Source organism: Marinobacter mobilis, from assembly GCF_900106945.1.
GTDB lineage: Bacteria > Pseudomonadota > Gammaproteobacteria > Pseudomonadales > Oleiphilaceae > Marinobacter > Marinobacter mobilis.
In genome coordinates this window covers 171,474-215,914 of the sequence record NZ_FNNE01000010.1, presented here as the reverse complement: position 1 = coordinate 215,914, position 44,441 = coordinate 171,474, and the positions used below count along the sequence as shown (strand labels likewise).

At 61.4% G+C, this 44,441-nt stretch carries 38 protein-coding genes (1 of these 38 only partly in view); 26 read left to right on the top strand and 12 right to left on the bottom strand.

Going from position 1 to position 44,441, the window contains the following annotated elements; translation table 11 throughout:
- A partial coding sequence (locus BLV11_RS15910; protein WP_091816561.1) for a cytochrome c oxidase subunit 3 occupies nucleotides 1-593 on the top strand: 593 nt, incomplete at its 5' end.
- A gap of 8 nt (nucleotides 594-601) precedes the next feature.
- On the opposite strand, the gene BLV11_RS15905 is transcribed toward BLV11_RS15910, so the two are convergent.
- The gene (locus BLV11_RS15905; RefSeq protein WP_091812346.1) at nucleotides 602-811 is read right to left on the bottom strand and encodes a twin transmembrane helix small protein; all 210 of its coding nucleotides are present in this window, start codon (nucleotides 809-811) and stop codon (nucleotides 602-604) included.
- Nucleotides 812-883: 72 nt separating this feature from the next.
- Here BLV11_RS15905 and BLV11_RS15900 point away from each other — a divergent pair, with 72 nt between their 5' ends.
- The 7 genes from BLV11_RS15900 (at nucleotide 884) to hrpB (ending at nucleotide 8,811) form a co-directional block, all read left to right on the top strand.
- Entirely contained in the window at nucleotides 884-1,645 is a 762-nt protein-coding gene (locus BLV11_RS15900; RefSeq protein ID WP_281242755.1) for an SURF1 family protein, read from the top strand.
- Nucleotides 1,626-2,270 (top strand): hypothetical protein, encoded by a 645-nt coding sequence (locus BLV11_RS15895; RefSeq protein WP_245725956.1) that lies wholly within the window; start codon nucleotides 1,626-1,628, stop codon nucleotides 2,268-2,270. Before BLV11_RS15900 ends, BLV11_RS15895 begins: the two co-directional genes overlap by 20 nt.
- A gap of 4 nt (nucleotides 2,271-2,274) precedes the next feature.
- Nucleotides 2,275-3,360 (top strand): COX15/CtaA family protein, encoded by a 1,086-nt coding sequence (locus BLV11_RS15890; RefSeq protein WP_091812344.1) that lies wholly within the window; start codon nucleotides 2,275-2,277, stop codon nucleotides 3,358-3,360.
- On the top strand, nucleotides 3,357-4,259 hold the full coding sequence (cyoE, locus tag BLV11_RS15885) for a heme o synthase (RefSeq protein ID WP_091812343.1): 903 nt from the start codon (nucleotides 3,357-3,359) through the stop codon (nucleotides 4,257-4,259). The genes BLV11_RS15890 and cyoE overlap by 4 nt, the downstream gene beginning before the upstream one ends.
- Before the next feature lie 33 nt (nucleotides 4,260-4,292).
- Nucleotides 4,293-4,955, top strand: a complete 663-nt coding sequence (locus tag BLV11_RS15880; RefSeq protein ID WP_091812342.1) for an SCO family protein — start codon at nucleotides 4,293-4,295, stop codon at nucleotides 4,953-4,955.
- A gap of 106 nt (nucleotides 4,956-5,061) precedes the next feature.
- On the top strand, nucleotides 5,062-6,273 hold the full coding sequence (locus BLV11_RS15875) for a YbfB/YjiJ family MFS transporter (protein WP_091812577.1): 1,212 nt from the start codon (nucleotides 5,062-5,064) through the stop codon (nucleotides 6,271-6,273).
- Nucleotides 6,274-6,342: 69 nt separating this feature from the next.
- Nucleotides 6,343-8,811 carry an ATP-dependent helicase HrpB gene (hrpB, locus tag BLV11_RS15870; RefSeq protein ID WP_091812576.1) on the top strand — a complete coding sequence of 823 codons (2,469 nt, stop codon included), beginning with the start codon at nucleotides 6,343-6,345 and terminating at the stop codon, nucleotides 8,809-8,811.
- Nucleotides 8,812-8,817: 6 nt separating this feature from the next.
- On the opposite strand, the gene BLV11_RS15865 is transcribed toward hrpB, so the two are convergent.
- The 4 genes from BLV11_RS15865 to BLV11_RS15850 all read right to left on the bottom strand — a co-directional run bounded on the left by BLV11_RS15865 (nucleotide 8,818) and on the right by BLV11_RS15850 (nucleotide 12,517).
- Nucleotides 8,818-9,021 carry a YjfB family protein gene (locus BLV11_RS15865; RefSeq protein ID WP_091812341.1) on the bottom strand — a complete coding sequence of 68 codons (204 nt, stop codon included), beginning with the start codon at nucleotides 9,019-9,021 and terminating at the stop codon, nucleotides 8,818-8,820.
- 183 nt (nucleotides 9,022-9,204) lie between these two features.
- A complete protein-coding gene (locus BLV11_RS15860; RefSeq protein ID WP_091812340.1) occupies nucleotides 9,205-9,591 on the bottom strand; it encodes an ectoine synthase in 387 nt (128 codons plus the stop codon).
- Between the two features lie 59 nt (nucleotides 9,592-9,650).
- Nucleotides 9,651-11,093 carry a GTPase/DUF3482 domain-containing protein gene (locus tag BLV11_RS15855; protein ID WP_091812339.1) on the bottom strand — a complete coding sequence of 481 codons (1,443 nt, stop codon included), beginning with the start codon at nucleotides 11,091-11,093 and terminating at the stop codon, nucleotides 9,651-9,653.
- Nucleotides 11,090-12,517 carry a DUF2868 domain-containing protein gene (locus BLV11_RS15850; protein WP_245725955.1) on the bottom strand — a complete coding sequence of 476 codons (1,428 nt, stop codon included), beginning with the start codon at nucleotides 12,515-12,517 and terminating at the stop codon, nucleotides 11,090-11,092. Before BLV11_RS15850 ends, BLV11_RS15855 begins: the two co-directional genes overlap by 4 nt.
- Nucleotides 12,518-12,573: 56 nt before the next feature.
- Between BLV11_RS15850 and BLV11_RS15845 the strand changes: the two genes are divergently transcribed.
- The 3 genes from BLV11_RS15845 (at nucleotide 12,574) to BLV11_RS15835 (ending at nucleotide 17,075) form a co-directional block, all read left to right on the top strand.
- On the top strand, nucleotides 12,574-12,933 hold the full coding sequence (locus BLV11_RS15845) for a DUF6164 family protein (RefSeq protein ID WP_091812337.1): 360 nt from the start codon (nucleotides 12,574-12,576) through the stop codon (nucleotides 12,931-12,933).
- 273 nt (nucleotides 12,934-13,206) lie between these two features.
- Entirely contained in the window at nucleotides 13,207-16,326 is a 3,120-nt protein-coding gene (locus BLV11_RS15840; protein ID WP_091812336.1) for an Ig-like domain-containing domain, read from the top strand.
- A gap of 131 nt (nucleotides 16,327-16,457) precedes the next feature.
- On the top strand, nucleotides 16,458-17,075 hold the full coding sequence (locus tag BLV11_RS15835; protein ID WP_091812335.1) for an HPP family protein: 618 nt from the start codon (nucleotides 16,458-16,460) through the stop codon (nucleotides 17,073-17,075).
- Here the strand turns inward: BLV11_RS15835 and BLV11_RS15830 are convergent.
- Nucleotides 17,059-17,760, bottom strand: coding sequence for a Crp/Fnr family transcriptional regulator (locus BLV11_RS15830; protein ID WP_091812334.1), 702 nt, complete (start codon nucleotides 17,758-17,760; stop codon nucleotides 17,059-17,061). The genes BLV11_RS15835 and BLV11_RS15830 overlap by 17 nt on opposite strands.
- A gap of 424 nt (nucleotides 17,761-18,184) precedes the next feature.
- Here BLV11_RS15830 and BLV11_RS15825 point away from each other — a divergent pair, with 424 nt between their 5' ends.
- From BLV11_RS15825 to BLV11_RS15780, 10 genes are all read left to right on the top strand, one after another.
- Nucleotides 18,185-20,311, top strand: coding sequence for a 3-hydroxybutyrate oligomer hydrolase family protein (locus BLV11_RS15825; protein WP_091812333.1), 2,127 nt, complete (start codon nucleotides 18,185-18,187; stop codon nucleotides 20,309-20,311).
- A gap of 120 nt (nucleotides 20,312-20,431) precedes the next feature.
- Nucleotides 20,432-21,562 carry a DcaP family trimeric outer membrane transporter gene (locus BLV11_RS15820; RefSeq protein ID WP_091812332.1) on the top strand — a complete coding sequence of 377 codons (1,131 nt, stop codon included), beginning with the start codon at nucleotides 20,432-20,434 and terminating at the stop codon, nucleotides 21,560-21,562.
- 168 nt (nucleotides 21,563-21,730) lie between these two features.
- Nucleotides 21,731-23,143 (top strand): sigma-54 interaction domain-containing protein, encoded by a 1,413-nt coding sequence (locus tag BLV11_RS15815; RefSeq protein ID WP_091812575.1) that lies wholly within the window; start codon nucleotides 21,731-21,733, stop codon nucleotides 23,141-23,143.
- 331 nt (nucleotides 23,144-23,474) lie between these two features.
- A complete protein-coding gene (locus BLV11_RS15810; RefSeq protein ID WP_091812331.1) occupies nucleotides 23,475-24,527 on the top strand; it encodes a TRAP transporter substrate-binding protein in 1,053 nt (350 codons plus the stop codon).
- Nucleotides 24,528-24,656: 129 nt separating this feature from the next.
- Nucleotides 24,657-25,274 (top strand): TRAP transporter small permease subunit, encoded by a 618-nt coding sequence (locus BLV11_RS15805; RefSeq protein ID WP_091812330.1) that lies wholly within the window; start codon nucleotides 24,657-24,659, stop codon nucleotides 25,272-25,274.
- Entirely contained in the window at nucleotides 25,274-26,638 is a 1,365-nt protein-coding gene (locus BLV11_RS15800) for a TRAP transporter large permease (protein ID WP_091812329.1), read from the top strand. Before BLV11_RS15805 ends, BLV11_RS15800 begins: the two co-directional genes overlap by 1 nt.
- 10 nt (nucleotides 26,639-26,648) lie before the next feature.
- Nucleotides 26,649-27,428, top strand: coding sequence for a 3-hydroxybutyrate dehydrogenase (locus BLV11_RS15795; RefSeq protein ID WP_091812328.1), 780 nt, complete (start codon nucleotides 26,649-26,651; stop codon nucleotides 27,426-27,428).
- A 25-nt stretch (nucleotides 27,429-27,453) separates the two neighbouring features.
- Nucleotides 27,454-29,445, top strand: coding sequence for an acetoacetate--CoA ligase (locus BLV11_RS15790; RefSeq protein WP_091812327.1), 1,992 nt, complete (start codon nucleotides 27,454-27,456; stop codon nucleotides 29,443-29,445).
- Between the two features lie 276 nt (nucleotides 29,446-29,721).
- Nucleotides 29,722-31,965: an NADP-dependent isocitrate dehydrogenase gene (locus BLV11_RS15785; protein ID WP_091812326.1), complete on the top strand. Its 2,244-nt coding sequence runs from the start codon at nucleotides 29,722-29,724 to the stop codon at nucleotides 31,963-31,965.
- 177 nt (nucleotides 31,966-32,142) lie between these two features.
- Complete coding sequence (locus BLV11_RS15780; protein WP_091812325.1) at nucleotides 32,143-32,601, top strand: SRPBCC family protein; 459 nt, start codon at nucleotides 32,143-32,145, stop codon at nucleotides 32,599-32,601.
- A 1-nt stretch (nucleotide 32,602) separates the two neighbouring features.
- Here BLV11_RS15780 and BLV11_RS15775 read toward each other — a convergent pair whose 3' ends face one another.
- Nucleotides 32,603-34,129 (bottom strand): sensor domain-containing diguanylate cyclase, encoded by a 1,527-nt coding sequence (locus BLV11_RS15775; protein ID WP_091812324.1) that lies wholly within the window; start codon nucleotides 34,127-34,129, stop codon nucleotides 32,603-32,605.
- Nucleotides 34,130-34,461: 332 nt separating this feature from the next.
- Here BLV11_RS15775 and BLV11_RS15770 point away from each other — a divergent pair, with 332 nt between their 5' ends.
- The 4 genes from BLV11_RS15770 (at nucleotide 34,462) to BLV11_RS15755 (ending at nucleotide 38,418) form a co-directional block, all read left to right on the top strand.
- Entirely contained in the window at nucleotides 34,462-34,860 is a 399-nt protein-coding gene (locus BLV11_RS15770) for a TonB-dependent receptor (protein WP_091812323.1), read from the top strand.
- Complete coding sequence (locus tag BLV11_RS15765) at nucleotides 34,847-35,074, top strand: hypothetical protein (protein ID WP_091812574.1); 228 nt, start codon at nucleotides 34,847-34,849, stop codon at nucleotides 35,072-35,074. The genes BLV11_RS15770 and BLV11_RS15765 overlap by 14 nt, the downstream gene beginning before the upstream one ends.
- 94 nt (nucleotides 35,075-35,168) lie before the next feature.
- Nucleotides 35,169-37,574 carry a Lon protease family protein gene (locus BLV11_RS15760; RefSeq protein WP_091812322.1) on the top strand — a complete coding sequence of 802 codons (2,406 nt, stop codon included), beginning with the start codon at nucleotides 35,169-35,171 and terminating at the stop codon, nucleotides 37,572-37,574.
- On the top strand, nucleotides 37,567-38,418 hold the full coding sequence (locus tag BLV11_RS15755; protein WP_091812321.1) for a universal stress protein: 852 nt from the start codon (nucleotides 37,567-37,569) through the stop codon (nucleotides 38,416-38,418). Before BLV11_RS15760 ends, BLV11_RS15755 begins: the two co-directional genes overlap by 8 nt.
- A 42-nt stretch (nucleotides 38,419-38,460) precedes the next feature.
- Here BLV11_RS15755 and BLV11_RS15750 read toward each other — a convergent pair whose 3' ends face one another.
- From BLV11_RS15750 to pdxR, 3 genes are all read right to left on the bottom strand, one after another.
- The gene (locus BLV11_RS15750; RefSeq protein ID WP_091812320.1) at nucleotides 38,461-39,717 is read right to left on the bottom strand and encodes an OmpP1/FadL family transporter; all 1,257 of its coding nucleotides are present in this window, start codon (nucleotides 39,715-39,717) and stop codon (nucleotides 38,461-38,463) included.
- Between the two features lie 88 nt (nucleotides 39,718-39,805).
- Entirely contained in the window at nucleotides 39,806-40,975 is a 1,170-nt protein-coding gene (locus BLV11_RS15745) for a sterol desaturase family protein (protein ID WP_091812319.1), read from the bottom strand.
- 172 nt (nucleotides 40,976-41,147) lie between these two features.
- The gene (gene pdxR, locus BLV11_RS15740) at nucleotides 41,148-42,590 is read right to left on the bottom strand and encodes a MocR-like pyridoxine biosynthesis transcription factor PdxR (RefSeq protein WP_091812318.1); all 1,443 of its coding nucleotides are present in this window, start codon (nucleotides 42,588-42,590) and stop codon (nucleotides 41,148-41,150) included.
- A gap of 98 nt (nucleotides 42,591-42,688) precedes the next feature.
- Between pdxR and BLV11_RS15735 the strand changes: the two genes are divergently transcribed.
- Nucleotides 42,689-43,288, top strand: coding sequence for a pyridoxamine 5'-phosphate oxidase family protein (locus BLV11_RS15735; RefSeq protein WP_091812317.1), 600 nt, complete (start codon nucleotides 42,689-42,691; stop codon nucleotides 43,286-43,288).
- Between the two features lie 8 nt (nucleotides 43,289-43,296).
- Here BLV11_RS15735 and BLV11_RS15730 read toward each other — a convergent pair whose 3' ends face one another.
- Both BLV11_RS15730 and BLV11_RS15725 read right to left on the bottom strand, forming a co-directional pair.
- Nucleotides 43,297-44,169: a metal-dependent hydrolase gene (locus BLV11_RS15730; protein WP_091812316.1), complete on the bottom strand. Its 873-nt coding sequence runs from the start codon at nucleotides 44,167-44,169 to the stop codon at nucleotides 43,297-43,299.
- Nucleotides 44,170-44,289: 120 nt separating this feature from the next.
- Nucleotides 44,290-44,441, bottom strand: partial view of a LysR family transcriptional regulator gene (locus BLV11_RS15725; protein ID WP_091812315.1) — the 3' portion only. It continues 745 nt past the right edge of the window; only the last 152 of its 897 coding nucleotides appear in the window; its start codon lies beyond the right edge, outside the window — the gene reads right to left on this strand; its stop codon occupies nucleotides 44,290-44,292.

Genomic DNA, 44,441 nt, shown 5'->3' with positions numbered 1-44,441 from the left:
TCTTTGCCGCGTTTTTTGGCGCGCTGTTCTACGCCCGGGTGTTTGCCGTACCCTGGCTGGGTGGTGAAGGTGACCGCGGCAGCAGCAACATGCTGTGGGAAGGCTTCCAGGCAACCTGGCCGCTGATCAACAATCCGGATCCGGAGGCGTTCCCGGCGGCCAAGGAAGTCATCGGACCCTGGGGCTTGCCTCTGATCAACACCATCCTGCTGGTCACTTCCTCGTTCACCGTTACCGTCGCCCACCATGGCCTGAAACAGAACCATCGCGGCAAGCTCAAGCTCTGGCTGGCGGCCACCATCGTGCTGGCGGTGGGCTTCCTGATCCTGCAGGCAGAAGAATACGTTCATGCCTATACCGAACTGGACCTGACCCTGCAGTCCGGTATCTATGGCAGCACCTTCTTCATGCTCACCGGATTCCACGGTGCCCACGTCTTACTGGGAACCCTGATGCTGACCATCATGCTGATTCGCATCCTCAAGGGGCATTTCTCGGCCGACAAACACTTTGGTTTCGAGGCGGCCAGCTGGTACTGGCACTTTGTGGATGTGGTATGGCTGGGGTTGTTTGTGTTCGTCTACATCTTGTAGGGCGGGGTTCAGTGGTACGGCGTCGGGTTCATTGACAGGTCGCCGTGCCACAGGGCCACCAGAATCAACACAAGGAGGGTAAGGCTGAGGCCGACCCGGACGGCCAGGGAGTTGACGACCCTGTTGGTCCGGCCCCCATCCCGAATCAGAAACACCAGGCCGGTAAACAGGCTGATCACGACGGCAATCAACAACAGGACAATGACCACTTTGAGCATGACAAACCCCGCTTGGTTGAACGGCACCTCTGGGCGCAACTGGATTCACTATAGCAGAGCATGAGCAGCGCCATGGGGTTTGCTAAAGAGTGCGACAAGGCGGGTGGGAAGGATCCTGGCCATCGCCGCTGGCGGTTCAATCCCCGTTTAATGATGTTCAGTGGTTGTTTGCTGCCGCTGTTACTGGCACTGGGTCTGTGGCAGCTGCAGCGGGCGGGGGAAAAAGAGGTGCTGTTACAGCAGTGGCAGCTGCAGGCAACGGAGCTGACCTGGCCAGAGCTGGTGAGCCTGGGGTTGACCAGTGGTCAACCGGTGGCCCTGAGCGGGCACTATGGCGAGCGCAGCTGGTTACTGGATAACCGGACCCGGGATGGGGTCGCGGGGTATGAAATCCTGACACTGTTCGAGCCGGCGGAAGGTCCCTCTGTGGTGGTCAACCGGGGCTGGTTACGGGCACCGGCAAGTCGTGAACGCCTGCCGGTGTTTCCCACGCCGGCCTCGGAAGTGATTGTCCAGGGCCGCTTGGCGGATTACCCGGTGCCGCCGGTGCTGGCGGATGCCGGGCCAACACCGGGTTGGCCGCGGCGGGTGCAGGCACTGCACCAGTCAGCCGTGGCCGCAGAGGCGGACACCGTGGCCAGCAAGGTGATCAGACTGGCGGGCGGCGATCAGCCCGGCGCTTTCCGCGCTGACTGGCAGCCGGATCGCATGGGCCCGCAGACCCACTACGGCTATGCCGTGCAATGGTTTTCACTCGCACTGGCGTTGTTGGTTCTGACCATCATTGCCAGCTACCGCAAGACAGGAGCCGATAATGACAACGACAATGGCTAACTCCATGACCGATAACGACAACGAACCCCTCTCCCCGGAACGGGTGCGCCGCGGCCGCCGGGTCGCCTTGCTGCTGTTTGTCATCGGATTCGGGCCGATGCTACTGGCCACGGTGATGTACTACACCGGCTGGCTCAATCCGGCGGGGCATGTCAACTATGGCTCCCTGGTTCAACCGCTGGTGCCGGTCAGTCAGCTGAACCTGATCGGTACTGATGGCAAGCGTCTGGCGGATCGCTTCACCGCGCCCACTGCCAACCGGCAATGGTTGATGCTGACCACCGCCGAAGGCTGCGCACAGACATGTGAATCGTTGCTGTACCTGTCTCGTCAGGTCAATGTGGCGCTCGGCAAGGACGCCAACCGGGTTGCCCGGGCGGCCTATCTGACGGAGCTGACGCTGTCCCAGCAGCAACGCCTGGGGGCTGAATATGAGGCCGTGGAAATGCTTCGTCGCGGTGGCCGCGACCCGGTCTGGCCGGATGCGATCAATCCGGCGGCGGGGCCCCGAATCCTGCTGGTGGATCCGCTGGGCCATGTGATGATGCAGTACACCCCGGACAACAGTGGCGAGGACATGCTGAAAGATATTAAACGCTTGCTCAAGTTGTCCCAGCTGGGGTAATGCCATGACTGCTTCTGCTCACTCTCCGTCGATTCGCAAGACCATGGGGCGCTGGGCCCTGATTGCCACCCTGCTGGCGGTGGTGGTGGTTATGCTGGGGGCCTGGACCCGGCTGGTGCACGCGGGCCTTGGCTGTCCGGACTGGCCCGGCTGCTACGGTTTTCTTACCGTACCCGGATCCGCTGATCAGATCGCCATTGCCGAGGCCCGTTTTCCGGAAGCGCCGGTGGACACCGCCAAGGGCTGGCCGGAGATGATTCATCGTTACGCCGCGGGCACTTTGGGGCTGATCGTGTTTGGCCTGGCCATGACCGCGGTCCGCCACCGCCGGGCGGGCATACCGGTCAGGCTACCGCTGTTTACTGCCGGATTTATCGTGCTGCAGGCCGCCTTTGGCATGTGGACCGTGACCCTCAAGCTTTGGCCCCAGGTGGTCGCTCTGCACCTGCTCGGGGGATTCACCACGCTGAGCCTGCTTACCTTGTTGACCCTGCGCTTGCGAACCCGGCCGGTTTCGGTCGCCGATGCATCGGAGCGCAAGCTGGCGGGGCTCAGGCCCTGGTTGTTTGGAGGACTGGCCCTGGTGGTGATGCAGATCGCGCTGGGTGCCTGGACCGCAGCCAACTACGCAGCAGTAGCCTGCAGTGATCTGCCCACCTGCCATGGTGAATGGTGGCCAGAGATGGATTTCCAGCACGGCTTTGACGTTACCCAACAGGTTGGCCCCAACTATCTCGGCGGTCAGCTGGAAGCCACCGGGCGGGTGGCGATCCATGTCAGCCATCGTGTCGGTGCCGTGGTGGTGCTGGGCTACTGGATCGTGCTGCTGGCGCTGATGTGGCGGCAGGCCAGGTCGGCACCCCTGTTGCTGCGAGCCACGGCTCTGGTAGCTGCGGCGCTGGCGGCGCAGATCGCCCTTGGTCTGGCGAATGTTGCCTTTCATCTGCCGCTGGCGGTGGCCGTTGCCCATAACGCCATGGGCGCCGGCCTGTTACTGACCATCATTCACCTCATCTGGCGCCTGCATCATTGCCGGCACTATGTCCTTTCATCCTCTTCCACGCTGATCAACCGGGAGGTTGCTGCATGAGCCAACAGGCCAAGGCCCTGTCCTACAAATCCGAGAACGTCAGCTGGCGGGATTTCCTCGAACTGACCAAGCCCCGGGTGGTGGCGTTGATGATCCTCACCTCGGTGATCGGCATGCTGCTGGCCGTTCCCGATCTGCCGGGCTGGCGGGTCCTCCTGTTCGGTAACCTCGGCATAGCGCTGCTGGCCGGTGCGGCGGCGGTGGTGAACCATGTGGTCGACCAGAAAATCGACACCATCATGGCCCGTACCCGCAAACGTCCGGTGGCAACCGGCCGGATTGCTCCGGTGGACGCCCTGCTGTTTGCCATCAGCCTGGCCCTTGGCGGCATGCTGGTGCTGGTGTGGCAGGTCAACACCCTCACCGCCTGGCTGACCCTGGCATCCCTGGTGGGCTATGCCGGGGTCTACACCCTGTTCCTGAAGCGGGCAACCCCGCAGAACATCGTCATTGGCGGCCTTGCCGGCGCGATGCCGCCGCTGCTGGGCTGGACCTCGGTGACGGGCCAGGTTGACGGCCATGCGCTGTTGCTGGTGCTGATCATCTTCGCCTGGACGCCCCCCCATTTCTGGGCCCTGGCGATCCATCGCAAGGAAGAATACGCCGAAGCCGGAATACCGATGCTGCCGGTGACGCACGGCAACCGCTACACCGAATTGCACATTCTGCTGTACACCCTGATGTTGCTGGCGGTCAGCTTGTTGCCCTTTGTCACCGGTATGTCCGGGTACCTCTACCTGGCCGGAGCGCTGGTACTGGGACTGCGTTTCCTGCACTATGCGGTACGACTGCTCAGGGGAGACGACCGGCGTGTGGCTCTGGCCACCTTCAAGTATTCCATCAGCTATCTGATGGCTCTGTTCGTGGTGTTGCTGGTCGATCACTACCTGAGTTTCTGAGCCACCGCATTCTCAGGGAGATTCTTACCAGCCATGGCCCGATCCGTTCGTAATACCGTTGCCATCCTGCTTTTGGCCGTGGTGCTGGTGTTTGCCCTGGTCGTGGCCCGACAGGTGTTCAAGGCCGATGGCCAGGAGCCCCTGCCGGCCCCGGAACTCAGTGAGTTCAACGCCTTTGTCTACGACCGGGGCCGCCCCATCGCAGAGTTCGAGCTGCTGAACGAGCAGGGTGAGGTAACCACTCAGGAAGCGCTGAAAGGTCACTGGACGTTTGCTTTCGTGGGCTACACCTTCTGCCCGGATGTGTGTCCGGCGACGCTGTCCAATCTGCGCCGGGCCAGCGCACTGATCCCTGCGGAGCTGCCCCAGCCAAGTTATCTGCTGATCTCCGCCGATCCCGAGCGCGACAGCCCCGAGCGGCTCAGGGAATACCTGACCTTCTTCGGCGAGGGTTTTCAGGGCCTGACCGGCGATCTGGACACCTTGAGAGCACTGGCCAAGAACCTGAACGCAGTGTTCATTCACCGTCAGGACGGAGATCTCCAGCTGGTGGACCATAGTGCCCACCTGGCACTGATCAATCCGGATGGCGAACTGGCGGCGGTCATTCAGCCCCCGCACACCCCCCAGGCCGTTGCCGAAGCCTATGGCCGTATCTACCAGTGGGCCCGGGAGAACCGGGAACGGGCTCGCTGAGTAGCGCCAGAGAGCGTTTTAGACGCCTGAGTTTCCCGGAAAGTCGTCTTTGCAAGTCGCCGGCGACACCGTAGACTGTGCCCCCAATTTGCCTGGCCCAACCACCATGCCTTTGAATCAGCAACACTGCACGTCGCCCCGGGAACTGTTTTCGGTACTGGCCGCAGGTGCCATCCTGCTGCTGGTTGTTCATGGTCTCGGCCGTTTCATCTACACCCCGCTGTTGCCTTATCTGGTGGCTGATGGCCAGATTGATGCTGCCGGGGGCGCCGCCGTGGCCACCTGGAACTATCTCGGCTACCTGATGGGTGCCATGGTGGCCATTCGCTGGCACCGCATTGACCAAATCCGCGTGTTGCTGCCGGTCTTCATGGCGGTGCATATCCTCACCAGCCTGGCCCAGACCCAGCTGGACACCGTGACGCTGATCTCGGTATCGCGCTGGATCAACGGCGTGGCTAATGGTGTGGTGTTTGTCCAGGCCCCGGCGTTGATCCTCGAATGGCTGGTGTCACGCAACCGTGCTGCCAAGAGCGGCCTGGTGTACCTGGGCGTCGGTGTCGGGCTGCTGGTATCCAGCGCGCTGGTGACACTGGCCGCAGACTGGCTGTCTGGTGCCGACCGCTGGTGGCCGGCGGCGGTGCTGTCGATCCCGCTGGCCTGGTGGGGAACGGCCCGGTTGCTGGCACTGGATGTCCCGGTGCGCGCCGAACAGCCAGAGCAACCCACCAGCAAGCCGGGCAAGCTGCTGGACCGGGCCAGTCTGCCGTTGTTCCTCGCCTATGCCGGCGCGGGCCTGGGCTATATCCTGCCGATGACCTTTCTGCCGTTGCTGGCAAAACTGCAGTTGCCCGAAGGTCACTGGTTGATTGATGGCTCCTGGCTGATTGTGGCCCTTGTTACCCTGCCATCTGCATGGATCTGGAATAATTTAGGTGCCAAAATTGGTGATCACCTGGCAATTATCGCGAACTTCGTGATACAGCTGCTTGGCGTTCTGGCAGCGGTGTTGCTGCCAGGGGCCACTGGCATTGTGCTGTGTGGTGTGCTGATCGGCAGCACCTTCCTGGGTGCGGTATTGCTGACTCAGCGTATTGGCCGCGCACTCCATCCTCATCAGGGGCCCCGTTTGTCTGCTGCGCTGGTGGCCCTGTACGGCTTCGCTCAGATGGCCGGTCCGTGGCTGGCAAAGCAGTGGCTGGGCATGGGTGGCACCCTCGAAAGCGCGTTCTGGATCGGTGTCGCTGCCCTGGCCTGGGGACTGCTGTTTGTCTTTCTGGTCCCCAAACCGGAAGTCTGGCATCGCCAGTCCCGGTAGCGACCCGATAAGCAGCCCCCGCTCGCGCTCCCCTACCAAAACTCCTGGTCGAGACCGATGAAAAACACCATGCTACCCATCGACCCTCTCCTCCCTGACCTGCAACAAACCCTCAAATCCACAACCACGGTGCTGTTGCAGGCACCACCGGGCGCCGGAAAAACCACCCGCGTACCGCTGGCCTTACTCGACGCAAGCTGGCGCCGTCAGCGCAAGATTCTTATGCTCGAACCCCGCCGCCTCGCCGCCCGTTCCGCCGCCCGCTACATGGCCAGCCAACTCGGTGAGCGCGCGGGGCAAACCGTGGGCTATCGTACCCGCCTGGATACCAAAGTCAGCGCCCGCACCCAGATCGAAGTGGTCACCGAAGGCATTCTTACCCGCTTGATCCAGGACGACCCGGAACTCACCGGGTACGCTGCGGTGCTGTTCGACGAGTTTCACGAACGCTCGCTGCAGGGTGACCTGGGCCTCGCCCTGGTTCGGGAGAGCCAGCAGGCGCTGCGGGAAGACCTGCGTCTGGTGGTGATGTCTGCGACGCTCGATACCGCCCCCATCGCCCGGCTACTCGGTGACGTACCGGTGCTGACCAGTGAGGGGCGCTCCTTTCCGGTAGAGACCTTCTACCGGCCATTGTCCCGGGATGCGCGTTTGCTGGATCAGGTGGTTGCGGTTATCCACGAAGCCATCGCTGAGCAGGACGGTTCCCTGCTGGTGTTCCTGCCGGGCGCTGGTGAAATCCGCCGGGTCGAATCGGCACTTCGGGGTACCCTGCCGGCGGGGGTTCGGTTGGCACCGCTGTATGGCAACCTGCGCAACGACGAACAGGATCAGGCCATAGCCCCGGCCGCGGACGGCGAGCGCAAGGTGGTGCTAGCTACCGCCATTGCCGAAACCAGCCTGACCATCGAAGGCATCCGGGTGGTGGTGGACAGCGGGCAGCAACGCCGGGCGGTGTTTGACCCCAACAGCGGTATGACTCGTCTGGTGACTGGCCGCCTGTCCAAGGCCTCCGCTGAACAGCGGCGGGGACGGGCCGGACGGGTAGAGCCGGGCGTATGCTACCGGTTGTGGAGTGAATCGGAGCAGTTTGGCCTGGCCGACTTCACCGCCCCGGACATTGTACAGGCCGACCTGGCACCGCTGGTGCTGGAGCTGGCCCAGTGGGGCGCCCGCAAGCCCGACGACCTGGAGTGGATTGACCCGCCCCCGGTTGCTCACTGGCAGCAGGCCACCGACCTGTTGCAGTGGCTTGACCTGCTCAACGACGATGGCAGCATCAGTGATCATGGCAAGGCCGCCCGGCAACTGGGTATTCACCCCCGTCTGGCTCACATGGTGCTGCGGGGACGGACATGGGGGCTCGCCAGGCTCGCCGCCGAACTGGCCGCCCTGCTGGAGGAACGGGACCTGCTCGGTCCCCGTGCCGGCGCCGATCTCCACCTGCGCTGGCAGCTGCTGCGGGGTGAAACCCGCGACCCGAGAGTGGACCGCCAGCGCCTGCAGGCCCTGCAACGATCCGTACAGCGGCTGGCCACGGTGGACGATACCGTGATTCCGGGCAGTGAGGATGCCGGTCGTCTGCTGGCCCAGGCCTACCCGGATCGTATCGCCCGCAAGCGCTCTGGCCAGGCACCTCGTTACCAGCTCAGTAATGGCCGTGGTGCCGTACTGGCGGAGGAGGACCGTCTGGCACGGGAGTCCTGGCTGGTGGCGGTCGATCTGGACGGGCAGGCACGGGAGTCGCGAATCTATCTGGCGGCGGTGGTGAACCCTGATCGGCTGGAACAGGACCTGGCGGTCCATATTGTCAGCCACGACGAGTGCCTCTGGGACGACCAGCGTGGCCGGGTGGTGGTTCGGCGGCAGAAACGGTTGGGTCAGCTTGTGCTTGAAGAAACCACGTTGCCCAGCCCTGATGCCGCTCAGGTGCTCGCCGGGCTGCTGGCTGCGGTGCGCCAGAAAGGTTTGCAGAGTCTGCCGTGGAGTGAGGAATCCCGTCAGCTGCGCGCCCGGCTGGCGCTAGTGCACAGGCTATGGCCGGAACAATGGCCGGCGGTGGATGACGACACCCTGTTGGCAGAACTGGAGCAATGGTTGGGGCCGTTTCTGACATCGGCGAGCCGCTGGGCGGAATTGCAAAAGGTCGACCTGGCGACGGCTTTGAGCAGCGTCCTGGACTACCGTCTGCAAACCCGGCTGGCGGAGCTGGCGCCGGCAACGCTGACGATTCCTACCGGCCAGTCAGTGCGTCTTGATTACACCGCAGAGCAGGGACCGGTGCTGGCCGCCAAGTTACAGGCGCTGTTCGGCTGGACCGAGACGCCAAGGGTTGCCAACGGCCAGGTGCCGGTGGTGATCCACCTGCTGTCGCCGGCCCAGCGCCCACTGGCGGTGACCAGCGACCTCTCGAGTTTCTGGCGTAATGGCTATGTGGAGGTGCGCAAGGACATGCGGGGGCGCTACCCCAAGCATCCATGGCCGGAGGATCCCTTTACCGCAGAAGCGCGGCAGGGCACCAAAAAACAGGGGCGTTGAGGGTGTTCAGACCCGGACATCAATAACGCTGCCGATGCGGGCGTCGCCGCTGCTGACCGACGGCTGTGGCGAGGGGATGGCGTCGAGCAGTTGCAGAGCGCCCGCTGCCGCCATGTCCTGGGCCGTTTTCAAGACACTGAGCTGGGCCTGTTGCTGAACGTCGGCCTGGTTGAGCTGGGTGCTGAAACTGGCAAGTGATGAAATATCCACGATGGCTGACCCGGTTTGACACTAGGGGACACGGTAGCCGCCTGTTGCGATGGCTAACGCAGGAGTGGTCAAAATATCACCAGCCTGACGCCAGAGGGAAGCCCCGGACGCCAAACCTTGCAAACCGTTACAGCCGCTTACAGGGGAGGAAACCGCTGTGGTCATGCACATGCCGCCCGGGGATCATTCCGCCAGGTTGTAGGAGCCGTCTTCGTCGTGGGTTTCGCGGCCGGTGACCGGCGGATTGAAAGAGCAGATCAGGCGCATATCCTCACTGCCGCCACGAAGTACGTGACGATCGTGCTTGTCGAGGGCGTACAGGGTGCCGTCGGTGATTTCGTGGGTTTCCCCGGTGGCGAGATCGGTGATGGAGCCGTTACCGGCAACGCAATAGACCGCTTCGAGATGGTTCTTGTACCACAGGTTCAGCTCGGCACCGGCGGGAATGATGGTCTCGTGGAACGAGAAACCCATACCATCTTTTTTCAGCAGCAGGCGGCGGCTGGTCCAGCCCGGGCCTTCCACTTCGCGCTCGGTTCCGATGATGTCCTGTACACGTACAATCTTCATGATAGTCCTCATGTTGGTGGGAGTCGCGGCACAGTATAAACATCCGGACGCGGTCCGTTTCAACCGCCTGCGGTCCGCCACTGGTGGTAGAGGTCCATGGCAAGCTCGAGGGTTTCGGCCAGTTGCTGGCGCTGTTCGCTGCTCAGGGCACGCTGCTTTCGGCATCGGGTCAGCGCCCGGTGAATGACCTGGCGGTGGGGGCTGTCGAGCTGGTCGAGCCAGTGGCTGTCACTGGGTTCCAGGTCGAGCGGATCGCGGCCGGCGTGGTTGCGGTGGGCAATGTGCCACCAGTGATCCACCGCCCGGCCCAGAACCACGTAACCGAACTGGCTGTCCTGCACCGGCCCGAAACTCGCGGTTTGCAGACCATGACGCAGGGCGCCGATCTTCAGTACCGGCAGGGTCAGGCGATCGCCGTAGAAATAGCTGCCCGCTGCGCCAATGAGCCCCCCAACCAGCGCCCCGGTACCGAGAGACGAACCCAGGGTGATGGCATCAAGGCCGGCTCCGCCAATGGCCCCGGCGCCGAAGCCGGCGGTGGTCAGGTAGGTGCGGCTGACACCCCAGGCCTGGCGGCTGCCCTCACTAAACAGATCATGCTCGCTGTGCCAGCGTAATTCGGCTTCCTGGCGTTGTACCCGGTGGTGTTGATACAGCGCTTCAATGGCCAGCCGCAACGACTGTTCGCGTTTGCGCTGGTGCTGGTACCAACGTTGGCGCAGTTGCTCGGCCAGGGTGTCACGGGCGTGCGCCTCACTTTGAGGTGCGGTCAGGGTACGTTTCTCCTGCCACGCCATCATCTCTTCCAGGGCGGTGGCGATCAGCCGCGCGGTCTGGGACTTGCGCTGTGCCCGCTGCCCTGACAGGTGCAGTACTGCGGAATCGAGCACCTGCTCCCAGGCCGGCTCGAGCTGGCCAAAAGCCTTGAGCAGGCTGAGGTGCTGGTTAAACGGTGCCCGCACCGCGTCGAATTTGCGCACCACCTGAAAGAACTGGCCGAGGGCGGACTGCCAGTGTTCGCTGTAATCGTCCGCGCCGATACTGTTGATCAGTGCCAGGCTGGGGCGTCCGGTCCAGCGCAGGATTTCCATCTCGCTTTCATTCTCGGCGCTGTAGGGCACCGAACCGTCAACCACGTAGATAATGCCGGCACCTTCCACCAGGGGCGTCAGCAGCTCGCATTCGTCATGGAAACGGGGATCGTCGCGGTGCTGATTGACAAAGGCGGCGACGGTTTCAGCCCGGTCTGAGGCTGACAGGCTGTGGGCTTCCAGCCAGGCCAGTAGCTGCCGCGGTCGTTGGAACCCGGGGGTGTCCACCAGGGTATAGAGCACGTCGCCATCCACGGTCAGGTCATAGGCCTGGCTGTGGCGGGTGGTACCGGGTTCGAGGGCAATGGCAATGCTGTCGTTCTGGGACAGGGTGGCCACGATGCTGGATTTGCCCTTGTTGGGGTGGCCGACCACGGCAAAGGTGGGGGCCGGTGTCCGGTGATCGGTCATGGTTGCGCCCCCGCCGTTTGGTGGGGGGACTCCGGATAACGGCTGACATGAAGCCGCTTGTCGCTGAGCCGTTCGCTGAAGCGAAGCCAGGGCGCCAGTTGCCGGTCCGGCGCCGGTTGCTCCGGGTCGGTGGCCAAAGGTACCAGGGTGATGCGGGTATTGGCCGGCCAGTGGTTGCGGGCATCGCCAATAAAATCTTCCAGTTCTGCGGTGGGTGGTTCCCAGGCCCGGGTGAGGATGGTGATCGAATGACGGCTGTCGGCGTGCAGGTGCTCGCGGGCCTGTCCAATCGCCTGCTGGTCCTGATCGAGGCTGGCCGCCCCCCCGGCGTCCACCACCAGGCGCCGATCAGTCCCCTGAAATAGCGGGGGTAGGCTGCCGTTGCCGGCTCCGGCCCAGCGAATCACCACCGGGCTGTCAGGCAACGGGTGCAGACCGGTTTGCACCGCAAGCTCCGGGGGGCGGTTGACATCGGTGTTCTGGTGACCGCTTTCCACGGTCGGGGTTTCCATCCGGTAGCGCAGGGCCAGCAGGCCCGGGTGCGCGGCCAGCAGCTGCCCGGCCCGGCGCCGCAGGTGCCAGATGCTGAGCAGCAGCAACAACAGCCGTGGCAGAATCACGTAACAGCCCCAGGCCATGGTGACGAAGGGCCACCAGTCACCCCAGCGGGCAGCCGTCACCGGGGAACCCTCGCTGATCCGGAAGAAACGGGTCTGGCTGACCAGGTCCAGGTCGGGGACCGCTGCCGGCCACAGCCCCTGCCAGGGCCAGGCCAGCGTCGCCATGAGTTGCTGGTAGCTGGCGGCGCCCGTACTCAGGGTGGTGCTCCAGCCAAACGCCAGATCCCGCACCACCACCAGGGTGACCAGGGTTAACAGCCCTGCCAGCGCGAACGCCAGGCCACCGCCGTGGGCGGCCCGGGCCATCAATTGCGGTTGCAGGCGATTGATGGCCATGGCCGCCTCCTGGCCGGGGTGCAGATAGCGTTCAATCAGCCAGCCCCAGGGCCGCCATCCCGCCAGGGCCTGCAGCGATGTAGCGACCGCCAGCACCAGCTGCAGCAGCATGAAGGCCAGCAGCACGGTGATATTGATGCGTCCGCTGCCGTCGTAGTAGAGCAGCCCGAGCATGGTCACGATGCCAAACAGCGCGCCGGTCACCACAAAGCTAAGGCTGATGCGATGCCAGCGGCGCAACGGCCGCAGCGCGCTGGTGTGATGCGGGCTGCCGATGCGCTGGACGTAGTCGAGCCAGTGTCGGGGTGTCAGCGTACCGTCGGCGGCGAGGGCATAGCGGCGGTCGCGACGGTGCAGGAACGCCGGCGACTGATGGTGGTCGCGGCGAACCTGATCGTCGAATTCCAGTAGCAGCGTCAGGGCCTTGTCGGACATGCCGTGTTCTTTCTCCTTCCTCGAACCGGTCATTGGCGGTGGTTTTCCTCTAGAATATAGGGATATCCGTTGCCGATACCATAATTACCATGCCCCACCACCTGATGAACCTGCGTTATGTCCCGGATGATGAAGCGGAGGAAATCCGCCAACTGTTCGAGCAGCACGGGGTCCCCTACTATGAAACCCCGCCCAGTCGCTGGGGAATCAGCATGGGCGGATTCTGGGTTCACGACGAGGATGAGGCCGAGCGGGCCCGCGCCCTGCTCAATGACTACCAGCAACAACGCCAGAGTGCCCAGCGCCAGCGCTACCAGCAGGACCTGTTGCGGGGGGAGAACCGGGGAATCTGGCAGCGGATTCGGCAAAAGCCGGTCACCACGCTGGCGGCTGCCCTGGCCATTGTGGCCATCTTGTTCCTCAGCCTGATTCCCTTCATTCGTATTTGAGCGTCCGCTGGCCACCGCCGGCGCCGTTCTGCTTCGGGTCGAACATCTCCCGGTTCAACGGTGTGACTCCTGTCACAGAACAGAAAAGAGCCTGTTTTGCCCGGTGTCCGCGCCATCTCTGAATTTTTCTTTCTGAAACATATTGTTACAGAGTGTAATTGCGATAGCCGGCCGTTCCGCCAGAGGTCGCTGTACTTATTGCCAATTCTGCCTTCGAACTCGCTGGCTATGGTCTGCTCCCCATTTCTCTTGCTGTGACCTGGAGGCCGCCCGATGATTCGAAACAACACCACGGTATTGATTGCCGCTGCCCTGACCCTGCTCGCGGGCTGTGGCGGGGACCAGGCAGTGATGCTGTCAGCGGAGGCGCCCCCGGGCCTGATCTACAGCTATCCGGCGGATGGCCAGCAGGAGGTTGCTCCGCAGGCCGATCTGGTGCTGCGTTTCTCCACCGTCGTGGCCGAACCCCGGCTGGCCCTGGTCGATGCCGACGGCGCTGCTGTCGGCCATACCCTGCAGGCGGTGGATGGTGGCCAGAGCTGGCTGATCCGCCCGGAGCGGGCGCTGGCCCCGGCTCAGACGTACCGGCTCAGCCTGTCCGAGCCGCTGGTTACGGACGGCGGCACCCTCACCGAACTTGACGATGGCGAGCTGGTGTTCAGCACCCGCGGCAGCCGCACGACCATTCGCAGCGAGTCGGTGACCGACAGCCGTTTTGGCCTGGCCACGATGATCCCCGACGGCCAGCGTTTTCCAGTGATGGATTTCTCCACCCTGCGATTGACGCTGACCCAGGATATTCATCCTGATGGCGTGGTGTACGGTGACTCGGTGCGCCTGGAGAACAGTGCCGGTGAGCTGGTGCCAGCCTACGTGATTGCCCGTGGCCGGCAACTGGTGATCGATCCGCTGGCGCCGGAAGGCAGCGACAGTGATGAATTGACGGCGGGTGAGACTTACACCCTGACCCTGAAGGCGTTGCCCAACCTGTATGGTGACCAGATGCTTGACCTTGCGCTGCCTCTGGTGCCGCGAGAGTCGGGTCCCACCGAAGTGCTCTACCAGACCGCAACCGCCAACAGCACCAGCCAGGATCTGCGTTCGAAGCTCAACGGCGAGCCGGTCAATGGCATCTCACTGCAATCGGTGCTGCTGGGGAATACCCCTCATGCCTGGCAGACCGGCGCGATGTGGGCGGAGCTGGCCTACGGCCCCCATTATCCGGAGATGACCCCGCTGCGCATTCCCCGCGGCACGGTGCTCAGCAGCACCTCGCTGGACGTTAATGTTGGCGGCGTGGTGCCGCTGATGACCGCCACTGGCGTTCAGAAAACCGGCGAGATCAGGGTGGTGATGACCACCGATGCCATCGGCTATCTGTTCCCCAATCCCTACAGCGACAGTGACGAAGCTCCGCGCCATGTGCGGCTGTTCATGGATGTGTCGATGAACACCGTGGAAGGTCAGCCCAATGCGTCGCTGTCCCAGGATCTGACGGGGCTGGAGCTGGTCGGGTTGGCGAGAATTCACGACGGTACTCTGGAAATTGATGCCCTCAGCATGGTGGAGCCGGCGCTGCTGGGGCTGGAGAACGCCCGCGCCTCGCTCGCTTTCAACATCCGCGCCGAAACGGCCAACCGGGCCCAGCAGGATGCCCCGCAACCGCTGGCCGACCTTGCCGCGCCAGCGCTGGTGAGCTGGATGCCCGGTAACGACGCGGCGATGATCCGTGCTCATCGGCCTGGCGATCCGGTCACCCTGTTCTTCGATGAACCACTGGATCGGGACTCGGTCCGTGCCGGCGTCCGCCTGTTCAGTGGTGACAATGAGGTGACCAGCGATGTGTCGGTGGATGGCACCAGTGTGACCCTGCAGCCTGTTGGCGGGTTACAGCACGGCACCAGCTACCAGGTCCGCATCGACAGTCTGCTGACCGACCTCGCCGGCAATGGCGCCCAGCCACAGCAACTGGCGTTTGCCCTGCCGCTGGCTGCGGATGCCTCGGCGTCGTCGCCGCTGGCGGTAACAACCTACCCCGGTTTCCCCTGTGTCACCATCGGGCTGGGTCTGCTGAGTGATGATCATGGCCGCTGCCAGGGCACCCTTGATGGTAATGGTGTGCCCCATAATGGGAGCGACGAGCATATGCCGCTCCAGACCTTGCCAGCCAACCGACCCGTAGTGGTGACGTTCTCCCAGTCCATGGATCTGGCGTCAATCCGGCTGGGTGAGAGCTTCCGGGTGGAGCGGGTGACCGATCTGGGCAGTGGCAATGGCCAGGACGTAACGGTGGCGGCAGAGCCCGTGACGGGACGTCTGATGTTGAACAACCAGCGGCTGCGTTTTTACCCTGACCAGCCCTGGCAGGTTGGCGCCTACTATCGCTATACCCTGGCTTCCCAGGCCTCGGCCAGTCCGGATTGCGGCCAGGCGATCTGTTCCAGCCTGGGGCAGGCCCTGGAGACCAATGCCCTGATGGGATTGAGCCAGCGTGGAGGACCGGATCTGACGATCTACTTCAAGGGCAGCGCAGCCACCGACACGGTGTTTCTGCCCCTGCGTAACCTGCCAGTACGGGATGTGAATGCTGACAGTGTTATCCAGTGTGCGATTGTGGAGGAAACCAATGGTGATGGCGTGGTGGTGCGTCAGTCTTACGCCAGTGACTGTGTCGAGCCTTCGAATATGGCCTTTGACGCCGGCGGCGAGCCGCTGACCCCGCCTCAGGCGACCCGGGTCATCAGCCAGGACCGAAGCCACGCACGGGTGGGTTGCAACCGCGATCGGAAGAACATTTTCTCATCCTGGCTACTGACCGAGTGTCCGGAACTGAAGTTCATCTACCAGACCGGAGCCCTGAACACCGAGGTGATTGGTCCGGTGGATCCGGACAATCCCGCCGCCGGGGTGCGGGTACTGCTGTATCCGACGCTGCTGACCACCACCTCGTTGACCGTCAACGCCATGGTGTTGTCCGACCTGACCTGGGCTGAGACACCGACCGGACCACAGGTGATCCGTATGCGCTACGCGGATGATGGCAGTGGCGAACGCAACGGTCTGATCCCCGGTGTGATCCGCACGGGTGCTGACGGTTACCCCGTGTTCGAGACCGACGTTGACCTGTACCTGGATGCTCCGGATCTGCATACGCCACTCAGTCTGCCCCACAACCAGCACAGTGTACCGTTGTATCTGGATCTGTTGGGTGAGGTTCGTTTTCTGGAGGATGGCCGTCAGGTCATCGAGCAATACAACCAACAGGCCCAGACCATTACGGTGAATGTGGGGGGGCTGGTTGAATTCGATCTGGAAATCCCGGTGAACGGTTTACGGCTGAGCTACTTGTCTCCGCCAGTGAAGGAGTTATCCGTGTTCTCCCAAGCCCAATAACGTCGAACGGAGCGGGCGATGCCCATACCGTCTTGATCTTGATCAAGACGGTATGCTGACACAAGGTTGCGGCGCCCGGGAGCTTTGCCCTAGCATGATCGCCCTTTTTTGGTGCATACAGGTGGCAGGGCATGGGAGTCCGCAACGATCGTCTGCGCTGGCAACAGGCCAGTGGGGTATTACGGACATTACATCTGGAACGTCTGTCCCGGCGCTACAGTCACAAGACGGTGCTGGCGGGGTTCAACCTGATCAATGGCGGCCTGAGCATCGCCCTGATCTCGCTGGTCGCTCTGGTTACCCAGCAGGCGTTTATCTTTCCCTCCCTGGGCGCAACAGCGTTCATCCTGTTCCATGTGCCACTGGCGGAACCGGCGTCACCGCGCAACACGGTCTGTGGTCATTTGGTGGGCGCCCTTACGGGGCTGTTCAGCCTCTATCTGTTTGGCCTGCACAATGCGCCCTCGGCCATGGCCGCAGGGGTGGATCTGGCCCGGGTGGGCGCAGCGGCACTGTCGTTGGGGATGACCGGATGCCTGATGGTGCTGTTACGGGTTCCCCATCCACCTGCGGGAGCCACGGCACTGATCGTTTCGCTGGGGCTGATGCCCCATCCTGCGCAGTTGCCGGTATTGATGGCCGGGGTCTTCCTGCTGGTGGCTCAGGCCTTTGTGATCAACCGTCTGGCAGGCATTCCCTATCCCCTGTGGCGGCGGTCGTCGGAGCTTCCGCTCAGCGTTCCTTCTTGAGGCGGGAAAAGGTGGCTGGAGCGACCCCCAGCCATGAGGCGAGTTGGAAATCCGGGACCCGAAGCATCAGCTCCGGATACTCCACCACCATAAGATCGTAGCGTTCCTTGGCGGACAGTGTCTGGCGGTGGAACTCCCGTTTGGTGGCGAGTTCCGCCAGTTCCTCGGTCAGGGTCAGGGCAAACCGCGCCCACTTGCCTTCGCAATGGTTCCGCAAGACATCACGAAAGGCGTGGAAATCCGCCTGCCAAAGGGTGCAGGGTGTAACGGTGGACAGGCACAGGGTATTGCGTACCGTGCGGCTGCGGCCGAACACCGGCCAGGCGATATCGCCTTCCGCAAAGAAATGGTGGATTGATACCTTGCCGCCTGGAGACTCGCGAAACAGTCGCAGAACGCCATGCTGGACCAGATACACCTGTGACCACGGGCGCTGGTGGCGTTCGAGTTCGCTGTCCGGATCCACCACCTCTTTGTGAAACAGGGTGCAGAGCTGGTTCAGTAACAGGTGGTCGGGATTGGGGTTGCCATTCGGCGGGCGAATTCCGAATACCCGGCACAGACTGTGCATCACGGTTTGTGTCTGATTGACCGGTGGCAGCGATGCCACCTGCGGATGCTGTTCCCCCAGCAGGCAGGGGGAGGAAGACAGGGATACGGAATCGCTGTCGATTGCGTCTGTCATAGCATGCAACCCGGTAGATGATTCCTGAATACTATGCCATTTTCTGTTAACGGCAAAAAACCATTTGTTTGATTATTATCAATCGGCAAAATCGATTTCACGCTTCGACCGCCTCTGCCAGGGCTGCAATGTCCGGACTTTCGGACACAGTCCGGTTTTCCAGACGCTGCTCCCTTTTTCCCGCTAATCCCTTGTGAACCGCACCCTGTACACCCTTTCTGGACGGCCTCGGACCCCTGCCCCGGTGTCCGAATTACCGGACGGCCCTGTTTCCGGTGTTCGGATTCGACTTCTAACTATCTGTATATAAAGGAAATTAATAGTTGGCATGAGATGAGCATTGGGCAGGCAGCGCCCGGTGTTTTCGCGTCTTCCTTTTCCGGTGCGCCTTTTAAATAACAATAACGCCAGTAAGGAAACGAACATGACCATTCGCACACTGCTCATCGGGCCAGCGGGGCTCGCTGTCGCCCTCTCCCTAACCGGCTGCAAGCTGGAAGATATCCCCGGCAAGGCACTCAACCAGACTCCGGACTTTCTTATCGGAGAGGTCCATTACCGCGCCTATGATGGCGTGACCAATGACCTGCTGACGGCGGGGCTCGGTGCCAGTGGCCTGGCCAGCGCTACTGCGCCGACTTTCGCCGACAGCCTCAACCCGAGCCCGGCGGAACTGCGCCGGCTGGCCATCTACAACAACTACCGCGCGCTGGTGGATACCTCTCCGGGGGGGGGCTACGGCAGCTTTTTCGGCCCCCAGGTCGGTGGTGAGGGGGAAGGTCTGATTGCCGGTGAAGAGTTCCTGGCGTTTATCGATGCCGGCAATGACCAGGCTCCGGTGACGGTCATGGTGCAGATTCCGCATCACTTTGATCCTGATCAGCCCTGCATGGTTACGGCGCCCTCGTCCGGGTCCCGCGGTGTCTACGGGGCCATTGGCACGGCCGGGGAATGGGGGCTGAAAAAGGGCTGTGCGGTGGTGTATACCGACAAGGGCACCGGCACCGGCAGCTTTAACCTGGAAACCGGCGCGGCGCAGCGCATCGACGGTAGCCTCAGTAGCGATCCGGAGGTGGATGTCCAGTTCCGTGCCAACCTCGATGAAGCCGGGCGGGCGGCCTTCAACGCCGCCTATCCGAACCGTGTGGCGTTCAAGCATGCCCATTCCGGCAGCAACCCGGAAGCGGACTGGGGGCAGCATGTGCTGGCGTCCATCGAGTTCGGGTTTTATGTGCTCAATGAGCAGTTCGGTCAGCAAACCGGCCATGGTCAGCGGGTTATGACGATCAATCCGGACAACACCCTGGTGATTGCCTCCAGCGTTTCCAACGGTGGCGGTGCCTCAGTCAGGGCCGCGGAACAGGACGAGCGCGGGCTGATCGATGGGGTGGCGGTCTCCGAGCCCAACGTGAACCCATTGCCGGACAGCGCAATCACCATTCGTCAGGGCAACGGGGGGGTGATCAGCGCGCACAGTCGCAGTCTGCTGGATTACACCACCGCGCTTGCGGTTTACCAGGGCTGTGCCAACCGGGCCCCGGCCATTCGCGACGATGCGCCCTTCAATGCCGTCCTCAACGATGTCAGCGTGAACGAGAACATCTGCACGGCGCTGGCTGCCAAGGGGCTGGTGACTGGCGCCACCCTCGATGAACAGGCCACGGATGCGCTGCGGATCCTGAACGAGGAGTTCGCCGTGCAGCCAGAACAGAACCTGGTGGCACCCAGCCACTTCGGCGTGTCGGTAGCCCAGAGTATTGCCATGACCTACGCCAACGCCTACGGCGGTTTTGCGGTCGAAGACCGGCTGTGCGGATTGAGCCTGGCCGCCACCGATGGCAGCGGGGCGGTGATGCCCCTCACCGATGCCCAGGAAGCGGCGCTGTTCTCGGCCAGTAACGGGATTCCGCCCACCGCGGGTGTCAATCAGGTCTACGATGAGGCCAGCGGCGGTGCAACCAACCTCAAGCAGGCAAGCTCCAACAGCAGCGGCCTGGCGGACTTTGGCCTCGACGCGCTGCTGTGCCTGCGAGGTCTGGCCACCGGGGTGGATCCGTTGACCGATACCGCTCTGAGTGGGACGGCCGCGGACCAGGCCAGCGCCATTGCGGCGGGCATAGCGGCCATCCGCTCCAGCGGTGACCTGGGCGGCAGGCCGGCGGTGATTGTGACCGGTCGCGCCGATGCCATCCTGCCGATCAACCACACGTCACGCCCGTATTTCGGCCTCAACCGCAAGGTCGAGGGGGCGGACTCCGGCCTGCGTTACTACGAAGTGCTCAACGCCCACCACCTGGATGCCTTCAATGCTTTCCCGGGTTTCAACGAGCGCTACCTGCCCCTGCACCACTACTACATTCAGGCCCTCGACCTGCTGTGGGCGCGCCTCAACGATGGCACCGAACTGCCGCCAAGCCAGGTGGTACGCGCCGTGCCCCGGGGTGCCGGTGCGCCAGCCCTGAGTGAGGCCAATCTGCCACTCGTGGCAGAGGAACCGGCCCCGGAGGATCGCATCCTGTTTAGCGACAACCAGGTTCGCATACCGGATTGAGGCCACAGGTGCCGCCGCACCCTACCGCCATACGGGCGGGCACCACGAACGGGCTTCGGCGGAACCCGTTCTGACCGGCCGGTGCGTCACCGGCCTCACTAACAACAAGGGAACACCCGAATGCAAAACAACCGATACGTGCGTCACTCCATTTCCGCGCTGGCTCTGGCGATTGCCGGCCAGGCCGGTGCTTTTGAACTCAATGCCGGGGATTACCAGGCCGAGCTTTACGGCTATGCCCGCTTCAACGCCAGTTACGATATTGACGAAGATATCGGCATTTCGACCCGTGCCGGGGCCTTCTCCGCGATCAATACCGGTGCCGATGAAGACAACGAGGCCACCGGCTACTTCAGCGCGGATGCTGTGCAGACCCGTCTTGGGGTCAGGGCCTCCTCTCCGGAAGGCGTGAAGGTGGTTCTTGAAGGGGATTTTCGCCCGGGAACCCTGCGCCTGCGTCACGGTTACGGTGAATACAACGGCGTGCTGCTGGGTCAGACCTGGTCCAATTTCAACAGTTTTGTGGGGAATACCAAGGTGCTGGATTTCGACGGTCTCGCTGGCAATGCCGGTCTGCAGGGACGCGTAGCCCAGGCCCGCTACACGACCGGGGCCTTCTCAGTATCGGCGGAAGAGCCGATCACCAACTTCCTCGAGGGTGCTGGCGCGACGGTCGGCGGTAAACAGGGCCTGCCGACACTGACCGCCCGTTTCGAGCAAGCTGCGGGCGGCCTCTCCTACTCTGCCGCCGCGCTGGTGCAGGAAGTCGGTTATGACACCGGCACCGTGGACGACAGTATCGTGGGTTATGCCGCCTTTGCCGCCGCCAAAATGGCGCTGGGCGAGAGCCTCACTATCCAGGGCAGCGTGTCCTACACCGATGGCGCTAATTCCTACCTGTACCGTTCCGGTGAAAACTTCGGTGCCGAGGATGCCTATATCCGCGGCGGTGATCTGGAAAGCATTGCCGGTTATGGCGGTACCGTTGGCGTGGGCCTGGATCTGGGCGCAGGCAGCAGCATCAATGTTGGCTACGGTCTGGTGACCGTGGACTGGGACGATGCCGAGGCTGATGGCGCCGCGGTTGCTGACAAGAGTGAAACCAACCAGAACCTGATGGCCAACTACCTATGGAGCCCGGTGAAGAACGTGATGATGGGCGTGGAATACGGCTTCTTCAAGCGTGAAAACGTCAATGGCGATGAGGGTGATGCCAACCGCATCCTGTTTGCCGGCCAGTACACCTTCTGATCCCGTTCTGTCCGCAATCGTACCCACCCCTACCACCAAAATCGGGGTGGGTTGCGATTGCCAACCCCCAATCCCCCATATACTCTCTGGAAAGTGTCAGTGTTTCCGGACAACTGGCACGGCAGGTTCACCAACATGACCGATTACATTCCAGGCCATAGCCCATTCATGCCCAAGCCGTTTATCCATAAAAACAAGAGCGGGCCGACTCGCGACCTGATCGAAGCGCTGTTTCCGCTGTTTGAACAGGCCAGTGCTGGCGCCATTGCCGTCGACAGCGACAGCCGCATCACCTGGATCAACGCCAGTTACGCTGCCTTGCTTGGATTGAAAGACCCGCAGGCGGCCATCGGCAAGGACGTCCGGGGGGTGATTCCGCGGACACGCATGCATGAGGTGGTCGAGACTGGCCAGCCGCTGCTGCTCGATATCATGGAGCATGACAGCCAGCAGCTGGTGGTGACCCGGTTGCCGTATTTCGACGATCAGGGCGAGATCCAGGGGGCGGTCGCTTTCGTGCTTTACGACGATCTGCAGCCGCTGACCCCGCTGGTCAGTAAATACCGCCGGTTGCATCAGGATCTGGTGGCAGCCCGCAAGGCTCTCGCCCGCAAAACCCGGGGAACCCGCTACTGCCTTGGTGATTTTGTCGGCGCCAGTCCGGCAGCGCTGGAAGTCAAACGCCGTGCCCGACTCGCCGCCGGACGTGATATGGCGGTGTTGCTGCTGGGGGAAACAGGAACCGGCAAGGAAGTGCTGGCACAGGCTATTCACTCCCTGTCCGGCCGCGCCGACAAACCCTTTGTCGGGGTCAATGTCGCGGCAATCCCGGAGAACCTGCTGGAGGCTGAATTCTTTGGCGTTACCCCCGGGGCGTACACCGGTGCTGACCGTCGCAATCGCGACGGCAAGTTCCAGCTTGCCAATGGTGGCACTCTGTTCCTGGACGAGGTCGGCGACATGCCGCTGGCGCTGCAGGCCAAACTGCTGCGGGCGTTGCAGGAAGGCGAGATCGAACCCCTGGGCTCGAACAAGGTGGTGTCGGTGGATGTGCGGGTGATTGCCGCCACCAGTCGCAACCTTGAGGCGATGATGGCGGAAGGGGCGTTCCGATCCGACCTGTACTACCGCCTCAATGTGCTGGAAATCGCTATCCCGCCGCTGCGGGACCGGTTGCCGGATCTCGGCGTGCTGTGTGAAGCCATTCTGGAAGCTCTCTGTGAAGGTCTTGAGTTGCGTGGTGAGATCACCGATGCCGCGGTCACGGCGCTTGGCAGCTATGACTGGCCGGGTAACATCCGCGAGTTGCGCAATGTGTTGGAGCGAGCGCTGACGATGGGCGAGGACAACGGCCTGCTGGACGCCGATGCGATCTTCAAGGTGTTACCCCGTAATGGCGCCCGTCAGGTGCCTTCTGCCTTACCCAGGCCTGTTCGTCCGTTGGCACAGATACTGGCTGAAGCTGAGGCCCAGGCCATCGAAGACGCGCTGGTCGCCAGTCGCGGCAACCGTACCCGGGCGGCGAAACTGCTCGGCATCTCCCGTTCCGTCCTGTATGAAAAGATGGCGCGAATGTCCTGATTTTAGGACGCCTGTCCGTATATCCATACAAAGCTCTACGACTCTGGTCTAAAGATGTCCGGAGTGCCAGACAGCCTGCCTTGGCAATTCCCGCTTCTTATTTTTTTAAGTATCTGTTTTATAGGGGTTTGTTTTATCTGGCACAGTGCCTGCATTTGACGTATTGCAGGACGTCAGCATAAAGCCGAAAACAACAATCGACGCCAAAACCAGGACCGAATACCTCCCGTCATTGTCTGTTTCCGCCGCTGACTGACTACACTCAGTCCAGGCCTGTCGGTCCCTGTACCTCCGGGCAACCTACAAGAACAACATATTGGGAGACTTATCGATGAAACTTGCCAAGGTCGTTACCGGGCTTGCTGCAGCAATTGCCCTGTCCTCCGGATCTGCCTACGCCGATAACCTGCGCTGGAAAATGCCGGTTGCTTTCGCCACTAACCTGCCGGGTCTCGGATCTCCAGCGGCCTGGGTTGCCGAAAACCTGACCACCGCCTCTGACGGCAGTATCCAGGTTCGTGTCTATGAACCGGGTGAGCTGGTGCCGCCGTTCGATATTCTGCAGTCGGTCTCCGATGGCAAGGTGCCCACGGGGTATACCTGGATCGGCTACGACCAGGGCAAGGTTCCGGCGGTGCCCCTGTTTGCTGCGGTGCCGTTTGGTATGAAGCCCTGGGCCTATATCGGCTGGTACTACTACGGTGGCGGCCATGACATGTTGCAGGATGTCTACGCCAACAAGGGCTTCAATGTCCACGCCCAGCTGTGCGGCATCATCGGGCCAGAAACCGCCGGTTGGTATGCCGACAAGATCGAATCCCTGGAAGACTATGACGGCATGAAGATCCGCTTTGCGGGTCTCGGTGGCAAGGTGCTGGAAGAGCTTGGTGCGTCTGTCACCATGATGCCGGGTGGCGAGCTCTATCAGGCGCTGGAGAAGGGCACCATCGATGCCACTGAATTCTCCATGCCTGCCATCGACCAGATTCTCGGGTTCCAGCAGGTGGTCAAGTACAACCTGTTTCCGGGTTGGCACCAGCAGTTCACCGCCCAGTATCTGCTGATCAACGGCGATGAGTGGGAAAAAACCACCGCTGCCCAGAAGGCACTGGTGGAGGCCTCGTGCACCGCTGCCACCACCCGTGGCCTGGCGGAAGGTGAATACCTGAACGGTGCTGTGCTGGCCGGTTTCCAGGAGGAAGGTGTGCAGGCTGACCAGATTCCGCGGGAGGTACTGGAACAGCTGAAAGCCGTTACCGAGCGGGTGCTGGAGTCTGAAGCGGAGAACGACGACGACTTCGCCCGGGTTTACCGTAGCCAGCAGGAATTCATGGAAACCTACCAGGTCTGGGATAGCCGCGCGTATCTGCCCAGCGATCTCTGAGGCCTGGCCTCAAGTCTGTCACACCGGTGTTGGGCTGGTGTGACCCGACCACAGCGGATGGCTCAGGCCATCCGTACCTTGTAGTTGCAGGTATTCCAGAACCGGGAATGCCGAGAGAGGGTTGTTTCCATGACCGTGCCCAAGCATGCGTCTGTGTCCGACACCGACGAATTCATCCACCACCATACCGAGTTGCCCGACACCCGCCTGAGCCTGTACCTCGATGGCCTGCTCAGCGGCATCGGCAAGCTGGCCTCCTGGCTGTGGGTGGTGGTAACGCTGATTATTATCTGGGCGGTAGTCAGCCGCTATGCCTTTGGCCAGGGCTCGGTGCTGCTGGAAGAGCTGCAGTGGCACCTGGCCGGGGTAGGCTGGCTGCTGGGCCTTGCCTACACCCTGGTGGTTGATGACCATGTCCGGGTTGATGTTATCCATGAGCGGCTGAGTCTTCGAACCCAGGGCTGGATCGAGCTCCTGGGTATCCTGCTGCTGTTGTTGCCGTTCCTCGGCATCGTCATTTACGAAATGGTGCCCTACGCCGCCAGTGCTTATCAGGTCGGCGAAACCAGTCCGGCGCCGGCGGGGCTGTCCAATCGCTGGGTACTGAAGGCCATTCTGGCCGTTGCCTTTTCGTTGATCGCCCTGGCGGCGGTGTCGCGCCTGCTCAGGGTGACCGCCCTGCTGTTTGGGTTCCCGCGTCCGATTCGCCGGGTTAACACCGATAACCAGCCCGGGGAGGGCTCCTGATGCAGTTGGAAACCCTGTATGTAATCGGCATGTTCCTGACCTTTGGAGCCCTGCTGATGACCGGCTTCCCGGTGGCCTGGGTTCTCGGGGGCACCGCCGTGATCTGGACCGTGATTGGGGTGATCTCGGTGGAACAGTTTGGCGCCGATTTGTGGTTTGACTATTCCTCGTCCATGGCGCTGACGCCGGAGCGAATCTGGGGGATAGTCGATAACGAAACCCTGGTGGCGCTGCCGATGTTCATCTTCATGGGCATCATGCTGGACCAGTCGGGCATTGCCGAGCGGCTGATGAAAGCGATGGTACGTCTGTTTGGCGCGGTGCGAGGTGGCTACGCCGTCACGGTGATCGTGATCGGTGTGTTGCTGGCGGCCACCACCGGCATCATTGGTGCTTCTGTGGTGCTGCTGGGCATGCTGTCGTTGCCGGCGATGATGGAGAGCAAGTACGACAAGGGCTTTGCCGTAGGCACTGCCTGCGCCACTGGCACCCTGGGCATCCTGATTCCGCCTTCCATCATGCTGGTGCTGATGGCCGACCGGCTGGCGGTCCCTGAGGCCTCGGTGGGTGACCTGTTCATGGGTGCCTTCCTGCCGGGGCTGCTGCTCGGCGCCATGTATGTGGCCTATGCCATGCTGCGACCGCTGTTTCAGCCGCACATTGCACCGGTGCCGGAGGGCATGGAAAAGGTCAACCTGGGCGCGCTGCTGGAGGTGTTCAAGGCGGTGATTCCGACGGCGGCACTGATCCTGGGGGTGCTGGGTTCGATCTTTGCCGGGGTGGCGACCCCAACCGAGGCTTCCGGTGTCGGTGCCCTCGGTGCCATGGTGCTGGCCTTTGCCGCTGGCAACCTGAAGCTTGAGGTGGTGAAGTCGTCGCTGTACCAGACCACTCGAACGGCGTCGTTCATTTTTGCCATCTTCCTCGGCGCGACCGCCTTCTCGGTGGTGCTGCGCGGCCTCGGTGGCGATGAGGTCATCGAAGGAGCCCTGCTGGGTCTGCCGTTCGGGCCCTACGGCGTGGTGTTGACCATCCTGTTCGGGATCTTTCTGCTCGGCTTCTTCCTCGACTGGGTCGAGATTACCCTCATTGTGCTGCCGCTGGTGGCACCGGTGGTGCAGCAGTTGGGATTTGATCTGGTGTGGTTCACCATCCTGTTCGCCATGTGCCTGCAGACGTCGTTTCTGACCCCGCCGGTGGGCTTTGCCCTGTTCTACATCAAGGGGGTGGTGCCGCCGGAGATCAAGGTTACCGATATCTATCGCGGCGTGATGCCCTACATCATGATCCAGCTTGTTGCCCTGGCGATTGTCTTCCTGGTTCCGGAAATTGCGACCTGGCTGCCGGGTGTGGCGTACGATTAAGGAGAACACCATGCGTTTGAAAAACCGGAGTGCCCTGATTACCGGGGGTGCACGAGGCATTGGCCGTGCCATTGCTGAATACTATGCCCGTGAAGGAGCCTGGGTCGCGGTGGCGGATCTAGATGCTCAGGCCGCGGCTGAGACGGCCCGAGCCATTGAGGCTGAAGGTGGTACCGCCATGGCCCTGGCGATGGATGTCACCGATGAAGTCGCGGTCAATGAGGGGGTGGCGGCGATTGTCGAGGCCTGGGGTAAACTCGACATTGCCTTGGCCAATGCGGGCATCCAGCACATCGACCCGGTCCACACGTTGAGCTATGCCGACTGGCAGAAAGTCGTCGATGTGCACCTGGGGGGGGCTTTTCTGGTCACCCGCGCCGCTCTCCAGCAGATGTACGCCAATGGTGGTGGCACCATGCTGTACATGGGGTCGGTACATTCGCTGGAAGCCTCGCCGTTGAAGGCGCCCTATGTCGCTGCCAAACATGGCATGCTGGGGCTGTGCCGGGCGGTGGCGAAAGAGGGGGCGGAACACGGGGTGCGCAGCAACATCATCTGCCCCGGTTTTGTCCGTACGCCGCTGGTGGACAAGCAGATCCCGGAACAGGCCCGTGAACTGGGTATTTCCGAGCAGGAAGTGATCAGTAAGGTCATGCTGAAGAACACCGTGGATGGCCAGTTCACCACCGTTGAAGATGTTGCAGAACTGGCGGTCCACCTGGCCGCGTTCCCGTCTGCTGCCCTGACCGGGCAGTCGGTGGTGGTCAGTCATGGCTGGCACATGCAGTAGGCCCTACGCGTAACAGGAGAGAGGAATGAGCAATACCGAACAGTCGCCGGTGGTGTGGACGCCCACCGACGAGGTGCTGGCCAACTGCCAGATGACCCGTTTCATGCGTGCGCTGGAAGATCAGGGCCACGGTCCCTTTGCCGATTACCATGACCTGCACCAGTGGTCGATCGATAACCTTGAGCCGTTCTGGCAGGCGGTCTGGGATTTCTGTGGCCTGCGTTGTGATACCCCCGCTGAGCGGGTGCTTGGCAAGCGCGACATGCCGGGGGCGGAATGGTTTCCTGGCATGCGCCTGAATTTCGCGGCTAACCTGCTGCGGCTGGCGGAAGGTGATCACGCCGATCGGGAAGCCGTGGTGGCCTACTGCGAAACCCGGCCGGTATTGCGTCGGAGCTACCACGAATTGAAGCAGGACGCCGGGGCTCTGGAAGCCTTCCTGCGCAGCAAGGGTATTGTCGCCGGGGACCGGGTGGCGGGCATTGTCACCAATGGCTATGAGGCCCTGGTGGGGATGCTGGCGGCCACCAGTCTGGGGGCGATCTGGAGTTCCGCTTCGCCGGACTTTGGCACCGGCGCGATCCAGGACCGTTTTGGCCAGATCGAACCGTCAGCACTGATCGTGGTGAATGGCTACGGCTATGGTGGCAAGGTGTTTCCGCGGCAGCAGGATTTCGAGGCACTGGCCGCCAGGTTGCCGAGCCTGAAAACCGTCATCAGCGTGCAGCAGTTGCCAGACCAGCCGCATCTGGGCGGCGGGCTGGTTACCTCGTGGGCGGATGCCCTGGCGTTCGGTGAAGGCCAGGCGCCGTCGTTTACCCCGATGCCGCCGGATCACCCGGTCTACATCCTCTATTCCTCCGGCACCACCGGCAAGCCCAAGTGCATTGTCCATGGCAATGCTGGCCTGCTGGTCAATCACGCCAAGGAACTGATGCTGCAGGGTGACGTCGGTCCCGATGACCGTTTCCTTTATTTCACCACCTGTGGCTGGATGATGTGGAACTGGCAGGCCTCGGCGCTGCTGACTGGTGCCGCGGTGATCACTGTGGACGGTTCTCCCGGTTACCCGGATCTGAACGCCCTGTGGCAGACCGTGGCCGAGGAGAAAGTTACCCACTACGGCACCAGTGCGCGTTTCATTGCGGGCTGTCGCAAGGCCGAACTGGCACCGGCGAAGACGCTGGACCAGAGTGCCCTGCGGGTGGTGTTTTCCACCGGTTCGCCTCTGCTGCCGGAAGATTACGACTGGATCTACAGCGACGGTGCCCCAAAGGCACTGCTGGGCTCTATCGCTGGTGGTACCGACATCTGTGGCTGTTTCGTGGGAGCGACCCCGCTGTTGCCGGTGCGCCGGGGCGAGATCCAGTGTCGTTTTCTCGGGGTTGATGCCGTCGCCTATGGTGAGGATGGTCAGCCGGTGGGCGAAGGTCGCGGCGAACTGGTCTGCCGCCAGCCACTGCCATCGATGCCGGTCGCTTTCTGGAATGACAGCGATGGCAGCCGTTACCACGACGCCTACTTCGACACCTACCCGGCGGTCTGGGCCCACGGTGACTTTATCGAGTTTACGCCGCACGGTGGTGCCATCATCTATGGTCGCTCCGATGCCACGCTGAATCCGGGCGGGGTGCGTATCGGCACCGCCGAGATCTACCGGCAGGTAGAAACGGAGCCCGCAGTGAAGGACAGCCTGGTGGTGGGACGGCAGATCGACGGCGATGTCGAGGTCGTGTTGCTGGTGGTGCCTGCCGATGGCGCCGAGATGGATGATGAGCTGGTGGCACGGCTGCGCAGCCGTATCCGCGAAGGTGCCAGTCCCCGTCATGTGCCCCGACATATTGTCCCGGTGCCCGACATTCCTTACACTCGCAGTGGCAAGAAGGTTGAGCTCGCGGTCGCACGGCTGATCAATGGCGCCGCGCGCAGCGATAACCGCGATGCCTTGGCCAATCCCCAGGCCCTGGACCAGATCCGCGACGCGCTCGCGGCAACATCACTGCTGCCTTCCAGCTGATCCCGGTGAGCCCCGCAACGGTGCGGGGCAACTCTCCGAGTTTTCGTAGTTTTTCCGAAAGTTCCGTAAATAACGGCATTTCACACCATTGTCACGGCCGTTTGGGACACTTAATTCAGTTCTTATACTAAGATCTTACTCATTGAACTGAAAAAACTGGTATCTTTATACGCCCACGAAAAGTTCGTACTCAGTCTTCGTCACGACCGAGCGTTCACAAGACTCCCGGTCTGGCCCTGACCGTCCTGAACTCCAACATTAAGCCAGAGGACGAAAATGACCGCATCAAAATCCAAGATCGTGTACACCCTCACCGATGAGGCCCCCGCCCTAGCCACGCGCTCGCTGCTTCCTATTCTGGAAACCTACGCCAAGCCCGCTGGTATCGAGTTCGAGACCAGCGATATTTCGCTGGCGGCCCGGATTCTGGCGACCTTCCCGGATTACCTCAGTGAGGATCAGCGGGTACCTGACGCCCTGGCGGAACTTGGTGAATACACCAAGAACCCGGAAGCCAACATCATCAAGCTTCCGAACATCAGTGCCTCCATCCCGCAGTTGCGCGCCGCGATCAAGGAATTGCAGTCACAGGGCTTTGATCTGCCTGAGTACCTGGAACACCCGGAAACCGAGAAAGAAGCAGAAGCCAAGGCCCGTTATGCCAAGGTTCTCGGCAGCGCGGTCAACCCGGTACTGCGGGAAGGCAACTCCGACCGTCGCGCCCCGGCCGCGGTCAAGGCTTTTGCCCGCAAGCATCCGCACTCCATGGGTGAGTGGAGTCCGGCGTCCCGTACCCACGTCGCGCACATGCGTGATGGTGACTTCTACTCCAGCGAACAGTCCCTGACCCTGGACAAGGCCACCAACGCCCAGATCGTGTTCGAGAACACCAAGGGTGAGAAAACCGTTCTGAAAGCCGACCTGCCGCTGCTGGAAGGTGAAGTGCTGGACGCCATGTACATGAGCAAGAAGGCGCTGTGCAAGTTCTTTGAAGACGTCCTCGAAGATTGCGAAAAGACCGGCGTGATGTTCTCTCTGCACGTCAAGGCCACGATGATGAAGATCTCTCATCCGATCGTGTTCGGCCACGCGGTGAAGATTTTTTACAAGGAGCTGTTCGACAAGTACGGCGACCTGTTTGACGAGATTGGCGTTAACCCCAACAACGGTCTCTCCAGCGTAATGGAGAAGATCAAGCTGCTGCCGGAATCCAAGCAGGAGCAGATTCAGGAAGACCTGCACGCGTGCTACGAGCACCGTCCGGAAATCGCCATGGTGGACTCCGTCAAGGGGATCACCAACCTGCACGTGCCGAGCGACGTTATCGTTGACGCCTCCATGCCGGCGATGATTCGTAATTCCGGCAAGATGTGGGCCCGTGATGGCAAGCTGAAGGACACCAAGGCGGTCATGCCTGAGTCCACCTACGCCACCATCTACCAGGAAGTGATTAACTTCTGTAAGACCCACGGCGCCTTCGATCCGACCACCATGGGCACCGTGCCCAATGTCGGCCTGATGGCCCAGAAGGCTGAAGAGTACGGTTCCCACGACAAGACCTTCGAGATGACCGAAGACGGCGTGATGCGCGTTGTTGATGGTGACGGCAACACCCTGACCGAACATCAGGTTGAGAAGGGCGATATCTGGCGAGCTTGCCAGACCAAAGACCTGCCGATCCGCGACTGGGTCAAGCTGGCGGTTAACCGTGCCCGTGCCTCCGGTATGCCGGCGCTGTTCTGGCTGGACGATGAGCGTGCCCACGACGCCGAGCTGATCAAGAAAGTCGAACTGTACCTCAAGGATCACGACACCGAAGGTCTGGATATCCTGATCAAGAGCCCGGTACGCGCCATTCGCTGGACCATGGAACGACTGATTCGTGGCCTCGACACCATTTCGGTGACCGGTAACGTACTGCGAGACTACCTCACCGATCTGTTCCCGATCCTGGAGCTGGGCACCAGCGCCAAGATGCTCTCTGTGGTGCCGCTGCTGGCCGGTGGTGGCCTGTACGAAACCGGTGCGGGCGGATCTGCGCCCAAGCACGTGCAGCAGCTGCTGGAAGAGAACCACCTGCGCTGGGATTCCCTGGGTGAATTCCTGGCGATCGCGGTTTCCCTCGACGAGCTGGGCGAAAAAGAAAGTAACGTCCGTGCCCGTCTGCTGGGCCAGACCCTGGACAAGGCCACCGAGCGCCTGCTGGAAAATAACCAGTCTCCGTCCCGTGTCACTGGTGAGCTCGACAACCGCGGCAGTCACTTCCACCTGGCACGCTACTGGGCGGAAGAGCTGGCCAAACAGGACGAAGATGCCGAACTGAAGGCCTACTTCGCCAAGATCTCCGAGCAGGTTGAGGCCAATAAGGACAAGATCCTGGAAGAAATGAGTGTCATCCAGGGGCACCCGGCCGACATCGGCGGCTACTACCATGCGCCTGAAGCACTGGTGAGCAGCGTGATGCAGCCGAGCGAAACCTTTAACCGGATTCTGGCCGAGGCTCGCGCCTCTGTTGCCTGAATGATCTGACAGCGGTTACGCGCTGACAAAAACCCGGGCTCCGCAAGGTGGTCCGGGTTTTTTCGTTCTGGCTTATGGTGGCGAAACCGGTTAAAACAGACAGTGTGTCACCCAAGGTCTCCGCTGCGTGTTATCCGGCAGCGAAAGGCCCTGATCCGCTGTTGGGAGTGAGCGACTGTGCAAGAGCAAATCCGCCATACCATCGAAATCGGTTGTACCCCGAACACCCTCTACCGCTACGTAACCCAGCCCTGGCTCTGGCATGAATGGCACCCGAACTCCCGTTCGGCGCAAGCCTCGGTCAGCGAACTGTCGGTAGGCGATGGTTTCGATGAGGTGATCGAGCTGCAGCCGTTATCGCCACTGCCGTTCACCCTTCGGCGGGAAACCCGTTACACCGTCCTTAACGCCAACCCGGACAGCCACTGGTGTGTCGAAGGGCGGATGTCCGGGGGCTGGCTTCAGATCGACTACCGCTTTCGCGAGTCTGCCGGTGGTGTCGAGTTCACCCGCACCCTGACCTATGAAACCCGCGGCCTGAACCGGCTCCTGGCCCCGTTGCTGCGACCACGGATGAGGCAGATGTCGCTGCTGGCATTGACTAATCTGAAGGCCAGGCTGGAAGTGTCCGGCTAAGTCAGTCGGGTGCCGGAATTGTCTCCGTTGTACTGAATTCTGCCCGTGCCCGTCCCTGCTCTTTGGCCCGGTATAACGCCTGGTCAGCTTCAGACAGCAGTTTGTCGAAGCTGTTGTGGTGCCACTGGGCAATACCAATGGATACCGAGAGCGACAATTGTTCATCCTGAATGGGGACGGCGATGGTCCGGACTCTGTCGAGGAGCTTCTGACTCAGGCGGGCCAGGTCGACGGTGTCGGACTCCGGCACAATGATAATGAACTCCTCTCCACCCCAGCGACCGAAACGGTCCATGGTTCGTATGGCGGACTGCACGCCCAGGGCAAACGCCTGCAGGCAGCGGTCACCCATGTCGTGGCCATAACGGTCATTGATCTGTTTGAAGTGGTCCAGATCCAGCAGGAGTATACAAAAGGGTCGTTGGGTTCGTTGGCTGCGCTCCACTTCCTCTTGTCCCAGTATCTGGATTTTGCGTCGGTTATAAATGCCTGTCAGTTCATCGGTGAGGGCGAGTTGCTGGAGTCGCTGGTTGGCCTCCGACAGCTCTTCGGTGCGCATCTGTACCCGCTCTTCAAGCGCTTCATTCAGTTGCCTTAACTCGGACAAGGCAAGTTCCAGTTCAGTCGATTTACGGCGGTTCTGGTGAACGAAGGCCGCAATGTAGAGCACCAGCACGGTAAACAGAACTGTAAATTCCTGGGTTAACAAGGCACTTTGATCCTGCTGGTCGCGGATGAAGGGACCTATGCCTGCAGCCGTGCTAAATGCGGCATAAAGGGCAACAACCGCGGCGAGGATCGAGCTAGCCAGCGGGCTAAAGCGGACACCAATCCAGACAGGGGCCAGAAGTACAGCCAACGGGGTGAGCGCGAGGTAGTTTTCCGATTGCAGGTTGGCTGAAAATACCAGAAAGCAGATGGTCAGCCCGATCACCCAGGCAACCAGAAGTTCGAGCTGTTTTGATGCAGGCAAGTTCAGCCCGGGGCGGGCCTCGGCAAGGGAGAACATCATATGCATGCAGGGGGTCAGGATGATCAGGCCGGTCGCATCCCCTATCCACCACAGCCGCCAGGACGTCAGGAATGGAGAGTCACTGCCCAGAATGAAGGTATACACCGATGCGCCACCTACAGCGGCAAGCGGTGAGGCGATAAAGAATACGGTCACCAGGAACACGCCCAGGTCCGCGGGATCTTTCCAGTCTACTGCGCCCCCTCGGGCGTAGCGTATGAGTGCAGCGGCCAGCATGCATTCAGTCGCGTTGATCATGCCGAACAGCACGGCTTCGGTGACGGTAAACGCGGGCACATCCGCGGCAACCTCCGCCACGATTACCGCCAGCACAATGGGAGGCCAGGACTTGACCGGCCGGCACAGCAGCGCAGCGAGGAGAATGGCATTGGGTGGCCAAAACACGACAATGCCACTCTCCAGGGCGGCAAAGTGGACACCGATATAGGCGCCCAGGTAATACAGCAGCGCGGTGGCCAATGGGAACAGGGTGAATGGGTATCTAGACAAGGTCATGCCCTCTTTCTATGTCTGTCCCTGTTCACCATCATGTAGAGGACACATCCTTAATGTTCCCAAGCCTTTTGCAGGCTTAACGGCAAGGTTTACTACACGCTTTTAATACTAGCAGTCACTTGCTGAACTTGATCACAAAGCAGGTCAGAAGTTGATCAATATCATTTTTCAGCACGGCTGACGATCGTGACGCCATGATGGCTGATGCGCGTGTCGTTTGTCAGGAACAGGTACCGAAAGTCCGGTAAAGCGCTAAACTCTGGGAGTTGGGCCGGGCTGACAGCACAGAACGCCAGCCGCCTTTTAACAACGATGTGATGACAGGGGAACGTATGGACCGGAAATTTGTACTGAGTGCTTTGGGCTACGCCATTATCGGCATGATGCTGGGTATTTACATGGCGAAGACCAAGGATCATGGTCAGTTCGTCACCCATGCCCACATCCTGCTGGCCGGGTTTGTGGTGTCCTTTATCTACGGCCTTTGCCATAAGCTCTGGCTCACCAACAGCGAATCGCGATTGGCGGGTATTCAGTTTTACCTCCATCAGGTCGGTGTGGCGGTGATGTCGCTCGGTTTGTTCCTGCTTTACGGTCAGTTTATTGACCCCCAGGTGATTGATCCTGTGCTGGCACTGTCGGCGGTGATGCTGCTGGTTGGGATGGTGTTGATGAAGGTGCTGTTTATTCAGTCGATGCGGGGCGATCACGATGGCCATGGATCGGTCTGACGCTCTCGCCGCGCTCAACAACCTGCCCGATGTGCGCGACGGCCTGACCCGCATCGAGCGTATTATCCTCTATGTACTCAACGAAGCGCAGCAGGAACGGGGCGGTCGTTCGGTGCCCTCGGCCATGGTCTATGGCCGGGTGCTGGAATACGTCGATATCGGTGAGGTCGAGCTCCAGCACTACCTCGACCGGCTCGGGGTAAGCGGTCGATAAGGTGATGCCTCTGGGCTCCCGTCGGATGTGGTCTATCCTTGCCAGTAGGGCCGTTCACACGGCATCAGGCTGGATTGCATAACAGGAGGTTGGGATGCCACTCCCCGTACCGCTGACGGAAGCCCAGGTCTACCATCGTTGCCCGCCTGAGGTGTTGTCGTTTGCCACCACTGAGTCCCTTGACGATCTCGAACTGCCCTGTGGCCAGGAACGGGTACTGAGGGCACTGGAGTTCGGTGCGGGCATGTCGGCAGCGGGCTTCAACCTGTTCGTGCTGGGGCCTTCCGGGGTGGGTAAGCATGACTTGGTCAATCGCTTCCTGACCCGTCACGCGGCGCAGCAGACGGTGCCCTCCGACTGGTGTTACGTACTGAACTTCCAGCAGGCCGAGAAACCCCGGGTGCTGGCGTTCCCTGCAGGACAGGGGCGCAGCTTCAGGCAGGATATGGCGGATCTGGCGAGTGAGTTGCGGACGTCGGTACCGGCCACCTTTGAAAGCGAGGAATACCAGGCCCGTCTGCAGGAACTGCAGGAAGAAGTCAGCCAGCATCAGCAGGAAGGGCTGAGCGCGATCCAGCAGGAAGCCAACGACAACAACATTGCCATGATCACCACGCCGACCGGTTTTACCTTCGCCCCGATGCGGCGTAATGGTGAGGTGATCGATCCTGACGACTACCAGAAGCTGTCCGACGATGAGCGCACGCTGATCGAAAGCAAGGTCGAGGATCTGGAGAAGAAGCTTCAGCAAAGCATTCAGCAGATCCCCAAACTAAGGAAGGAAGTGCGGGAGCGAGTGCGTTCCCTCAATGAGGAAATGGTGCAGCTGACCCTCGGCGCCCCTATGGGTGAATTGCGGGAGCGCTGGTCACACCTGCCGGAGGTGATTCGTTATCTGGATGCGGTGCAGGAAGATGTGGTGGAGCATGCGGAGCTGTTCCGTGACAATGAGCATGGCCCCCCCAAGGCCCTGCTGGCCCGCTATGACATCAACCTGCTGGTGGATAACGCCGACACCCGGGGCGCGCCGGTGGTTTACGAAGACTTGCCGAGCCATCAGCACCTGACCGGCCAGATTGAACATCATGCCCGTCAGGGTACCCTGTACACCGATTTCACGCTGATCCGCGGAGGTTCGATACACCGCGCCAACGGTGGTTACCTGATCATCGACGCCCGTCGTATTCTGACGCAGCCACTGGCCTGGGAAAGTCTCAAACGGGTGCTGTTATCCAGCGAACTCCGTATCGAATCCCTGGAGCGGCTGTACGGACTGATGAGCACCGTGAGCCTGCAGCCGGAGCCTATACCGGTATCGGTCAAGGTGGTGCTGCTGGGGGATCGCATGCTCTATTACCTGCTGTCCCATTACGACCCCGATTTTCTGGAACTGTTCAAGGTTGAGGCCGATTTCGCGGATGACCTGGAGCGCCGCGAGGACGGTTACCTGCTGTACGCCAGAATGGTGGCCACGATTGCCCGCAGCCTCGGCACCCGGCCGGTGCAGCGGGACGCCGTGGCGCGGCTGATCGAACACGGCAGTCGCATGGCAGACGACCAGCGTAAGGTGTCCGCCCACGATCGGGTGATTCGCGACCTGCTCAGTGAGGCCGACCATTGGGCGGGGACTGAAGGCGCCCACACAATGGATGCCAGTCACGTGCAGCGGGCCATTGATGAGCGGGAGTATCGCGCCAGCCGGGTGCGGGAACTCAGCCGCGAGCAGATCACCCGGGGCATTGTGATGATCGCCACCAAAGGTCACGCCATCGCCCTGGTTAATGGCCTCTCCGTGCTGCAACTGGGAGCGTCGCGCTTTGGCCAGCCAACCCGCATTTCCGCCACTGCCCGACCGGGTAAGGGGCAGGTGGTGGATATCGAGCGCGAGGCCAAGCTGGGTGGGCCGATCCACAGCAAGGCAGTGATGATCCTGTCGCGCTTTCTGGCCAGTCGATACGCTGGCGAGGGCGAGCTGTCGCTGTCTGCCAGCGTCGCCTTCGAGCAATCCTATGGCGGCGTGGAGGGGGACTCGGCATCCGTGGCGGAAACCTGTGTGCTGCTGTCGGCCATCGCCCGGATTCCGTTACGTCAGTCCTATGCCGTGACCGGTTCAATGAACCAGCACGGTGATGTGCAGGCGGTAGGCGGGGTCAATGAGAAAATCGAAGGCTTTTTCGATGTCTGTCGTGAAGCCGGTGTGGTTGATGGCCAGGGCGTGCTGCTGCCGGCCAGTAATGTCGAGCACCTGATGTTGAGGGCGGATGTACGTGAAGCCGTGGCGGATGGCCGCTTCCGGATCTACCCGATCAGCCATATCGACCAGGCCATTGCCCTGCTGACGGACCTGCCGGCGGGAGCGCCGGATGCGGACGGAGTATTCCCTGAAGGCAGTGTCAACGCCGCCGTGGCGGAGCGACTGTCACGGTTTGTGGCTATCAGCAAGGCGCAGGATGATGAGGCCAAGCCATCGGAGCCAGGCGGAGAAAACGACCATGGCTAGCCCGACCGGCGCGGCGGGGCCGCCCGGGCGGATACTGGTGCTGCTCGACGGCTCGCGCCTGAGCCGGGCGGCCCTGGCCGCAGCGGCTGACATTGCCGGCCGTGAGGGCCGTGAGGTGCTGGGAGTCTTTGTGGAGGAGGACAATCTGCTGCGCAGCGCGGCCTATCCGTTTACCCGCGAGGTTGGCGGTACCTCCGGTGAGCGCCGCCCGATGGACCGGATTCTCCTGGAACAGCGGTTGCGTCGGCTGGCAGAACGGGCGCGGTCAGCACTGACCGAACTGGAGGCGCAGCGGGGGTTTCCCTGTGACCTCAGCGTGATCCGCGGACATGTGGTGGACGAGGTATTGGCGCTGGCCCGACCGCAGGATCTTCTGGTGCTGGGGCGTTCCGGCTGGTCGGAGGCTATTGGTATGCGTCTGGGCTCGACCGCCCGCGGTCTGATGCATCAGGCGCCCGGAGTGGTGTTGCTCTGGTGCGAAACACGCAAGCCGGTGCAACGGGTGGTGGTACTGCTTAACGACCATGACGATGCCAACGAGCGGGCCCTGCTCGCGGCCCAGTCGGTTTGCCGGCATCGCCAGCAACCGGTCACGGTGGTGGTACCGGCCGGTGATGGCCTGACGGCCTCGAAACTGGCTGATCTCAAGGCGGCAACGGCGGTATTTGGCAAAGGCTGTCGGCTGCGTCAGCTGGCGTCGATGGGGGCAGCCACGGTGGCTCGGGTGTTGCGGGAGGAAGGGGCTTCCCAGCTGGTCATCAGCCGTCAGTCGGCACTGTTTTGTCAGCCGGGCATCGAGCCATTGCTGCTGGCCCTGAACCTTCCGGTTACGGTGACCCCGTAACCGGAGGACGCCACCGTTAACGGGTGGCGGGGGGAACCGGACTCAGAACGACCAGCCCAGGGAGGCCATGGCGCCGATCTGGTACATGGATATCTCGATGTCCTGACCGGGCCCCAGCGGGTTCGGCCCCGTGACGCTCTTGCGTGGTGAATAGAACAGGGCGCCGGAAACTTCCAGCTGCTGGCTGAACTGACGGGTGAAGCCGCCAGTGAAATGCCATTCCTGAACGCCAGGCGCGAGGATGTTGAACAGCACTTCCGAATCGGGGATTGGCTGCTCGCCGTAACTGACACCGGCCCGCCAGATCTGGCTGTCGTTCTGTTGCCACTGCCAGCCAAGCTTGACGACGGTAGAGGCGTTCCAGCCAAAGCCGGCACCATTTTCATCCCCCAGGCGTGCGGTCATCAGGTTTGGCAGCAGCGGATTGCCAATGCTGTTGATTTCATCATAGCGAAGGTGCTGGGCTTCCAGCAGCCACCACTGATTTTCCAGGCCTGACCAGGCGATACCGGCATTGAACAGCTGGGGGATATCAAAACCACCCTGTTCGGCAAACAGGCCCTGGTATTTGTCGAAGGAATCCATTTCCAGGATCGAGCGCCAGCTCACCCCGGCACGCAGGGTGTCGGTCACCTCGCCCTGCCAGCCGATCTGGAAACCATAGCCCCAGGCGTCATCCACCCCACGGTCGGTCAGTGCCGAGGGATCGGCAGAGAAACCGGCAAAATTGCCCAGACCTTTTGCTTCAAAACGCTGGTAGGCAATGACCGGTGAAAAGCCGATGGCCTGGTTGTCCGCAAATTTCCATGACCAGGTCGGTGCGATGAACACCTGCTCCAGATTGACCCCGGTATGGCCGCCATAGAAAGGCCCGCCGTTGGTGTCGGGATATTCCGTATTCATGCCGCCGTTGGCGTAGATGGTCAGTCCCAGGGACGTGGTGTCAGAAACCTGGCGGTTGTATCCGAAATGGGGAATGAGGAAGCCGTTTCGGTGACTCTCGTAGGTACCCGGTTGCAGATAGAAGGTGCCAGCCGGAGGCGCAGGGTTGCCGCCCTCGACGGTGTACTCACGACGTGGCGAAAACACCTCCAGACCAAGATCCATGCGGCTGCCCACAAACGCCATACCGGCCGGGTTGGTGGCCGCGGCGATGCTGTCCTGGGAAAAGGCAGTACCGGTGCCGGCCATGCCAGCGCTGATGGTGCCGTAACCGTGCTGGAAATAGCCGTTGGTAGCCAGTGCGGATACTGGCGTCAGGGCCAGCAGGCCGAAGGCGAGAAGGTGTCGCTGGAACATCGTGAACCTCTGTTCATTTTTGGCAAAAATATGCCGCGATCTTATACACAAAAGGGGCTAGAACCTAAAGTAATTAATTTGGATATGCTTATTCTTGAGCCCGGGTCTGAACCCCCGCCTGTGCCGGGTCAGGTTTTTTTCCCAGCCAGTGGCGGAACGGGTACAGGAACTGGCCCACGATCCCCTCCGGGACATCGTTTGAACGGGTGCCGTAACGATTGGCCAGGGTCGATGGCATGTAGGTGGTACCAAACAGAACGTCGTAGATGGGCAGAAAACCTGCGTAGTTGCGATCCACGGCAGCGTCTTCCGAGGAGTGATGCCAGTGATGGAATTCCGGCGTAGCGATCAGCCAGCGCAGCAGCGGAAAGCGGAAGCGGACATTGGCGTGAATGAAAATGGCGTGGAACGAAACAAACACCAGATAGGCGTACACCGCAGACGGCGCAAAGCCGAGGATGAAGATCGGCAGATAGCCGGCGAAGCGGTTGGCGAGAATTTCCAGCACGTGCAGGCGGGAGGAGGCCAGCCAGTCCATCTGTTCGGTGGAGTGATGAACCGCATGAATTTTCCATAGCGCGGGTATTTCATGCATGGCGCGGTGAATCCAGTAGGTGCCGAAATCGACCACCAGCAGAATTTCGATGAACTGCAGCCAGAGCGGCTGAGCAGCGACCCATTGCTGTAGATCCCAGGTCGAGGCCTGGTGAAGGTAAACCTGAATCGGAATAATGGTGAAAAAGCTGATCAGCTGAATACCCAGGTGGCTGACCATGAAATACTTGAGGTCGGTGATCCAGCCCTTGCGCAGGACCTTCTGGTGCGGGTCCTTGGGGAACGCGCGTTCCAGTGGAATGAACACCAGTGCCAGAATCACCAGGGTCAAAATGAAGTAATCCAGCCCCACATAAAGGTTACGGGTATCGATATCGGGCGCCTCGATCTGGCCCGAACCCAGCAATGCCGCCGCTGTGGCCAGCAACATGCCGGTCAGCCCGAAGCCCATCGACGAGTGTTTCATGATGGAGTAAAAGCCGAAGCCAAAACCGATTGCGATGCTGGCCTGCAACATCGTTTTCAGAACCTGGCTGTCGTAGAAGCCCCGGAAATCCGGTGTCGTGAACAATTCCGGCCAGAGGAAGCAGAAGGCGCCCAGCAGGGACAGCAACCCGATTGCGATAGACAGGGCTGCACTGCCCTTGCCCTGGCCGGGTTGCAGGTCGACGTTTTCGTAATGCTTCCTCAGTGTTCTGCTCATGATGCCTGCTTCCCTGATGGCGGAGACCGGTTGGTGGTGTTAATGGGTGGTTGCATTCAAGCACACATCCGGTGGCCTGAAACCCGTCAAGCATAAAGTATCAGCTGGCCGGCTGTCAGGTATTGAAAAGTGATACCTTGAGCGCCGTCTCGGTGCTGGTCACCGCCGTGCTCTAGCCGGCAGGCAGCAACTGTGCCAGGGCGGCAATGCAGCCGTCGATTTCACGTTCACTGGCACTGGCGAACCCCATGACCAGCCCCTGGCGTCTGGCGGTGCCAATAAAATGGTCGCTCAGGGGCGCGCTACCATACCCTCGCTGACGCAGTTTCCGGCTTACCTCGCCATCGTTGAACGATCCCTCCAGCACCTGGTGCATCCCGGCGCTTTCGGCCACCGGGGTGACCTGCCCGGCCAGTGTCTCGCTGACCCGAGCCTGGAAATATTGCCATTTATCGCGGTAGAGCTGACGCATACGCCGCAGGTGACGGGTGAACTGGCCACTGTCGATGAACTCGGCAATCACCGCCTGACTCAGGAGCGGGCTTTCGCCACCGCTGATGCGTTTGGCCCAGACGAAATGATCCACCAGCGGTTCGGGAACCACCAGATAACCGACCCTAAGTGCCGGCAGCAGCGTCTTGCTGAAGCTGCCGACATACAGCACCGGAGCCTGGTCGAACAGGCCCTGAATGGCGGCGAAGGGTTTGTTGCAGAAATGGAACTCGCTGTCGTAGTCGTCCTCGATGATCCAGGTCTGGTTTTGCTGCGCCCATTGCACCAGGGCCATGCGCTGGGAAATATCGAGAATGCCCCCCATGGGGTACTGGTGGGTGGGGGTGCAGTACAACAACCGGGCCGGGCCTATGTCACCCAGGGCGTCGATATCCAGCACCTCACGCCTGAGCGGCACCGGCACCAGGGTATGTCCCTGCCGGCCCAGCGCATATCGGGCGCCGCGATAGCCCGGGTCTTCGCTCAGTACCCGGTCCCCCGGGCGCAGAAACACGTCGCCAATCAGCGCCAGCCCCTGTTGGGCTCCCTGGGTCACAATCACCTGATCGTGGTGGCAACGCACACCGCGGGAAACCCGCACGTACTCGGCAATGGCCTTGCGCAGAGGCGGGTAACCCTGCAGGTCACTGTAGCCTAACAGCTGGGTGCGGCTTTCCTGGTGATGGAGCAGCCGGTTCCAGCTGCGGATGGGGAACGCGTCCAGGTCCGGCAGGCCGGGATTGAACGGCAGATTGGCATCGTCATCGCCGCGCCGGAACGGCCCCACCGGGCGTGGGAGTGATGGCAGCATGCCCGGTCCGGCGCCGACCGGCCGGGAAGTTGCGCCGCGTTCAAAGGCGAGGCGGTGGGGCTCAATGTCCTCGTGCACGAAGATGCCCTTGCCGGCCTGGCTGCGAAGGAAGCCCTCGGCCTTGAGTTGGTCGTAGACCGCGTTGACGGTATTGCGGCTGACGCCGAGGTCAGCGGCCAGCTGGCGACTGGATGGCAGCTGGCGGCCGGGAAGGTAGCGCTGCTGAAGAATACGCTGGGACAGTTGCCGGTAGAGTTGCTGTTGCAAGGGGGCCGGGCCGTCCAGTGACAGGTCGTCGATGACGGGGGTCATTGATTAACTGGTCCCATGATAAGTTATAATCTGGATCTTTTTATGGTATCAGATGCGAATTCTAATAGGGCTCCCAACGACGAAAAAAGGAGCTTCTGATGTCGTCCCCTGAAACCCTACCGCCTCTGGAATCTGCCCTCACCTGCTGCCCGAGAAGCCGGGTCAAACGCGCACCGAAGCGGGCCAGCTATGACCGTGCGCCCGCCTATGCACTGATTGACCGGCTGAAAACTGCCCATCTGGCGTTTGTGGAAGAGGGAGAGCCAAGGATCATTCCCATCACCGCCTGGCGGTTGCATGACAATCTCTATATCCATGTGCTCAACGGGGGGCGACTGTCGAAACGGCTGGCCGCAGGCATACCGCTGTGCCTGTCCTTTGCGGTGACCGACGAATGGGTAATGAGCAAATCGGCCTTTCACCACAGTGCGAACTACCAGTCGCTGGTGCTGTTCGGTAAAGCGGAAGCGGTAACGGCCGCGGATGAATTCGACGCGGCTTTCGCGGCGATGATTAACCAGCTGGAGCCCGGCCGCTGGGATCAGGTTCGCACCCCTAATGCTAAAGAACGCAAGGCGACCGCCCTGTTCCGCATTCCGATAGCGGAAGGGGCCTTCAAGAGTCGCACCGGTGGCCCCAACGAAGAGCCGGAGGATCTGGCGCTGCCGGTGTGGCATGGCACTGTGTCCGCCGGCTGAGGCTGGGATCAGCTGTTCGGCTTGAGCCACTTCCGTTTGGCCTTTTCCACCAGCCAGCGGGCATCGTGATTCCAGGGATGGAAAGCGGGGCTGTAGTAGCGGAAGTAGGACGGCAGCAGTTTGCGGAGGACGCCGGGTTTGCCCCACATGAAGTTGGCCAGGCTGCCCCAGGCCTTGAGGTTGCCGAGCTGGCCGTCCTCCTTCATCAGTTGTACCAGGTGGATACCGCTGAAGATTGGAAACACGACACTGACCACCAGCATTTCCGACAGTCGCACCAGTTCGCTGCCACCGATGCTCTTGTAGACGTCGAAGGCCACCGCCTTGTGCTCGGATTCCTCAATCGCGTGCCAGGCCCAGATCGGGGCAATTCGTGGATCCATTTCGTCCAGCGCGTTGTACTTGAGCAGGAACTCCTCGGCCATTAACGCAGTGAAGTGCTCGACCGCTACGGTATGGGCCAGCTGCCGTTCCGGAGAAAAGTGCTTGCGCATCCAGTTCATGAAATCCAGGATTTCCGACTCTAACCGTGCAAGGTCAATGCCCTGTTCCTGCAGGCGGCCATTCAGGGCCTTGTGCTCCTTCGAATGGTGGGCTTCCTGACCGATAAAGCCGCGGATAGCCTGCTGCAACTCGGGGTCGGTGATGCGGTCCTGGTAATAGCGGACCGAGTCGATGAAGAACCGCTCGCCGGGGGGGAAGCTGGAAGACAGGGCGGCCAGCAGCAGGGTCTTGGCCGGGTTGTTGTCCCACCAGTATTTCGGCATATCGGCGGGGAAGTCGAACTCGGGGCGGCGGATCTGCGGAATCATGCCGGCGGGGGTGGCCGCTTTATGGCGCAGGGTCCGGGTGGCTCGCGAGATGGCAGCAACAGCATTCATGGAAAGCCTCCTGAGGCTTGAAATTGTTATAGCTCTGATGAATACCGTAGCGCTTGCGGACGTACTGCGTGAGGGGATGGGCGGACAAAGCACTTGTCATTAGTGGCCAGATGCGAACCTTTAACGCGTCATCTCACTGGTCTGGTTGGCGATTTCAATGAAGCCCTGGATGAAGTCCAGTTCGTTGTCATCGACCCTGACGCCTACGTGGATCTGCTTCTGAATACCCTGTGGACCCAGGCGTAAGGAGGTGACTGGCAGCTTGTGGCAGT

What these genes read in the sequence shown, in the direction of transcription:
- BLV11_RS15905 (WP_091812346.1), bottom strand. Translation starts at nt 811, where the DNA reads ATGCTCAAAGTGGTCATTGTCCTGTTGTTGATTGCCGTCGTGATCAGC.
- BLV11_RS15900 (WP_281242755.1), top strand. Translation starts at nt 884, where the DNA reads ATGGGGTTTGCTAAAGAGTGCGACAAGGCGGGTGGGAAGGATCCTGGC.
- BLV11_RS15895 (WP_245725956.1), top strand. Translation starts at nt 1,626, where the DNA reads ATGACAACGACAATGGCTAACTCCATGACCGATAACGACAACGAACCC.
- BLV11_RS15890 (WP_091812344.1), top strand. Translation starts at nt 2,275, where the DNA reads ATGACTGCTTCTGCTCACTCTCCGTCGATTCGCAAGACCATGGGGCGC.
- cyoE (WP_091812343.1), top strand. Translation starts at nt 3,357, where the DNA reads ATGAGCCAACAGGCCAAGGCCCTGTCCTACAAATCCGAGAACGTCAGC.
- BLV11_RS15880 (WP_091812342.1), top strand. Translation starts at nt 4,293, where the DNA reads ATGGCCCGATCCGTTCGTAATACCGTTGCCATCCTGCTTTTGGCCGTG.
- BLV11_RS15875 (WP_091812577.1), top strand. Translation starts at nt 5,062, where the DNA reads ATGCCTTTGAATCAGCAACACTGCACGTCGCCCCGGGAACTGTTTTCG.
- hrpB (WP_091812576.1), top strand. Translation starts at nt 6,343, where the DNA reads ATGCTACCCATCGACCCTCTCCTCCCTGACCTGCAACAAACCCTCAAA.
- BLV11_RS15860 (WP_091812340.1), bottom strand. Translation starts at nt 9,591, where the DNA reads ATGAAGATTGTACGTGTACAGGACATCATCGGAACCGAGCGCGAAGTG.
- BLV11_RS15855 (WP_091812339.1), bottom strand. Translation starts at nt 11,093, where the DNA reads ATGACCGATCACCGGACACCGGCCCCCACCTTTGCCGTGGTCGGCCAC.
- BLV11_RS15850 (WP_245725955.1), bottom strand. Translation starts at nt 12,517, where the DNA reads ATGACCGGTTCGAGGAAGGAGAAAGAACACGGCATGTCCGACAAGGCC.
- BLV11_RS15845 (WP_091812337.1), top strand. Translation starts at nt 12,574, where the DNA reads ATGCCCCACCACCTGATGAACCTGCGTTATGTCCCGGATGATGAAGCG.
- BLV11_RS15840 (WP_091812336.1), top strand. Translation starts at nt 13,207, where the DNA reads ATGATTCGAAACAACACCACGGTATTGATTGCCGCTGCCCTGACCCTG.
- BLV11_RS15835 (WP_091812335.1), top strand. Translation starts at nt 16,458, where the DNA reads ATGGGAGTCCGCAACGATCGTCTGCGCTGGCAACAGGCCAGTGGGGTA.
- BLV11_RS15830 (WP_091812334.1), bottom strand. Translation starts at nt 17,760, where the DNA reads ATGACAGACGCAATCGACAGCGATTCCGTATCCCTGTCTTCCTCCCCC.
- BLV11_RS15825 (WP_091812333.1), top strand. Translation starts at nt 18,185, where the DNA reads ATGACCATTCGCACACTGCTCATCGGGCCAGCGGGGCTCGCTGTCGCC.
- BLV11_RS15820 (WP_091812332.1), top strand. Translation starts at nt 20,432, where the DNA reads ATGCAAAACAACCGATACGTGCGTCACTCCATTTCCGCGCTGGCTCTG.
- BLV11_RS15815 (WP_091812575.1), top strand. Translation starts at nt 21,731, where the DNA reads ATGCCCAAGCCGTTTATCCATAAAAACAAGAGCGGGCCGACTCGCGAC.
- BLV11_RS15810 (WP_091812331.1), top strand. Translation starts at nt 23,475, where the DNA reads ATGAAACTTGCCAAGGTCGTTACCGGGCTTGCTGCAGCAATTGCCCTG.
- BLV11_RS15805 (WP_091812330.1), top strand. Translation starts at nt 24,657, where the DNA reads ATGACCGTGCCCAAGCATGCGTCTGTGTCCGACACCGACGAATTCATC.
- BLV11_RS15800 (WP_091812329.1), top strand. Translation starts at nt 25,274, where the DNA reads ATGCAGTTGGAAACCCTGTATGTAATCGGCATGTTCCTGACCTTTGGA.
- BLV11_RS15795 (WP_091812328.1), top strand. Translation starts at nt 26,649, where the DNA reads ATGCGTTTGAAAAACCGGAGTGCCCTGATTACCGGGGGTGCACGAGGC.
- BLV11_RS15790 (WP_091812327.1), top strand. Translation starts at nt 27,454, where the DNA reads ATGAGCAATACCGAACAGTCGCCGGTGGTGTGGACGCCCACCGACGAG.
- BLV11_RS15785 (WP_091812326.1), top strand. Translation starts at nt 29,722, where the DNA reads ATGACCGCATCAAAATCCAAGATCGTGTACACCCTCACCGATGAGGCC.
- BLV11_RS15775 (WP_091812324.1), bottom strand. Translation starts at nt 34,129, where the DNA reads ATGACCTTGTCTAGATACCCATTCACCCTGTTCCCATTGGCCACCGCG.
- BLV11_RS15770 (WP_091812323.1), top strand. Translation starts at nt 34,462, where the DNA reads ATGGACCGGAAATTTGTACTGAGTGCTTTGGGCTACGCCATTATCGGC.
- BLV11_RS15765 (WP_091812574.1), top strand. Translation starts at nt 34,847, where the DNA reads ATGGATCGGTCTGACGCTCTCGCCGCGCTCAACAACCTGCCCGATGTG.
- BLV11_RS15760 (WP_091812322.1), top strand. Translation starts at nt 35,169, where the DNA reads ATGCCACTCCCCGTACCGCTGACGGAAGCCCAGGTCTACCATCGTTGC.
- BLV11_RS15755 (WP_091812321.1), top strand. Translation starts at nt 37,567, where the DNA reads ATGGCTAGCCCGACCGGCGCGGCGGGGCCGCCCGGGCGGATACTGGTG.
- BLV11_RS15750 (WP_091812320.1), bottom strand. Translation starts at nt 39,717, where the DNA reads ATGTTCCAGCGACACCTTCTCGCCTTCGGCCTGCTGGCCCTGACGCCA.
- BLV11_RS15745 (WP_091812319.1), bottom strand. Translation starts at nt 40,975, where the DNA reads ATGAGCAGAACACTGAGGAAGCATTACGAAAACGTCGACCTGCAACCC.
- pdxR (WP_091812318.1), bottom strand. Translation starts at nt 42,590, where the DNA reads ATGACCCCCGTCATCGACGACCTGTCACTGGACGGCCCGGCCCCCTTG.
- BLV11_RS15735 (WP_091812317.1), top strand. Translation starts at nt 42,689, where the DNA reads ATGTCGTCCCCTGAAACCCTACCGCCTCTGGAATCTGCCCTCACCTGC.
- BLV11_RS15730 (WP_091812316.1), bottom strand. Translation starts at nt 44,169, where the DNA reads ATGAATGCTGTTGCTGCCATCTCGCGAGCCACCCGGACCCTGCGCCAT.